Raw genomic sequence first — 44,657 nt, 5'->3', positions numbered from 1 at the left:
GTGCCGGGCCGGCGGATACCATCCCAGCAGACGCGCCGCTACGCGGGCATTACCAAATGATTCTTCGATAGCAGCTACGCGGGCATCTTTGATGAGTCAACGCGTCTCCTTGCCACTGGCCGGAGCCCCGTCTAGCATGTGGATATCGCCGCGGCTGGGGCCCGCAGGTACAGGGGACGGCAGCCATTGACTGAATGGAGCAACAATGCGCCGGGCCCTCAAAATCACTTCACTCATCGCTGCAGCGGGCTTTGTGCTGACGGCGTGTTCCCCTGCCGCCCCCGAAGCGGAGACCAAAACGCTGAAGGTGGTCTATCAAAAGACCGATTCCTTCACTGCCCTGGACACGCTCTTCCAGTCGGCCAAGCAGGAGTTTGAGGCCGCCAACCAGGGCGTCACGGTTGCCCTGGAGCCCATCCAGGCGAACGACGACGACTACGGCACCAAGCTTGCCCTCGCTCTCCGTTCGCCCTCCACCGCCCCGGACATCTTCTATGAGGACACCTTCAAGGTGCGTTCCGACGTCGACGCCGGGTACCTCCTGAAGCTGGACAGCCACCTTGAGGGGTGGAAGGACTGGGATACCTTCGATGCTGGCGCCAAGGCCGCCGGCCTGGGGGACGACGGCGGCACGTACGCGGTCCCGCTCGGCACCGACACCCGCGCCATCTGGTACAACAAAAAAGTGCTCACCGCCGCGGGCGTCAGCGTCCCGTGGGAGCCCCGCACGTGGCAGGATATCCTGGACACCGCCCGGAAAATCAAGGCCAGCGATCCCAGCGTGGTGCCCTTCAACATGTACGCCGGCAAGGCCTCCGGCGAAGGCACCGTGATGCAAAGCTTCTACGAACTGCTCTATGGAACCGGGTCCGAACTCTACGATGCCGACGCCAAGAAGTGGGTGGTCGGTTCCCCGGGGTTCGCGGATTCGTTGGGGTTCCTCAAGACCCTCTACGACGAAAAACTGGCCGTCTCCCCGGCGGAGGCCCTCGACGCCAATGTGTGGAAGAAGGTCTTCGGCGAATGGCTGCCGCAGGGCAAGATGGGCGCAACCGTGGAAGGCTCCTACTCGCCGTCGTTCTGGCAGAAGGGCGGCAGCTACGAGTGGGCCGAGTACGGGCAGGACATGGGCGTCACGGCGTTCCCCACCCAGAACGGCCAGGCACCCGGCGGCGTCAGCATGTCCGGCGGCTGGACCCTGGCGGTAGGAGCGGAGACCAAAAACCCCGACCTCGCGTTTGAGTTCCTCGCCACGGCACTGAACCAGAAGAACTCCCTGGCCTTCAACATCGCCAGCTCCCAGATCGCCGTGCGGAAGGACGTCGCCGCCGACGCCGGCTACCAGGCGGCCAACCCGTTTGTGAAGGACGTATCCGAGCTCGTGGCCGTCACGCACTACCGGCCGGCCACGGCCGACTACCCGCGGATTTCGGCGGCCGTCCAGGAGGCCACGGAAGCTGTGATCACCGGGGCGAAATCCCCGGAGCAGGCGGCCGCCGACTATGACACGGCGGTGAAGGGCATCGTCGGTGAGGCCAAGACCGTCGCCCAGTAGCCTGTGGCGGTTTCCCTAGGGCGTGACCGGTCCGGCCACCGGCGGCGTCGCCCCGGGCTCCGGCGCCAGGCACGGCTGCTCCCCGTACTCCCGGCAGTGGTTCTGCTGCTGGTGTTTTTGGCCGGCCCTGTGCTCTGGGCGTTCCACGCGTCATTCACCAACGCAGCCCTGACCGGCCGCAATGCCCGCAGTCCCGGCTGGATCGGGCTCGACAACTACGCCAGGCTCCTGTCCGATCCGGTGTTGCCGCTCTCGCTTGGCCTGACCGTCCTGTTTGTGGGCGGCTCTGCCATCCTGGGCCAGAACCTGCTGGGGCTCACCCTCGCGGTGCTGATGCGGCGGGCCCGCCGGACGGTGGCCGCCGCCGTCGGTACTGCGGTGGTGGCTGCGTGGGTGCTGCCCGAGATCGTGGCCGCCTTCGCCGCCTACGCGTATTTCAGCCGCGACGGGACGTTGAACCAGATGCTGGGCGGGCTGGGGATAGGGCAGACCGACTGGCTGTATTCGTTCCCGATGGTCGCCATCCTGCTTGCCAACATCTGGCGTGGCACGGCGTTCTCCATGCTCGTCTACCGCGCCGCACTCAATGACATCCCCGGTGAGGTCACGGAGGCCGCGCTGATGGACGGTGCCGGTGGCTGGCAGCGGCTGGCCTTCATCACCATACCCATGATCCGCGGCAGCATCGCCACCAACCTCATGCTCATCACCCTGCAGACGCTGGCGGTGTTCACCCTCATCTGGGTGATGACAGCGGGCGGTCCCGCCAACGCCAGCACTACGCTGCCGGTGCTGGCGTACCTGGAGGCCTTCAAGTTCGGCGACATCGGCTACGGCACGGCGGTGGCGTCGGTGCTGATCCTCATTGGCGTGGTGTTCGGTGCCGCCTACGTCCGGCTCCTGCGGGAGGGCAAACCATGACGACGACGGCGGGGACCTCCGCGCGGGGGCAGCTCCGGTCCGGGACTGGCGCAGTTTCCCGCGCCCAGCAGCGTGCCCGGATGCCGGCGGACGTTTCCCTGATCCTGATCGGTGCCTGCTTTGTCCTGCCGCTGCTCTGGCTGGTGTTTGCGTCCCTGGATGCCTCCGCCGGGCATGAGACAAGGCTCCCCGGTAGGGTCTCCCTGGAAAACTTTGCCGCCATCATGACGCAGGGGCTGCTGTTCCAGCCGCTTTGGAACAGCATGGTGTTGTCCGCCGGCACGGCCGCCGTGAACCTCGTGGCAGCAGTCCTGGCTGCCTACCCGCTGTCCCGCTACCAGTCCAGGTTCAATAAGCCGTTTATGTACACCATCCTGTTTGGAACCTGCCTTCCCATCACGGCCATCATGGTGCCGGTGTACGGGTTGTTTGTGCAGCTTCAACTGCTGGATTCGATGCCCGCCACGATCTTTTTTATGGCCACCACCACGTTGCCCATGGCCATCTGGATGACGAAGAACTTTATGGACGCAGTCCCGGTGTCGTTGGAGGAAGCGGCCTGGGTGGACGGTGCGTCAGGATTAACGGCGCTGCGGACCATCGTCCTGCCCCTGATGCAGCAGGGGCTTGGCGTGGTGTTCATTTTTGTGTTCATCCAGGCTTGGGGGAACTTCTTCGTCCCGTTCGTCCTGCTCCTGTCCGAAGCCCGGCAGCCGGCAGCGGTGTCGATCTTCAGCTTCTTCGGACAGCACGGCGCAGTGGCGTACGGCCAGCTGGCCGCCTTCTCCATCCTGTATTCAGTCCCGGTGCTGGCTCTCTATGTCATCGTGGCCAAGGGCGCGGGCAGTTCCTTCGCGCTCTCGGGTGCAGTGAAGGGCTAGCGGTGCCGGCCGGAACCTCAGTCGATGTCCTCCACCACCACGCCGAAGGGGATGCTGTCATCGAGGTGGGCCTGGTGGCCGGTGGGACCCGCGTTGTAGGTAACCCGGACACCATGGGATTTGTCGGCAGCGGACTGCTGCAGGACAGGCTTGACCGCAAGGATGAACCGCTCGCTCTTGTCGGCGAGAAACTCTTTGTAACTGGCTGGAAGCTCACTCATGGCAAAAGGATAGACCTGCAGAGCCGCGATGGGGAGGGGTCCCCATTGCGGCCGGACCGGGAGGTGTCTTGGATAAGATGGCGGACGGAGTGCAGCCGAACGGCAGCACACCCGGGCTAACATCCGTAGACCACCAGCCATCAGGGGGAAATCCATTGCTTCAGACCAGTGCGCCCGCACGAATCGAACCGGCGGAACTGGCCCGTGCACAGCAGGTGGTGGCGAACATTTCCCGCAGCTTCGATGCCAAGGTGGTGGGCCAGGCGCGGCTGCGTGAATCCCTGCTGGTGGGCCTGATGACCGGTGGGCACATCCTGCTGGAAAGTGTTCCGGGGCTGGCGAAGACCACCGCCGCCCAGACTGTGGCCGAAGCAGTCAGCGCAGAGTTCCGCCGGATCCAGTGCACGCCGGACCTGCTCCCCAGCGACATCGTGGGCACGCAGATCTACGACGCCGCCAAGGGCACCTTCATCACCCAGCTGGGGCCGGTGCACGCCAACATCGTCCTGCTTGATGAGATCAACCGCTCCAGCGCCAAGACCCAGAGCGCCATGCTGGAGGCCATGCAGGAGCGGCAGACCTCCATCGGGGGAGAGGAATACCGGCTGCCGTCCCCGTTCATGGTGCTGGCCACCCAGAACCCCATCGAGCAGGAAGGCACGTACCAGCTGCCGGAGGCGCAGATGGACCGCTTTATGCTCAAGGACGTGCTGGACTACCCCACGCCGGCCGAGGAAACGGAGATCATCCGGCGGATCGACGCCGGCGTCTTCACTGAGGCGCAGAAGCCTGCGGCCGCCGCCTCTTTGGACGCCGTCATTAGTGTGCAGGAGCTGGTGAAGCGGATCTATATCGACCCGGCCGTCATCAACTACATCGTGGGGCTGGTGTTTGTCACCCGGAACGCCGGGCAGTACATCGACCAGCGGCTCGCCGGCTTCATCGAGTTCGGCGCCAGCCCGCGCGCCAGCATTGCCTTCAGCCAGGCCGCCCGGGCAGTGGCACTTCTCAACGGCAGGGACCACGTGATCCCGGAGGACGTGAAGTCCCTCGCCCACCGTGTGCTCCGGCACCGCCTCATCCTGGGGTTCGACGCCGTTGCCGAGCAGGTGCCGGTGGAGACGATCATCGACGCGGTCGTGGCCTCCGTCCAGACTCCCTGAGGCAGCGGTGACCAGTCTCCTGCAGCGCGTGAAGGCGAAGATGGCCATCTTCGCCCACCGGAAAGCCCGCGGCATGCTCGACGGCGAATACGGTTCCGTCTTCCGCGGCCGCAGCCTCGACTTTGATGACTTGCGCGCCTATATCCCCGGAGACGATGTCCGCGACATCGACTGGAAGGCTACCGCCCGGTTCGGATCGCCTCTCATCAAACGGTATGTCGCCGTACGGCGCCAGACCGTCCTGCTGATTGCCGATACAGGCCGGGGAATGGCTGCAGAGTCCCGCGACGGCGAAACCAAAAAGGACATCGCCGTGATGGCACTCGGCGTGGTGGGCTACCTGGCGCACCGGCACGGCGACGTAGTGGGCCTGGTCTGCGGCGACCGCAACGGGACATGCTCCATTCCCGCCAAAGCCGGTGAGCCGCATCTGGAACGGCTCCTGCGCGAGGTTGACTCATCCACCTCCCTGGACTCAGGCCCGAGCAGGATCGAGGACCAGCTGGAATACGTGGCCCGCAACGTCAAGGGCCGGTTCCTGCTGTTTGTGGTGTCCGACGAACATGCCGCCGGCCCCGACACCGAACAGCTGCTCCGCCGGCTCCGTGCCCAGCATGAGGTCCTTTGGCTCACCATCCGGGACGCTGACTTGGCCGGGGAAGGAAACACCGGCCAGGACACCTTCAGCGTGGCAGACTCGTCGATGCTGCCAGCACATCTGGCAGCATCCCCGGCAGTCGCGGCGGCCTATGCCAAGGCAACAGGGGAACGGGACGCCGCCCGGCACGCCATGCTCCGTCGCGCCGGCATTACCCAAGGCCACGTGACCGGCAGCAGTGCGGTCATGACGGAACTCTTCGCCCTCCTGGAAAGGCACCGGCGTGCAGGCTGACCCGGGCATCTACGGACCCCTCCAGTACAGCCAGGCGTGGCTGTGGACCGGGCTCGCCCTTCTGGCAGCGGTCCTGGGCTGGTACGCGTTCGTTTTCCTGAGCACGCGCAAACCGAAGGTGACGGAGCAGGCGCCCCGGTTCACTCCGCCGTCGGACCTTGCGGGCCTCAAGGAGGCCTACCTGCAAAGGATCGACGCCGTCACGGCAGACGCCGCCGCCGGGCTGCTGACCGCACGGGAGTCGCACCAGGAACTGAGCCTGCTGGTCCGCCGGTTCGCCCGCGACGTCACCGGCATCGACGCCCCCAGGATGACCCTTGCGGAGCTGCACGGGCACCCACTGCCCCCAGTGGCCGAGGCCGTCCGCAAGATCTACCCGGGCGAGTTCGGCCTGGAACCGCTGCCGCCGGTCCCGCAATCGGCCGCGACTGCCCGCCAGGCGGTGCGGCAATGGAACTGATGTTCTGGTGGCTGATCCCTCCGGCGCTGGTCCTGGCGGCCCTGGCAGGATGGCGCGCCTTCCGCCCGGACCGACACGCAAACGCTCGACGGCGGCCGGTGGCCAATGCGGACCGCCTCACCGCGCTGCCCGAATACCAGGCGGCCCTCCGCCGGCACCGCCGCTGGCTGGCGGTGGCCGCTCTCGCGGCTGTAACCCTGCTGGTCTCTGCGGTGGCCGCTGCGGCGCGCCCGGTGGAGCTGACTACCATCCAGCCGGAGCAGCGCAACCGGGACATCATGCTGTGCCTGGACACGTCGGGCTCCATGAGTAGCGCCGACGCGGCCGTGGTGCAGGTGTTTGCCGAACTGGCGAAGGAGTTCGACGGCGAACGGATCGGCCTCACGGTCTTCGACAGCAGCGCCGTTCAGGTCTTTCCACTCACCGACGACTACGGGTACGTCCAGGAACAACTCCAGCTGGCCCAAGACGCGTTCGACGGAAAACCCGGCAGTGCGGGATTCCTGGACGGCACCTGGAACGGCCGCGGATCGTCGCTGATCGGCGACGGCCTGGCGTCCTGCGTCAACGGGTTCCCGGACACCGGCGCCGCGGATGCCCGCAGAGCGGAGACCGGCACTCCTGACGCCGGTCAGCGGCGCTCGCGGTCCATCGTCCTGGCAACGGACAACTACCTGTCCGGCGATCCCATCTTCACCCTGGAACAGGCGGCCGCCCTGGCCAAGGAGCGCGATGTGCGCGTTTACGCCCTGAACCCCGGCGACTTTGACTATGGACCCGGCCCCGGCCAGCCCGGAGCCAGGCTGCGCACAGCGGCCGAAGCCAGCGGTGGGGCATACCACCAACTGGACAGCCCGGATGCCGTGGTGGACATCGTCCGATCCGTGCAGGAAACCGAAGCCACGGCCATGAAGGGAGCACCCCGGGCCGTGGTCTCTGACAAGCCAGAGCTGCCCCTCGCGCTGGCGCTCCTGTCCGGCCTGGTGCTGGCTGGCGCATCGTGGAGGCTCCGGCCATGACACTGCAACCGATCCTGCCCTGGTGGGTTATGGCCCCGCTCATCGCCGCGACCGTGCTGTTTCTGGTCTGGCGCCTCGTCCAGGCATCGCGGGCACGCTCTGCCGGTACACGCCGCGACTGGCTGTTCAGGGGCGCCCTAATGGTGCTGCTCCTGGCTGCGGCGCTCCGGCCGGGTGTTCCCGGCGGAAGCTCCCAGGCCGCGGCGGCGGATGTCAACGTTTTCTTTGTAGTGGACACCAGCAGCAGCATCGTGGCCGAAGACTACGGCGACGGCTCGCCCCGGCTGGACGGGGTGCAGCAGGACATCATGGCCATCGCGGGTGAACTGGCCGGGGCCCGCTTTTCGCTCCTGACGTTCGACAGCAACGCCATTGTCCGGATGCCCCTCACCACCGACGCCACCGCCCTGGACACCAGCGTGTCCGTCCTGCAGCCGCAGGTCACGGCATTTTCGAAGGGCAGCAGCGTCACCGCTGCCGGAACCTTGCTGGCGGAGCGGCTGCGCGCCGCGCGGGACAGCCATCCAGAACGGCCGCGCCTGGTCTACTACCTGGGCGACGGTGAACAGACCGGCGCCAAGGCACCGGCGGCGATCAGGCTCGACGGCGGCCTGGTGGACGGCGGCGCGGTGCTCGGCTACGGCACCGCGGACGGCGGCCGGATGAAGGAAAACACGGGGCAGGGTTCGGGGCAGGACGCCGGCGCCGGCTACATCCAGGACCGGTCATCCGGAACCGGCAAGGATGCATTATCGGTCATCGACCAAGGCCGCCTGCAAGGGATTGCCGGTCAGCTGGGGGTGCCCTATGTCCACCGTTCGGCCGGAGACCCGGTGGCGCCGATGATGCAGGCCGCTGATCCCGGGGACTTCCAACGGGCACCGACGGATGCCGACGTCGCCGGGCGGACGGAGCACTACTGGCTCCTTGCCGCCGGAGCGTTCCTGCTGGCCCTCCGCGAGACATTCCTGGTGCTGCGTCAATACCGGCAGCTCCGGCCCGGACCGGGAGCTCGAACATGATGCGGCCAGCGCCCAAACCGGCACCGCAGAAACCGGCACCGCAGAAACCGGCACCGCAGAAACCGGCACCGCAGAAACCGGCACCGCAGAAACCGGCACCGCAGAAACCGGCGCCGCAGAAACCGGCACCGTCGGTGACCTCACGGGACCGGCGGGAGCGCCGCCGTCGGCTGTTGTGGTGGTCGGCGCTGCCCGCACTCCTGATCCTCTGCCTGTCCGCCAAGCTGCTCAGCGTGGGCATTCTCGCCGACACTGCTGCCCGGTCCTTCGCGGCCGGGGACTCCGTCGGCGTGGCGGATGCCGCCAGCGGACTGCGGACCGCCAATTTCATCGAACCGCACAAGGCGCCGTTCGCCGAGGGTGACGGCCTGTTCCTCGCCGGGGACTTCGCTGCCGCCCGCCAACGCTTCGAAGAAGCACTGTCCCTGGCGGGCACGGCCGACGAGTGCGTCGTCCAGGTCAACCTGGCCCTCACCATCGAACGCCTCGGTGACGCCGCGGCCAAAACAGAAGATCCGACGGCGGCGGCCCGGCTGTTCGCCGAAGGCGTTGCGGTAGTGGAGGCTGCTCCGGAGGGCTGCTTTGCCGCCGGCGCGGATGCCGGCGCTGATGCCCGCGCCGAATCCGGCGCGGGGGAGCAACTGAAACAGGCGGCGGAGCGGCTGCAGCAAAAGGCCGATGCAGTGGCTGCGGACAACACCACCCCGCAACCGCCGGAAGTGCCTGGGCAGGACGAGCTTCCGGCGGGTCCGGGCCAGCAGAGCCAGCTTGAGCAGCTGAGGGACAGCGCCAAGGAAGCCCAAGGCGAGCGGAATTCCGGGCAGGAGCGGGACGAGTACCTCCGGGACGATGACTTCGGGCGGGGTGTTGACCGGCCCTGGTAACAGGCCAAGGCAGCGGCGGGTCTGCAGTATGCCCCGATGAATCCGTTGACCAATATGGCGAAGAAAATTCTGCACCAATGCGAAACGCGCCGTAAAGCTGCGTCTTAATTCGGCGGCGGACTTGAAGGGTGCCCCGCGGGCTCCTAGAGTTCTATACAAGTTACCGAGGTAACGTGTCAGCGATCCTCCGATTGTGGAGGGTGTGGGTGCCCCCATGTGGGCCTGACATTTGCTCACGGACAACTTCATTACAGGCGTAACAGTCGCGGCTGCGTCCCTGTGGAGTTTTCCGTGTTCCCAAACTCAAATTCATTCCCGGGTTCACCGTCACATTTGCTGACAGGTAGCCGGCAATGGCCCAAAGCCAAGGACGCAAATGTCACCGCCAAGCCTTATTGAAACGCATCCGAACCTCACCGAGACTGCACCCGTGGCGCTCTCGTACGAGCTCTTCCCGCCCCGCTCGCCGGCTGCGGCCGAGTCGCTCTGGACTACCATCCGGGAACTGGAAACCACCGAGCCGGACTATGTCTCCGTCACTTATGGTGCCAGTGGCTCGAACCGGGACACCGCCGTCGAACTCATCAACAGGCTCCTCCTGGAAACCACGCTCCGGCCGCTCGCCCACCTCACCTGCGTGGGCAACACGCCGGAGGAACTGGCGGAGATCATCGGCGACCTCCTGGACACCGGCGTCCGGGGCATCCTGGCCCTCCGGGGCGACCAGCCCAAGGACGGTGCACCGCTCGCCGCAGGGTCACTGCGGTATGCGCAGGACCTGATCGAGCTCATCCGGCGGGTTGAACAGCGGCGGTCGGCCCTCCTGTGTGCAGGCAAGATCGCCGTGGGCGTCGCCGCGTACCCCACCCGGCACCCGGAATCACCCAGTGAAGCCCACGACGTCGAGGTGCTGCTCGCCAAGCAGCGCTCCGGCGCCGACTTTGCCATCACCCAGGTCTTCTTCCATACCGAGCAGTACGCGAACCTCATCAGCCGCGCACGCCGGGCCGGGGTCACCATCCCCATCATCCCGGGCGTTATGCCGCTCACCAGCCTGCGCCGGGTCACACGGCTCGGCGAACTGACCGGCGTTGAACCGGCACCGGAACTCCTGGCCCGCCTGGCCGCCGCGGACAGCGACGGCGAACGACTCCGGATCGGTGTCAGGGCCACGGTGGAGCTGGCCAACGCGGCCCTCGAGGCCGGAGCGCCCGGCATCCACATCTACACCTTCAACGAACACCAGAGCGCTCTGGAGGTGCTGGACAAACTGGCACTTCCGCGCCAGTCCCGTTCAGTTGGCCGCCGCAGCGCCACCCTCCGGCGCCAGCTCGCCAGCTGACCTTCCAACATCCGCCAGACCATTCACAGTTTCCACTAACACTCAAGGAATCTCCCATGACTGAACAGAACACCCCCGCCACTCCGTTCCCGGCCGCGTCACTCCTCGGCTACCCGCGCATCGGCCGCCGCCGCGAGCTCAAAAAGGCCATCGAAGCCTACTGGGCCGGCAAGATCGACGCTGCTGCCCTGGACGCCGCCGCCAAGGGCATCCAGCTGACCATCGCCAAGCGCCTGCAGGAACTGGGCCTCACCGAAGCCGCTGCTGTTCCGGGCACGTTCTCCTACTACGACCAGGTCCTGGACGCCACCGCCCATCTCGGCGCTGTCCCGGCCCGCTTCGGCAAGCTCCTCAACGCCGAAGGCCAGCTCGACATCGACGGCTACTTCACCCTGGCCCGTGGCAACAAGGACCAGCAGCCGCTGGAAATGACCAAGTGGTTCGACACGAACTACCACTACCTCGTTCCGGAGATCGGGCCGGAGACCGAGTTCACCCTCGCCTCCAACCGCATCGTTGAGGAATTCGAGTTCGCCCTGGCCAACGGCATCGAAACCCGCCCGTACATCGTTGGCCCGGTCACCTACCTGCTGCTCTCCAAGGCTTCGGATGAAGCCCCCGCAGGCTTCGCTCCGCTGTCCCGCCTCGAAGACGTCCTGCCGGTCTACGTGCAGCTGCTCGAGAGGCTCGCCGCCGCAGGCGCCAGCTGGATCCAGCTGGACGAGCCCGCCCTGGTTGTTGACCAGGACACCCCGGCCGCCGAAATCGAAGCAGCCGTTGCCCGCGCTTACGAAGTCCTCTCCGGTGCGGCCAAGCGCCCGCAGATCCTCGTCTCCACCCCGTACGGCGCCCTCGATGGCCAGCTGGGCACACTTGCCGCCACCAACATCGACGCCCTGCACATCGACGCCTTCAAGGGCGCGGTCCCGTCCGCAGCGGCCTTGGCCGGCCTCGGCAACAAGACCCTGGTTGCCGGCGTCGTGGACGGCCACAACATCTGGCGCAACGACCTCGCCGTCGCCGCCGCCAAGCTGGACGAACTGAAGGCTGCCGCCGGCCGGATCGCCGTCAGCACCTCCACCTCCACCCAGCACGTCCCGCACGACGTCACCGAAGAAGGCCAGCTCTCCGAGGAGCTGCGCAGCTGGCTCGCGTTCGCCGACCAGAAGGCCGTGGAAGTCAAGACCCTCGCGTCCTACCTGGCCGACCCGGCCTCGGCCAAGGCTGCCATCGACGAGGCATCCGCAGTCATCGCCGCCCGCGCCATCGCCGAAGGCGTCCGCCGCGACGACGTCCGGGCCCGCACCGAGGCCCTGACCGCAGCGGACTTCAGCCGCTCCGCCTACGCAGTCCGCGAAGCCGCCCAGGAAGAGGCCCTGCACCTCCCGCCGCTGCCCACCACCACCATCGGCTCATTCCCGCAGACGTCCGAGATCCGCTCGGCGCGAGCCCGCAACAATAAGGGCGCCCTCACCAACGAGCAGTACGAGCAGCTCATGAAGGACGAGATCAAGCGCGTTGTTGAGCTGCAGGAAGAGCTCGGCTACGACGTCCTGGTGCACGGCGAGCCTGAGCGCAACGACATGGTCCAGTACTTCGCCGAGAACCTCGAAGGCTTCGACGTCACGGTCCACGGCTGGGTCCAGTCCTACGGCTCACGCTGCACGCGCCCGTCCATCCTCTGGGGCGACGTCACCCGCAGCGCCCCCATCACGGTGGCCTGGGCCGAGTACGCCCAGTCGCTGACCAGCAAGCCCATGAAGGGCATGCTCACCGGGCCGGTCACCATCCTGGCCTGGTCCTTCGTCCGCGATGACCAGCCTCTGGGCGAGACCGCCAACCAGGTTGGCTTGGCCCTCCGCGACGAAATCGCGGACCTCGAGGCTGCCGGCATCAAGGTCATCCAGGTGGACGAGCCCGCACTGCGCGAACTCCTGCCGCTGCGCAAGGCCGACCACGCCACGTACCTGAAGTGGTCAGTGGATTCCTTCCGCCTGGCCACCGCCGGTGCGGCCGACGCCACGCAGATCCACACCCACCTCTGCTACTCGGAGTTCGGGGTGATCATTGACGCCATTGACGGCCTCGACGCAGACGTCACCTCCATCGAAGCGGCACGGTCCCGCATGGAGGTTGTCCACGACCTCGAGTCCCACGGCTTCGGCCGCGGCGTTGGCCCGGGCGTCTACGACATCCACTCGCCGCGTGTTCCGGGCGAAGCCGAGGTCACCGAACTCCTGGCCACCGCCGTCAAGCACGTCCCGTCCCGCCAGCTCTGGGTCAACCCGGACTGCGGCCTGAAGACCCGCGGCTACGCCGAGACCGAAGAGTCCCTGCGCAACCTGGTCAAGGCCACCAAGACGGTTCGCGCCGGCCTGCTGGAATCCGCCAAGTAACCCACCGCATTAACGCCGGCGGCCGGTCACCGAAAGGTGACCGGCCGCCGTCGTGCGTTAAGGGTTCAGGACTCCCAGAGGATTTCGTCGTCCACCACGCCGTCTTCGTCGGCGGCTACCACCAGGACCTCGTCCGTGAAGTGTGAGCCCAGGGTGAAGTCCATGACAAAGTAGCGCTCGGGCTGGCCGGGGAAAATGCCCACGTGGCCGAGCTTGAGGGCTTTGAGGAAGACGTCGTTGGTGAGCTGGCTGCGTTCCTCCACGCCGAAGACTTTCTGCAGGTGCTCGTCCTTGAGGGCGCTGCAGTGGAAGTGGAGGTATTCCTGGGGGCTGGTGCCTTCCTGCTCCAGCTCCTCGGCGATCATCTGCCGCACCTCATCTACCAGCTCGGGGAGGAACCGCAGCCGGTAGTCCACCTTGTGCATGGCCGCTTCGTCAAAGTGGTCGTGGGCGTTGATGTTCAGGTCGAGTTCCAGTACCTGGCCACCCAGCTCATGTTTGGCGGCGATGTTGTGATCCCTGCCGTGGTTGAGCTCGATTTCTCCAAAGTGCTGGCTCGCTACCCTGTTCATACCTTCAACATAGACCCCAAGTGCCGCGCTTTCCAGCATTCCGGGCTAATTGCCTGAGGACCCCGCAGCAGCCATCGTCTCGGCGAGCAGGTCCACAAACAGCTGCACGCGGGCGGTCTTCTTCTCGTTGATGAGCAGGGCAAACACGTTCCGGGCCAGCCGGATCTCGGGAACGTCCAGCACTACTACGCCGGCCGGCCGGTTCCGCAATGCGAGCTCGGGCACCAGCGCCGCGCCCAGTCCGGCGGCCGCCATTTCGAGGCTGGCATGGAAGTCGTCGCTGTGGGCCACCACGCGCGGATGCAGGTTGCAGCTGGCAAAGAGCCGTTCGATCACCACGGCGTCGGGGCTCCCGGGGTGGTGCATGATCCAGGGCAGCTCGGACAGATGGTCAGCGGCCACCTTGGCGTCCGTGCGGAACCCCCAGCCCGCGGGGAGCACTACGCGGAAGTTGTCATCGCCGATCCACTGCCGGTTAATAGTGTGCGGCCAGGCGAGCCCGGACTGGCCCACCTGGAAAACGAGGGCCACGTCCAGCTCTCCGCCGGTGCGCAGTCCCTGGATGGTCTGGGCCGGTTCGGCCACCGTTACTTTGAGGTCGATGGCCAGGTCCTTCCACGCCGGATTCTTCAGGATGCGCGGGAGGACGTAGGTTGCCAGGCTGGGGAAGATTCCCAGCCGGAGCTCCTGGCTGGTGCTGCTGTGTGTCTTGGAGGCTGCCGCCATCAGGGCTTCGATGTCCGTCAGCACCTTCGCGGCGTGCCGGGTCATCACTTCCGCGGCTTCCGTGGGGACCACGCTGCGGGCCGAACGCTGGAACAGGACCACGCCCGTCTCGCGTTCGAGGGCGGACATCTGTTGCGAGACAGCCGACGCCGTGTAGCCCAGGCGTGCCGCTGCGGCCGCGAACGAGCCCAGCCGGGTAACTTCCAGGAGGGTCTTCAGATGTACGGGATTTACCAACGCTGTCCTTCGGTCAGGGCCGCCTTGGCACTGCGGTGTGCCGGGGATGGAACGCCCGCTTCATTCTGGCACAAAGATTTACGGCAAACTCAGTCATCCACCGGCCCCACTGCGTCGAACTGCCCTTAGAGAGTTTGCACCGAGCAAGCGCACATACAGTCCGAGCAGGGGAGCAGAACAGTGTCTTTGGCAGGGAACTCGACCTTCAAGCCGCAGGGACGGCGCATCGCGGTCGTGGGCAGCGGAGTGGCCGGCCTGACGGCCGCGTATGTCCTGAACCGGCACGACAACGTCACCCTTTTCGAGGCGGACAGCAGGCTGGGCGGCCACGCCCACACCCACAATGTCGCGCAGCCGGATGGATCCGTCCTCGGCATCGACACCGGCTTTATCGTCCACAACGAGCGGACCTATCCCACCCTGCTGCGGCTGTTCGCCGAGCTGGGCGTGGAGACGCAGGACTCCGAAATGAGCATGTCTGTCCGCTGTGATGGCTGCGGCCTGGAGTACGCCGGGGCCCGTGGGGGCGGCCGCGGGATCATCGCCCGCCCGTCCAGCCTGCTGCGCGGACGCTACCTGCTGATGCTGCTGGAGGTCATGCGCTTCTACCGCAGGGCCCGCGCTCTGATTGAGTCAGCTCCAGCGTCCGACGCCGGCCCTGGTGCGGGCGGCGCGGAGCTGACCCTCGGTGACTTCCTGGCAAAGGAACGCTTCAGCAAGTACTTCATCTCCCATTTCACGACGCCGGTGGTCAGCGCGGTCTGGTCATGCGATCCCACCACGGCACTGTCCTATCCGGCGCGCTACCTCTTCACGTTCCTGGGCCACCACGGCTTGCTGGGCGTCAAGGGTTCGCCGCAGTGGCGGACCGTCACCGGCGGTTCGGGGCAGTACGTGGAGAAGTTGGCCGCCACGCTCCCGGACATCAGGCTTAGCAGTCCGGTCACCGCTATCCGGCGCCACGCCCTCGGCGTGGAAGTGGACACCGATCACGGAGTGGAGGATTTCGAGGCCGTGGTCATTGCCACCCACCCGGCCCAGGCCCTGAGCTTCCTCGCGGACGCCACGCCGGCCGAAAAGGAAGCCCTGGGGCAGATGCCGTACTCCGTCAACCACACCGTTTTCCACCGGGACCCGGCCGTCCTGCCCGCCGCGGACAATGCCAGGGCGTCCTGGAACTACCGTCTCCCGGACTGCGAAGCCCGCCCGGACAAGGTCCTGGTCAGCTACGACCTCACCCGGCTGCAGCGCCTGGAGCCTGCCGATGGCCTGCCGTACCTGGTGAGCCTGGGGGAGTCCGAGCTCATCGCGCAGGACCGGGTGCTGGAACATTTGGTCTACGAACACCCCCAGTACACCCCCGAATCACTGCGGGCACAGCAGCGCATTGCGGCCCTGAGCGATGACCGCATCGCCTACGCCGGCGCCTACCTGGGCTGGGGGTTCCATGAGGACGGCGCCCTGGCCGGTGTCCGTGCCGCCGCGAGCCTGGGACGAACTTGGGATACGCCCGCTACTCAGGCACCCGAGCCCGAACTGCTCTCTGCCTCGGAGGGCGCATGAGCTCAACCGCAGCCATCTACCGCACGTCCATTTCCCACGTGCGCCAGACGCCGCTTAAGAATGCGTTCACCTACCGGAGCTACAGCTGGTTTGTGGACGTGGACCGGCTCCCGGTTCTGCCCCGGCTCATGCGGCCGCTGGCTGTCTTCCGGGCCGCCGACCACCTGGGTGATCCCGACGCCACCATCCGCAGCAACGTGGAACGGTTCCTGCGGACCCGGGGGATAGAGCCCGACGTCGGGGCCATCCGGATGCTGACCAGCGCCCGGGTTTTCGGCCACGTCTTCAACCCGCTCACCCTCTTCTGGTGCTACCGGATGTCCGGGGAGCTGCAGTGTGTCATTGCCGAGGTCCACAACACCTACGGCGAACGCCACTGCTACCTGCTGGAAACGGATCCTTCCGGCCGGGCCAGCGTGCCCAAGGCCTTCTACGTTTCACCGTTCAATGACGTTGACGGGCAGTACCGGATGAAGCTGCCCGCACCGGAGCAGCGGCTGTCCGTCTCCATCGTCCTGGAGCGGGAAGGGCAGCGGCCGTTCGCCGCGACCATGGACGGGGACCGGCGCCCGGCCACCGTCAGGAACATCCTGGCAGCGGCCGTGGCCGTCCCGGCAGCGCCGCTGCTGGTATCGGCGCTGATCCGGGTTCAGGGCATCAAACTCTGGGCGCGACGCCTGCCAGTCATCAAAAAACCACATCACCCCTCACAGGAGGCAGTCCAATGACCATGACCGATGAAAACGGAACAGCCGCGACTGCGGAGGTCTCCGCCGCGAAGTCAGCCGCACGGCACCCGGTGACAGGGCATACTGCTGCCGGGGTACCGGCGTCACCGGCCACCATCGATCCGGAAGTGTGGCCCGGTGTTGCCCACGCGCCGTCGGGCACTAAAGCGCTGGTGGCGGGCAAGGCCGCCGGCCTGCTGTTCAAGGCGGCCGTACGCCGGCTGCCCCTGCGCATTGCCTACCCGGACGGTTCGGTGCTGGGCACCGGCGGCCCGGACGCACCGGTGATGACCATGCTCAGGCCGGCAGCGTTCGAAGTGCGGATCGGTGACAACGGCCTGATCGGGCTGGGCGAATCCTTTATGGCGGGGGACTGGGAAGCATCAGACCTCGCCGGGGTGCTGGAGGTCTTCGCCGCGTCTGTGGACACGTTGATCCCCGCACCGCTCCAGAAGCTGCGGACCCTGTACCTGCCGCGGACGCCGCGGCAGGAACGCAACGAAGAGCACAACACACGCAGCAACATCTCGCGGCACTACGACCTCTCAAACGAGCTCTTCTCCAACTTCCTGGACACCACCATGAGCTACTCCTCGGCGCTCTTCCCGCTGAGCGACGGTGCACTGGATTCGGTCCCGTGGGACGCCTTGGCGGAAGCCCAGCAAGCCAAGATCGACAGGCTGCTGGACAAGGCCGGCGTCGGATCCGGCACGCGGCTGCTGGAGATCGGCACCGGCTGGGGTGAGCTGGCCCTCCGGGCAGCAGCCCGCGGTGCCACTGTCTACAGCGTGACGCTCTCCAGTGAGCAGCGGGCGCTGGCGCAGGAACGGATTGCAGCCGCCGGCTACGCAGACCAGGTGACCGTGGCGCTGCAGGACTACCGCGCCGTGGAAGGCGAGTTCGATGCCGTTGTGTCAGTGGAAATGGTCGAGGCGGTTGGCTATGAGTACTGGCCCATCTACTTCCAGACCATCGACCGCGTGCTGGCCCCGGGCGGGAAGGTGGCCATCCAGGCCATCACCATGCCGCACGGCCGCATGCTGGCCACCCGCAACGCGTACACCTGGGTGCACAAGTACATCTTCCCCGGCGGGTTCCTGCCGTCCGTGCGGGCCATCGAAAGCGTGACCCAGCAGCACACCACCCTCCGGGTGCGGGAGCGGATGGGCCTGGGCGATCACTACGCCGCGACCCTCCGCCTCTGGGAGGAACAGTTCATCGCGCGCTCGCAGGAGGTGGGCGGGCTGGGGTTCGACGCCGTTTTTCAGAGGATGTGGCTGTTCTACCTGTGCTATTCACGGGCGGGATTCCAGTCCGGCTACCTGGACGTGCAACAGATTGTCCTGGACCGCCGGGAGGCTCTGCTGTAGCTGGTTAGGTTCATCACTTCGCAGGGGTCCTGGAGGCATCTTCAGGGCCCCTTTTGCGTGCCCGGCACCAGATGTAGTGGTCCGCCCACGATGCGCGACACGCCGTCCAGCACGCGACACGCGGGGCGTTAATTGTGGCTAAGTACTCCACAGGGTGTGGATTTCGTCCGCAAAAATGGCGGGATTCCGGACATTTTGAGGGCGCTTGCCTGTGGATTAAAAGTGCATTAAATGACATACTTGTAATACATCATCTTGGGGTTCCGAAGAGCCGTCTGCACTACATGTAGTATCGACGTACAGCTTGGGCAGGACTAAGACGAGCGAAGATTTCGATAAAGGGGACAGGGACAATGACCGTTACGGTTTACACCAAACCTGCGTGTGTACAGTGCAACGCAACCTACCGTGCGCTGGACAAAAAGGGCATCACTTACCAGAGCGTTGACATTTCCCAGGACGCCGAGGCCCTCGAGCGCCTAAAGGCGCTGGGCTACATGCAGGCACCTGTTGTAGTCACGGACCAGGACCACTGGTCAGGCTTCCGCCCGGACAAGATCGAGGAACTGGCACTGTCTGCCGTTTCCTCCGTGGCCTAAGGCCTTAAACTTTTCGCCAGCCGGCAACTTTCAATCCGCACACATGAGGTGACTCCCGTGTCAGCACTGGCAGTAGCCAGGGCCCAGGTGGCCCCGTTGGCGCCTGTCACCACACAGAGCCAGCTCATCTACTTTTCCTCCACCTCCGAGAACACCAGCCGCTTTGTCGCGAAGCTCGGATGTGAGCTGGCACGGATCCCGCTCCATGCAAAGGATGCACCCCTTCTCGCCACCCGGCCTTACGTCCTGGTAGTGCCGACGTACGGGGGCACCGGGGGAGAGGGCTCCGTGCCCAAGCAGGTGATCCGCTTTCTGAACGACCCGCAGAACAGGCAACTGATCCGTGGGGTTATCGGCGCAGGCAACACAAACTTCGGGGACAACTACTGCATGGCCGCGGACATTATTGCCGCCAAGTGCAACGTCCCCCGGCTTTACAGATTTGAACTAATGGGCACGCCAGAAGACGTCGCCCGCGTACACAATGGATTGGACACGTTTTGGACACGACTGTCGCAGACACAGAAGTAACCAGGGCCGAAGGCCAGGGCACCCGCGCAGGCGCTGCCGTCGAAAAGCCCGAGATGCCGGCCGCCTATAAGGGTCTGGGCTATCACGAGCTCAACGCCATGCTGAACCTGTACGGTCCGAACGGCGAGATCCAGTTCGAGGCCGACCGCGAGGCTGCACACCAGTACTTCCTGCAGCACGTGAACAACAACACCGTGTTTTTCCATGACCTGGAAGAGAAGCTCGACTACCTGGTGAAGAACCAGTACTACGAGCGCGAAACCCTCGACCAGTACACGATGAACTTCATCCGCGAGCTCTACAACCGCGCGTACAAAAAGAAGTTCCGCTTCGAGACTTTCCTGGGCGCGTTCAAGTTCTACACGTCCTACACGCTGAAGACGTTCGACGGCAATCGATTCCTGGAGCGCTACGAGGACCGCGTCTGCATGGTGGCCCTTCACCTGGCCCGTGGTGACGAGAAACTCGCCCTGCAGATGGTGGACGAGATCATCGAAGGCCGCTTCCAGCCGGCCACGCCCACGTTCCTGAACGCCGGCAAGAAGCAGCGCGGCGAGCTGGTCTCCTGCTTCCTGCTCCGCATCGAAGACAACATGGAATCGATCGGCCGGTCCATCAACTCGGCGCTGCAGCTGTCCAAGCGCGGCGGCGGTGTGGCGTTCGCGCTGACCAACATCCGCGAAGTGGGCGCCCCGATCAAGCAGATCGAGAACCAGTCCTCCGGCGTCATCCCCGTGATGAAGCTCCTCGAGGACAGCTTCTCCTACGCCAACCAGCTCGGTGCCCGCCAGGGTGCGGGTGCGGTGTACCTGCACGCGCACCACCCGGACATCTACCGCTTCCTGGACACCAAGCGCGAGAACGCGGATGAGAAGATCCGCATCAAGACCCTCTCGCTGGGCGTTGTCATCCCGGACATCACGTTCGAGCTGGCCAAGAAGGACGAGGACATGTACCTGTTCTCCCCGTACGACGTCGAGCGCGTCTACGGCATGCCGTTCTCCGATGTCTCGGTCACCGAGAAGTACTACGAGATGGTGGACGATTCCCGGATCAAGAAGACCAAGATCAAGGCGCGCGAGTTCTTCCAGACCCTCGCCGAGATCCAGTTCGAATCCGGCTACCCGTACATCATGTTCGAGGACACCGTGAACCGGGAAAACCCGATCGACGGCAAGATCATCATGTCCAACCTGTGCTCGGAGATTCTCCAGGTTTCGCAGCCCACCACGTACCACGATGACCTGTCCTACGACCAGACCGGCAAGGACATCTCCTGCAACCTGGGCTCGCTGAACATCGCGAAGGCCATGGACAGCCCGGACTTCGGCCTGACCATCGAGACGGCCATCCGGTCCCTCTCGGCGGTCTCGGACATGTCCAACATCACCTCGGTGCCGTCCATCGCCCGCGGCAACGACCAGTCCCACGCCATCGGCCTGGGCCAGATGAACCTGCACGGCTACCTGGCCCGCGAGCGGGTCCACTACGGTTCCGAAGAGGGCCTGGACTTCACCAACATCTACTTCTACTCGGTGGTGTACCACGCGGTCCGCGCCTCCAACCTGCTGTCCATCCAGACCGGACAGACCTTCGGCGGCTTCGAGAAGTCCAAGTACGCCTCGGGCGAGTTCTTCGACAAGTACACGGAGCAGGAGTGGGTGCCGCAGACCGAGAAGGTTGCGGAGCTGTTCAAGAACATCCACATCCCCACCCAGGATGACTGGCGCGAGCTGAAGGCCTCCGTTATGGAGCACGGCATCTACAACCAGAACTTGCAGGCCGTCCCGCCGACGGGCTCGATTTCCTACATCAACAACTCCACCTCCTCGATCCACCCGGTGGCGTCCAAGATCGAAATCCGCAAGGAAGGCAAGCTGGGCCGCGTGTACTACCCGGCGCCGTACCTGACGAACGACAACCTGGAGTACTACCAGGACGCGTACGAGCTCGGCTACGAGAAGGTCATCGACACATACGCCGCAGCCACCCAGCACGTGGACCAGGGCCTGTCCCTGACGCTGTTCTTTAAGGACACGGCCACCACGCGTGACATCAACCGGGCCCAGATCTACGCCTGGAAGAAGGGCATCAAGACCATCTACTACATCCGTCTCCGCCAGCTCGCGCTGGAGGGAACCGAGGTGGACAACTGTGTTTCTTGCATGCTGTAGTTGTAGCTTCAACTAAATCTTGACAGTACGACGGCGGGCGCCCGCCCGCCGTCGTACGCTTAACTTCAAAGAACAACCCAACTTTTAGGGGATGACATGACCGAGAAGGTCAAGCTGCTTAGCCACGTCGAAGCGATCAACTGGAACCGCATCCAGGACGATAAGGACGTAGACGTCTGGAACCGTCTGGTCAACAACTTCTGGCTGCCCGAGAAGATCCCACTCTCCAACGACGTGCAGTCGTGGGCCACGCTGACTCCGGACGAGCAGCAGCTCACCATGCGCGTGTTCACCGGCCTGACGCTGCTGGACACCATCCAGGGCACCGTCGGCGCCGTGTCGTTGATTCCGGATGCGATCACCCCGCACGAGGAAGCCGTCTACACGAACATTGCGTTCATGGAGTCCGTGCACGCCAAGAGCTACTCCTCGATCTTCTCCACGCTGGCCTCCACCAAGGAGATCGACGAGGCATTCCGCTGGTCCACGGAGAACGTGAACCTTCAGAAGAAGGCCCAGATCGTCATGGACTACTACCAGGGCGACGATCCCCTGAAGCGCAAGGTGGCCTCCACGCTGCTGGAGTCCTTCCTGTTCTACTCGGGCTTCTACCTGCCCATGTACTGGTCCTCACGGGCCAAGCTGACGAACACGGCCGACCTGATCCGCCTGATCATCCGCGACGAAGCCGTGCACGGCTACTACATCGGCTACAAGTTCCAGAAGGGCCTGGAAGGTCTCTCCGAGGAGCGCAAGCAGGAGATCAAGGACTACACGTTCGAGCTGCTCTTCGAGCTTTACGAAAACGAAGTCCAGTACACTCACGACCTCTACGACTCCGTTGGCCTGGCCGAGGACGTCAAGAAGTTCCTGCACTACAACGCCAACAAGGCGCTGATGAACCTGGGCTACGAGGCCATGTTCCCGGCTTCCGTCACCGATGTGAACCCGGCCATCCTCTCGGCCCTGTCGCCGAACGCCGACGAGAACCACGACTTCTTCTCCGGCTCGGGTTCTTCCTATGTCATCGGCAAGGCCGTTAACACGGAAGACGACGACTGGGACTTCTAGTCACGACAGTTTCCAGGACCTGACAACAAGGGACGCCGCACGTTTTGTGCGGCTTCCCTTGTGCGTTGGAGGACGGGTGGGGGGGGGTCTTCCTCGGCATCGGATGGTGCACGTCGAAGACCAGGACACCCTGCCGTTTTGAGATCTGGCTGGAGGCTTAGCCGAGAATTTTGTTGACGATGGCCGCGTAGCGGGAGACAGAGAGGTCGGCGCCGTCGGGAGCGGTGGTGAACACTGCCGTGAGAGCGACTATCCGATCGCCTTTGAGGGTGTGCAACATGTGGTTCGCGTCCTCACTGGTAGGACCGAATTCGTAAAACCTCGCCGTGTCGCCAACTCCAGAAATGTCTCGCCTGGTCCATCCAGGGATGGAGTCAGGAGCAATTTTCTTGTAGAAATCGCGCGTGTTTTTCCGCACACCGATTGTTAGAGAGTTCGGGGTGCTTATGGTGTGGTTACCCATGACGAAGGAGCAGATCACGCCTTGCACCGCGCCGTTTGTCGTGCTTTCAGCGCCGAGGCTGGACTTTCCGATAGCGGCATAAATTTCAGGGCCCACGTGTAGTGCCGCACAGGCTTTGGCCGCAGAGGGATCGACATCAAGTGCTACCGCGTACGGCTTTGACTCTGAGGCAGCGGGAGTAGCAGCGGGGGCCGAGAGGCTAGATTCCGCAGTCGTAGCCGGTAAAGCCTATTTCTGCGATCGTCCCCGAGCACCCGCTGAGGAGGGCTCCGGCCGCCAATAGACCGGCCGCACTGGTGATTCGACTTCGCATAGTCCCCCCATGTTGTCCATCTGGTAGTGCCGAGCATAGTGCTCGATCACTTGGTGTGTCTCCAGCCGTGTTAGCCGACCTTCTTCGACAACAAGGGCCACTAAGTTGGAACAACGGCTTCTTCCATTAGTCGAAAATCTTCCGCTAACACAGCGGTCAACATTCCGGAATGGTCCTATAGTGAACGGAATCTCACACAGGTCAACGTGGATCCGCCCCCCTGGACAGACGGTGGCGCAGCGGAGCCCACGGCGGTCGAGGCCCGGTAGGTTCGTCCGGCAGCTCATCTTGCACTGAGGTACGCGCGAAGGCAGTCTTCTCCCGCCGATGGCGGCATCCAAACATAGTCCACGGTCCCGCGCGAGGCAGGGGACCGCAGTGCATACGGCCCAGGCCGGTGCCCCTCGCTGGCTCGTGGCCCCGGTGAAGACGGCCAGAGCGGTGGTTCCCAGTCCTGGTGTTCACTTTTGTATTTGCGCCCTGATGGTGAGACCCAGCCGGGCGGCTCATTCTTTGTTGCCGGCGTCGGATTCCAGCCGCTGGCGTGTCTGAGGCTGTGGTGCCGGCGACATGGCTGTCCAAGGTTGCTGATCCCGGTGGTTCCGCCGTGATGCCAGGCCAGGAGGTGGTCTGCCTCGTTGTCCAGGGAATGGTTGCTGCAGCCGGGGAACGGGCACTTACCGTCGCGCATCCGGAGCCAGTTCCGCATGGCTTTCGTGAGCCGGTAACTCGTGCGGCCGATTTCCAAAGGTGCCCCATCCCGCGGATCAACCAGCACCCGGTGGAACGAGTCAACTCCGTTGGCCACGAGATCCCTGGCCATGGAGGCGGGGATGGGCCCGTACCCGTCGAGCATCGCCGGCTCCGCGGTCACGCCGAGCAGGGAGAAGATGGGAACGGTGATCAGGACCTCTGCCCGGGGCGTGGGGATATCGGCAAGCCCGGGTGCCCCCGCCCTGGCCCCGGTCCCGCTGCTTCCGATGCTGTTGCGGCAGCGGGTGCAGCCGCTGTCGCTTCGCAGGGCTGCCGTGGCGAAGGCGTCTGCCCTCAGCTGCGTGAGCGTCCGGTCCTCCTGGGGACCCTGCAGGCCCCGCGCGATGGCGGTCATGCGGTTCCAGATCGCAGCCGCCTGGTCCGCGGGCAGGTAGGCGGACATCCGCGCCATGCCGTCCTGCTCCGGAATATACTCCAGGCACCTGTCCTCGACGCCCTTAGCATGGCGTTTTTCTATGCTGTCCGGGTGGTGGCGTTCCCGCCAGGTCCGGGCTTTCCGCCGGAACCTGTAGGCGGGCATCTCGCCGGCCGGGCAACCGGGGGCAGGACTGGGCGCGTCAGAATCGAGGAAGTGGGCTTCCAGTGCCTTGGCTGCGTCGCGGTCTAGGGTGGCGGTTTCGTCCACCATGACCCTGGCGTGCTGCCACGAAACCGTTCCCGCCTGAAGGGCTGCAAGGGTACGTGGCAGAGATGTTGCCAAAGCGTAGGATTGCTCCAGCAGCGCGCCCGCGGCCCGGTCGCCGATGGCCAGTACACAGCCCACTTCGGCCGCCATTGCCATTTCCTGCGCCTGGACCGGCATGTTCAGAGGTGCTGCCAACCGCGCCGAGTCCGCATATGTAGCGGCTGCCTCCGCCTTCAATGCCGCGATCCGAGCCTCAGCCCGTGCGATCCCGGCAAGGATGTCCAGGCATCCGTCAGCAACGACATCCAGAGGGTCGGAGTCCGGGGGCGACCCGCAACCGGATTCAGCCACCTCGTCGCGAAGCGTGGCAACAGCGGCGTCTATCGCCTCAAACGCCTTTGCCACCACTTCGCTTGCCATGTACTCATTATGGAAAGGGGGTCTGACATTTTGCGTGGGCGCTAACTCGCTGCTGGGCCAGGATCCTCGGCCGCCCAAAGCAATTGCCTTGAGCGGCCGTCGGGGGTTTCGGGTCCGTGTAGGTGACGAACGCGTCATCCATACGAGCCAAGTCGACGTCCTGCTCGTGGTTATTGGCAGCGTAGTGCATCGACGCGACGTCTACGATATGTAGCCGTCCACTTCCCTGCCTGTCAGGACATCGATGGCCGCTGTCGGTTTGCCCTTTCCACACCCCGGATGATGAGTTCCCCGGCTAGTCCTAATCCAATGAGGGCCAAGAAACTCCCGTTCCGGGCGGAACTTGCGGCAATGTAGGTGTTCTGCGCAGCAGTGACAGTCGCTATGTCATTGGCGTACCAGCCGTTGACAACTGTTTGTTGCGGCGCACCCTTCGTCTCGCCATTGTTCATGGTGTTCTTCAGATCGGCCGCACTGAGCTCCGACTTCCAGTCGGAAGGGCTGCTGCCGCTCTGAAAGCCAGGATTGTTGGCCAACCAGGTGATGACCATGAGCATTGCCAGCACCGAGCCCAAGATGATCCGGGCGCCGTTGGCCGACCGGAGCCTCGCTAACTTCTGGCGCTTGGCCCTCAGCTGCGGTGCATGGTCCGGTGTCGGCGGTACGTCCGGCACCGCGTTTCCATCGGATGTTTCATAAGTAGTCATTTCCCCATTTTCATAGTGCTGTTGTATCCGCCCTGATTTTGGACAGAGAACCTTTTGAATAAGCTGCAGTTCCGGCCCGCCCCGCGAGTCCTGCACGGTAACCGTTCCGACGTTCAACGTGGAGCATCCTGAGAAGCCCGTAGCCGTGATTCCCTTAGAACAACGGCCAGGGCACCGCCGACATCTCACCGCTCGGAGCCGGGAACCGACGCGCCAAGCGCAACCGGGCGCAGCGCGCGGCGACCGACGCAGTTTCTTCGGCGCTGAGCAGGTCCGCCAGGTTTCGGCCAAGCTCACCGTTCAGTCCTTCGCTGACACGATCGATGCCCTCAAGTTCCTCGACGGTCAGAGCGTCTCCCAGCCACCCCCACAGCACCGTACGCAGCTTGTAGTCACGGTGAAAGGTAAGCCCGTGGTCCACGCCGTGCCGGTGTCCGTCCGTCATGGCAAGGATGTGATCGCCTTTACGGTCGGCGTTGTTCACGACTATGTCGAACACCGCCATGCGTCTGAGCGCCGGAGAGCCCTCGTGTATGAGGGCGACCATCCGTCCGTTCTCATCCTGACCCTCGAGGACGTGTTTCCAACCGATCTCCGGTACGTCGTCCGACGCAACGAGGTCCACCGCGTTCTGGTCGGGGTCTGTCTCCTGCCACAGCTGCACCATCCCTTCGCCGAACGGACCATTGCGCAGCCAGGTGCGTGGCACCACGTTCCAGCCGAGGACCTCCGAAACCAGGTAGGCGGCGACCTCCCGGTGGGCAAGGCAGCCGTCGGGAAAATCCCACAGCGGTTTCTCCCCGGCTATCGGCTTATAGACGACTGCCGTGTCCCCGATGCTGCCCAGGAAGGTGGCGTTCGACGCCGTCGTAATGCGCCCAGTGAGCGTCAGCTCGGCCGTAGACAGGTCGGGCGCCGGCATCAGACCTCGGGCCGAGTGCAGACGTGCCCGTCGGCGTCTACGGGGTAACCGCAGAGCGGGCACGCGGGACGCCCGGCGCCCACAACCTCACGCGTGCGCTTAGCGAATGCGCGGGCGGTGCCAACCGGCATCCGCACCTGCAGCATTTCGGGCACGTCAGCGTCGTCCTCATCAAGCGACTCGTCGTTGCCATCAGCGTCGACATCGGTGATCGGGTAGGCCTCTATCACCACCTGCGCCGTCGTCGGGTCCCAACCTAAACTCATGGCGCCGGTCCGAAACTGCTCCTGAACGGCCTCGAGCTGGTCATTGTCAACCAATTCAGTGGGGGTACTGGTGGGAACGCTGTGGGGGTTGCCCTCGACGGTGAGAAGGTGGTCCAGAATTTCGTTGATTTTGTCGGCGAGCAGAGCCGACTGCTGCTTCTCCAAGGCGATACTTACGATCTGAGTCCCCGCCCGCACCTGCAGGTAGAACGTGCGTGCCCCCGGAAGGCCAATGGTGCCAACGACGACCCGATCAGGCCAGGCAAACTCATGAACACGTGTAGGCATATGAGCATTTTAGGCATATGAGCTTCATGGCGCCCCATGCCCTGCACCGCCGCCCACCGGCGCATCGCCGGAGTGGATGCCGTTGGACAGCCACGACAGATCCCCCGCGTCGGTGTTGACCGCGTAGACGCTTGGCCGACTGGCTCCGAAGCGCACGATCGATACGGAGGCAGGGCCTATATTAATGCGTTGGAACAGGTCCAGGTGCATGCCGAGCGCGTCGGCGACGACTGATTTGATGACGTCCCCGTGACTCACCGCCACCCATACGGCTCCTGGCCCGTACTCGGCTTCGAAGGCTGCATCGTGGCGTCGAATTGCTGCTACGGCCCGAGCCTGCATCGCGGCCATGGATTCACCGCCGGGAAAGGTGACGGCGGACGGCTGCGATTGCACAGCCGACCACAGATCTTCGGTTGCGAGATCACTGAGGGTGCGGCCCTGCCACTGGCCGTAATCGCACTCGGTAAGATCGGATTCCAACGGCGCGTAGGGAGTGCCGGCCTGGCAATCAAGGATGACTTGGGCGGTCTGCTGACAACGCTCGAGAGGGCTCGATACCACCCCAACTACGGGCACGGCCGCGAGCCGCTCTCCGGTCAAAGCCGCCTGCTCGCGCCCGATCTGGTCCAGGCTGACACCGGCGGCCCGACCGGCCAGCAGTCCAGTGGCATTGGCTGTGGTGCGGCCGTGCCGCACGAGAATAACTGTCGCCATCCACCAAGCCTAACCATCCGCTCGACGGCAGTGTTACCCACACTTTGGAAATTTGCTGTTGCCGGGAACCAGGCAGGCCGTTCATCCTTCACCGAATCCCGGCGTCAGTGCGCTTGGTTCTGGGTCCGCCGGTCACCGATGTATGCGCTCTCGCCAGTCTGCCGGTACCTTGTCCGCCGGTGCAGGTGCCGGCTGCTCCGGTGGTCTGGACTGAGGACCCGGAAGCCGCGGGCCGTGGAAGAACTTCTTCGTGGTGTGCTCGTAGAACCAGTCCTCCCCGGGCTCAAAGGACCTCATGACGGGGTGACCGACGGTGCGCGCGTGGGCACTGGCATGCTGTGAGGGTGATGAATCGCAGCATCCGATGTGGCCGCATTGGGCGCAGCGGCGAAGATGTAGCCACCATCCTGGGCCGTCACCGCTGAGGCACTCCAGACACCCTGTTCCACTGGGTGTGGCGGCGAGGCTGATTCCCGGAATAGGGCGATCCTCCATGGGCTCCTCCATTTCCATCGCTCCGGTTCTGCTCAGGTCATCCCGCTTGCCCACCGTCGGGAGCTATTCTGGCAGAGTCTCCGCGCCCTTGGAATGACAGACTCGAGGCCACAACCGGGCCCGATACAACTCCGACCCCGGTGGCGAAGGACCTTCCCAGAGACAACGCGCACCCCTTGTCCCCAATGTCCAAGCGCGAGTATCGTGGGCGCCACCGAACCATTGAACCGGAAAGACGGCGGCCATGGATCACTCGGTTCCGGTCATGCTGCTTGCAACCACAGACCCGACCTCTCGGCGCATTCTTGAAGATGAGTTACGTCGACGCTACGGTGCCGACTACGAGGTGGTGACCTGCGCCGACTACGCCCACGGGCGGGCGGTGCTTGAGGGGCTCCGGCGCTGGAATCGCCCGGTCGCCCTCATACTCGGATGCTACGGACCGGCTGACCGCGCTGGACTCGAATTCCTGCGGCGTGCCTATGGCTTTCACCCGGCAGCCAAGCGTGGTGTTGTGGTGATATGGGGTGACTTCGCGAGCGCCCCTACTGTGTTCCGGGCGATCGCGCAGGGGTACGCCGAATTGGTGATCATACGTCCCGAACGATTGCGCGACGAAGAATTCCATGGGGCGATTACCGACGCTCTCGACGACTGGCACCTGGCCCAGGGGGTCGGGTTTGAGGCGGTCCGGCTGATCGGGGAGGTAGGCGACGAAAGGACTCATACGTTGCGCGACTCCTTGAGCCGAAACCACATCCCGGTGGTTTTCCACCCTGTCGGGTCCGAGACGGCGGAACGGACGCTGGAGAGTCTGGACCTGCGCGACCCCATGCTGCCGGTCATGGTGCTGGAGTTCACCGTTCCACCAATTGTCCTCGAGAACCCCAGTGACCTGGAGATCGCCGAAGCGATGGGGGTGACGCGACCGCCACCGGCGGACAAGATCTTCGATGTAGTGGTCGTGGGGGCCGGCCCCTCAGGTCTCGCGACCGCCGTGTATGCCTCCTCCGAGGGCCTCTCCACCATGGTGGTGGAGGGAGAGGCTGTGGGAGGCCAGGCCGGCACCAGCTCGTTGATCCGCAACTACCCCGGATTCTCCCGCGGTGTGAGCGGCGCCCATCTGGCCTACCGCTCATTCCACCAGGCCTGGACTTTGGGCACGGACTTCCTGTTCCTGCGCAAGGTGGAGGGGCTCGGCGTGGACGGAACATTGTATGCGGTGTCGATTTCCGATGGCAGTGTCGTGCGGTGCCGCACAGTGGTGGTGGCCACCGGCGTGGACTACCGTCGCCTCGGCATACCTCAGTTGGAGGATCTGGTCGGCAGAGGCGTCTTCTACGGGGCCACAGTCTCCGAGGCGCCGTCGATGGCCGGAAAGCACGTCTGTGTCGTGGGTGGCGGCAACTCGGCCGGTCAGGCGGTACTGCACCTTGCGAAGTACGCGAAGAACGTGACGCTGTTGGTGCGCGGACCCACTCTGTCGGTCAGTATGTCGGACTACCTCATCTCCCAACTTGAGGCCACCCGGAACGTTGCGATCCGCTATGGCAGCGTGATCGTGGGGGCCCGCGATCGGGACGGATTCCTTGCCGCCGTCAAGGTCGCCGCACCCGGAGCCGCCGACGCAGCCCCGAGCGAGGAGATCGAAGCGGGCGGTTTGTTCGTGCTGATCGGTTCGGTGCCGCGGACCTCCTGGCTGCCCGACACCGTAGAGCGTGACCCAGCCGGTTTTCTGCGCACGGGCGCCAGCCGGGAAGCCAGTGACGACGGGTCCTTCAGGCCGGATAGGTCGCCATTGGCGCTGGAAACCAGCATGCCCGGCATTTTCGCGATCGGCGACGTGCGGGCCGGTTCGATCAAGAGAGTGGCTACCGCAGTCGGGGACGGCGCCACCGTGGTCTCGATGCTTCACACTTACCTGGCCGAGAACCCCCTGCCTGCCTCGCCCCCTGCCCCTGGTGAGGCAGCCGCACCCGAGGAGCTGCCCGGTGATGTCCGCTTCAACTGAGGTCACACCGTTGATTCCGCCGATGCGGTGGCTGCTCTACGTCGCTGCATTCCTCGTGTTTCTTGCCGGGCTCGTGCTGTTCGTGTTTCCGCTCCGGACTGCGGAATGGTTCGCGTGGACAGTCAATCCGCCCATGACCGCGGTCTTCCTCGGGGCGGCATACTGGTCGAGCGCCGGCCTGGAGGTGACGGGCGCCCGCTCAGCGAGTTGGGATTCAGCGAGGCTGGCAGTCTGGCCCGTGTTCGTCTTCACAACATTGACCTTCGGAGTCACCCTGCTTCATCTCGAGCGCTTCCACCTGTCCTCAGACGCTGCCCCCCTTGCCCACGTAGCCACCTGGGCGTGGCTGGCAATCTATGCCGTCGTGCCCGTGGCGATGTTCGTCATCAGCTGGATGCAGATCCGGTCCTGGCATCCTGCCCCAAATTCCGTAGCGGCGGGACGGCCGGTGCTACCCCCGGCGCTCCGGCTGCTCCTGGCGGGCATCGCCGGGGTACTGCTGTTATATGGCGCGGCGCTCCTGGCTGTACCCATTCATGCCGCGACGTGGTGGCCGTGGCCACTGTCCGAACTCACAGCGAGGGCGATCGGAGCGTGGCTGGTCGGTCTTGGGTGGGCGGCCGCGCAGGGCCAATTGAGCGCCGACCTCCGCACCGTCCGCCCTGTGGCCCTAACCTCCGTTGCCTTCGTCATTCTGGAGGCGCTTGCCCTGCTGCGGTATGGCGACGCCCTGACATGGCCGAGCGTACCGGCGATCGGCTTCGTAACCGTCCTGCTTGCCATTGGAGTGGCCGGCGGATGGGCACTCGCACTATCCCGTTCGCCGGTAGCCCGGGCCGGAACTACGTGAGCGACCATCCCTCATAGGCTTGATCTTCCGGACTGGTCGCAGGCGACTACCTGATGGCTCGACCCAAAGGACTGGGACGATAAGTACGGCCCATGGGGGGACACCTTCCGACTACACGCCGCGGTTCACCGTCATGACCAACATCCAGAGCCCGACCGGGCTCCGCGTTGGCGGCGTCGTCTGCGCCATCTTCGTTGTAGTGGGCATCGCCTGCTGGTACCTCATCGCCACCACCGGACAACCGGTCACCGAAAAAGGCATCCTTTTCTTGCTCGCCCCCATGCGAGCCTCCTATCCAGGAGTTTCTCTTGACAGGCCTACGATCAGGAGGCTCTTATCGAGTACCTACATGAATAAGAGAGGGGGTGGTGGCTATGCCTGCCATCCAAACTACCCCGGGGAACCAGGCCCGCCTCCGGACCGGATCCGCTCTCATGACGCTTGCCGGACTGGCCTTCGTTGCGTACGCCGTAGTCTTCCTGGGACTTAACTTTACGGGCGCCTTCCTTGAGCTGGGCATCGGCCCCGATCAAGTGGACAAGGGGATGGCGGAGGTCGAGGCGTTCAGCCCACAGCTGCATCACTACATCACCCACCTGCACATTGCGCTCAGCGGCTTCATCGCTGCGACAGGGCTGGCCATCGCAGGCCTGTCCTGGTACGGGGTGCGCAGAGGAGAAAGGTGGGCTTTCGCCACAGCCGTTTTGGTCCCGACCGTCGGACTCGCAGTGGCCCTCCCCGCACATTACCCATGGGGTCTGGCCACGCTTGGGCACCTCGGCCCGGTCTACCTCGCTGTCCTGATTTTCCTGGCAGGGGTCGGGGTAGCCTACAGCGGACTGCGAAGCCCTGCGATGAAACACGACTAGGAATAGCCCGAACCAGGGTGTGCCTCCCAAATCGGTATTACCTGGGTATAGGGTCGGGTGCTATGGCGCTGCGACTCGTTCAGGTAAATTTCAAGGCTCGGGATGACTCGGCCCTCGGCCGGTTTTGGGCGGAGGCGCTTGGCTGGGGTGTTTCCAGCGAGGGACCCGGAGTGACCAATGTTGAGCCCGTGGGCTTTGCCTGGCCGGACCCCAGCGCCGTGTGCGTCGATGTCGTCACCGTCCCGGACCCCGAGACAGTGAAGTACCGCGCGCACCTCGATCTAGCCACCACCTCTGCGGCCCATAAGGCGGGTCTGGTCGCGCGACTGTTGGAACTCGGTGCGACGCCCGCCGACGTGGGCCAGGGTGATGTGCCGTGGACGGTCCTGGCCGACCCGGAAGGCAATGTGTTCTGTGTACTGGAGCCGCGACCGATCTACCGGGACACCGGGCCGATCGCCACGGTGGTGGTCAACTGCGCGGATCCGCGGGCCATGGCCCGGTTCTGGGGCGAGGCTACGGACTGGACCCTGCACGAGGTGAACGACGATCATGCGAGGCTGCGTTCTGCCAAGGGCGTCGGGCCGTATCTGGAATTACTTCGCACGACTGGCGACGAGACCGTGTGGAACCGTGTCCATCTCGACCTGATGCCGTACCCGGGTGATGATCAAGCGGCAGAAGTGGCCAGGCTGCGGGCTCTGGGCGCTACTGACGCCGACGTCGGCCAGGGCGATGTGCCATGGGTGTGCCTCGCCGACCCGGAGGGCAACGAGTTCTGTGTCCTCACCCCGGGCTGACGCGGCGTCTTTCATGATGATTCCGGCTAGTTCACCGGATCTCCTGGTGAAAAGTCTTGCGAAAGCTCGGCTTCGATTTCGCTGATGCTGGGTAGCGTGGCAGCGAATTCCTCTGGCAAAGACGCCACAATCGCGGATTCCCATTCGGCGATACCGATCGGTTTCGAGAAGCCCCGCAGGGAGTACTCGGCCACGACGTTGTTCTTGGTTTTGCACAGGAGCAGTCCGATGGTCGGCTCGTCGTCAGTATGACCCAGGAGGTCGTCAACAGCGGACATGTACATGTTGATCTGCCCGAGATACTCCGGTTTGAAGGCGGTGGCTTTTAACTCCACCACGACGAAGCAACGGAGCTTGAAGTTATAGAAGAGCAGGTCAGCGAAAAACTCGTCGTCGCCGATAGTCAGCCGGACTTGCCGGCCGACAAAGGCGAACCCCTGGCCGAGTTCCAGCAGGAACTTTTCGACGTGCACCACGAGCTGTCCCTCGAGCTCACGCTCATTCCGCTGGCCTGTCATGGCCACGAAGTCGAAGACGTATGGGTCCTTGAATGATTGCTGGGCAAGATCCGAGTCCGCCGGCGGCAACGTCGCTTTGAAGTTGGTGATCGCCTTGCCGGAGCGTTCGTGGAGTCTCGTCTCGATATGGTGTGCCATTACGTTACGAGACCAGCCATTCTCGACGGCGGCAGCTGCGTACCAGAGCCGTGTTTCGGGGTCGTTCAGCCTTTGTATCAGCGCGAGGTGGTGGTACCAGGGCAGTTGTGCAAGCGGCGCTTGCACAATTGCCTCGCTTGGCCAGGTTTCAGCGAAGGCTCGCATGTACTTCAGGTTTCGCGGCGAGAATCCGGTTGCTTCGGGAAACTGCCGTTTGAGATCCACCGAGAGCCGGTCGACGATTCGGGCTCCCCAACCTTCGAGACTTTGGCGTTCCAAAATATCCCGCCCGATCGCCAGATAACTGCGCAGCATTTCCTGGTTCGCAGCGGCGATCGCCTTGGACCTGCCAGAACTGACTTTGCCCGTGACGGACGCCAACAAGTCCGGGTACCAATCCGGCAAAGTGGACGCCGTGGGTGTTGTTTCAAACGATGCTGGTGTCGACATGTGGAGCGGTACCTTTCGTGGCCATCATTGCCCTGAACCTATCTGCGGGCACTGACATTTCACCGCCGTCGGCCGCCCTTCACCGAACCGCAGGCGCCATTTCCGTCTGATGCGCGCACAATAATAGGGACAGGCAGGGCCTGGCGGGCCCTGGTTTCCGGAGTCGAGGACGGTCACCGTGAGAGCGATTCAGGCCAGGGCCACAGTGTTGCTCATGGCGGTGCTCCTTTTGGGCGGTTGCGGCTCCGGCGCCGGAAGTCCCGCGGCGTCCCCCGGGCCGGGGACAGCGACGACGGGAGCGGTCAGCCCTGGAGCGCCACTTATCACCATCAAGGACTTCGAGTACGGCGCGCCGCTGACCGTTGCGCCGGGCGCAATTGTCACGGTCACCAACATGGATTCAGCCGGCCATACCGTCACCGCGGACCAGGGCCAGGCATTTGACGTGGATGTCCGGGGAAGCGGCGGGACGGCCACGTTCACGGCGCCGTCGGCACCCGGCTCCTACCCCTACTACTGCACCTATCACCCCAATATGCGCGGGACGCTGATAGTCAAATGAACATGGCACTGAGGGTACTGACGGCACTGGCATTGTTCATCGATGCCGGGGTACATATTTATCTGGCCCCCGGCTACCAGGCGGCTTCGCCTGGCGGAATCGGACAAGGCAATTTGTTCTATCTCGAATCGGCCGCGGCGGTGCTGGCGGCGCTGTGGGTTCTGTTCCGAGGAAGCAGAGCCTCCTTTGCCCTGGCCCTTGTGGTGGCCCTGAGCGCATTCGTGGCCGTGGTGTTGTACCGGTATGTGGATATCCCGGCCTTCGGACCCTTCCCTGCCATGTATGAGCCGGTGTGGTTTTTTGAGAAGTCGCTCAGCGCCGTGGCTGAAGGAGCCGGGGCACTCCTGGCCGGTGTGGGCGTGGTGCGGACCGCGCCCAAGCGCCGGGCCGCCAAATAGCGGGGAATCAGGGCATCGATACGGGTGGGAGGTTCTTGGCGGCGGGCCCTTGGATGACGGTGCCTTCGGTAGAGAATCGGGAGCCGTGGCAGGGGCAGTCCCAGGTGGCGTCGGCGGTGTTGAAGCCGACGGTGCAGCCCAGGTGGGTGCAGGTGGCGGAGACGGCGTGGACCTGCCCGTCTGCGTCCTTGTACACGGCGGTGCTCTCGCCGTTGACGGTCATGACTTTCCCCTCACCCGGCGACAGTTCCGTGTGGCCGGGCCGGCCGCGGAGTTTGCCGCCAAGGACAGCTGCCACGGTCTTGACGTTCTCCTTCATGAACCGTCTCGCGCTGGCTGCCGGGGTAATGCGGTTGCTGTTGAACACCGAAGCCCAGGGGTTCTCCCGGCCGTTGAGGGTGTCAGCGAGAATGAGCGCGGCTGCGGTTCCGTTGGACAGGCCCCATTTGCGCAGACCAGTGATGACGAACACGTGCTTGGCGGTGGGGGACATAAGTCCGGCGTAGGGCAGCCCGTCGAGCGGCATGCCGTCCTGAGTTGACCAGCGGTAGGCGACCTTGTCCACGCCGAGGCGGTCGTGGGCGAAGGCTGCGAGTCTGCGGTACCGCGCGGCTGTGTCACCGGACTCGGATACGCGGTGGCCTTCGCCGCCCGTAAGCACATAGCTTGTGCCGTTGGCGCTGGCGGTCAGAATGGACCGCATCGGCTGGTCGACGCTGATGAACGTGGCATCCAGCGGTGGCGTGTCCACGCGTCCGGCGACAATGTAGGAGCGGTGCGGATGACACCGCAGGTAGAACAGGCCCTGGCCGCCGAAAGGCACATTCGTGGCGACGATGATGTCGCGCGCCCGGACGGTGCCCTGTTCAGTATCGACGACGGCCGGGGAGGCATCGTGGATTCGCTGCGCCCGCGTCTGCTCGAAGACGAAGCTGCCCTCACCATCAACCACCCGGGCGAGGCCCTGGAGGTATTTCACGGTGTGGATTTGCGCCTGCCCGTCGAATCGGACCGCACCCTTGACCGGGAAGGGCAGCGGCACCTCGGTGGTGAAGGCGGCTGGCAGGCCGAGTCGGGCCGCAAGGCTGGCTTCGGCGCGCACGAGGCTGAGCGCGTCGTCGGATTCGGTGTAGGTGTAGTTGGCGACGCGGCGGAAGTCGCAGTCGATGGCTTCCTCGGCCACCAGGTGCGCGACATGTTCGACTGCGGCCTGGTTGGCTTCCCCGTAGGCGCGGGCGGTGTCGTCACTGTGTCGGCGTGCAAGGTCGGAGTAGGCCAGGCGGTGAAGGGAGGTGACCTTGCCGGTGGTGTGGCCGGTGACGCCGGTTCCGACGCGGGCGGTCTCGATGACCGCGACGGTCCGGCCGGTGCGTTTGAGCGCCAACGCTGCGGTCAGCCCGGCGATGCCGGCCCCGATGACCGCGACGTCCACCTCCAGATCCCCCCGCAGGACCGGATAATCGGTGGTTCCGGCGGTAGCGACCCAGAGAGAGCGGGGTTCACCTTCCGGCCGTCCACTGTTCGATGCGTCATTCACTGCGCCACCTCAGGATCACCCGGTATTGCTCGGCTGTGTTAAGGCTGCGTCAGCAGCCGCCGACGCCGAGGGACTGACGGCGACCGTCCCGAGGATTTTGTACCCCGGGGGACGGCCGCCGTCGTCGGTTTCCCACGAACCGTGGCGCTATGGGGTTCCTTTCGTCTTCTCCATGGCATCCCTGCCCAGCCAGAGGCCCAGGCCGACCATGCCGAGGCCCAGAACCAGGTGCAGCCAGTTGTCAGCAGTGTTGAACGGGACGAAGTTGGCAGCCGCGTTCATGTCGATGACCAGGCCGTAGATCCACAGGACCAGGTACACGATGCCGCCGCCGAGCAGGAACCAGCGGGCCATCGGGTTTGTCCGGGCCATAACGATGCCAGCCACACCGAACAGCAAATGCACGATGTTGTGCAGCACTGACACTTGGAAGACGCCAAGGAGCATGGCCCCGGACTCATGTCCCGCGAAGGTCATGGCCCCGTAATTGGTGGTGATTCCCGGGATGAACCCGAGGACTCCAACCAGCAGGAAAACTGCACCGATACCGATGGCGGTGTTGTGAAGTGTCAACCCCATCATGTGGTGTTGGGCAGGGTGTGACGCGGTAGTCATTTTGTCTCCCTTTCACGCTGGTTGCCGGCTCTTCAGGCGGAGAGCCGGCCTTGCGGCAAGGAGTCGCAGGAATCCTGCCGACGCCCACATCGTACTCCGGAAAACCGCGTGTGGGCAGGGGTAACAGTGCCTTGGGGGCCTCGCCCAGGCGTTGACCGCCGCGGCCATCTTTCCCAGACGTCGCCGTCGCTGACATGCTGGTAGGGTGACATCGATCTTGACCGAACCACCCCGTACCGCGCTCACCTGGAAACTGGTGCCAGCGGTCCTGCTCTCGGTGTCCGGAGTGCTGCTATTCGGTGTCGAGAATGACGTCTTGGGCTACGGCGTGCTTGCCTTGAGCCTCGTCACGGCCGCAATCATCGACCGCGAATTCCTGCGGCACCTCGCGCTGATTGCGGCGGGAATGGTGATCATCAGCCTGGTTCCGCTGAACGCTGATCTGAGCATCCCGCACATTGCCCTGATGGGTGGAGCCCTTGCGTTGGCCGTGTTGGTGCCGTGGCTGGTGTCCCGTTTCGTCTACCGCGAGTGGATCATCAAGTTTCCGGTGAACACGGGCCGCAAGTGGCCGGTGAGCGCAAAGCTGTACCTGATCGCTGTTGTGGCCCTCGGCTACCTCATCCTGCCGGTCTACCTAATCCGCACGGACGTGTATCAGAACTGGCCGGACGCGTCCGACCCCACCATCTTCTGGCGGCTGTTTCTCGGCGTGAATGCGGTTGGTATTTGGGACGAACTGTTCTTCATCTGCACCACGTTCACGCTGCTGCGGCGGCACTTCCCGGACTGGCTCGCCAACATCCTGCAGGCCGTGGTCTTCTCGTCCTTTCTGTGGGAGATCGGCTACATGGCCTGGGGACCGCTCCTTACGTTCCCGTTCGCGCTGCTGCAGGGATACACCTTCAAGCTGACCAAGTCGTTCACCTATGTTGTGACGGTGCACTTGGTCTTCGACTTTGTGCTGTTCCTCGCACTCGTGCACGCGCACAACCGCGACTGGCTGCCGATCTTCTTGTATTGAGGCCTGTTTGCGTGGATCAGTGCCACTTGTGAAAGCGGCACTTTCACCAGTTATCCGACGGCGGTCCCGCCGGAACGGTTGTACCAGAAGCGGTCGTACCTGGGCCTATCCCGATGGACGTACTGGCTGGCGCAGCAGCCTGGCCCGCAGGTCTTCATCTTTCACATTGCCCTCGTTCGATGGTGTTGCACTCGGCTACGTGATTCTGACGGTATGTCTGATCCTGAGCCTGCTCCAACAGGCTCAACGTCAGGGCATCCCGGCCAGGTGCGCGCACGCGTCCCACAAGCGCTTCCGGGCTTCGGGGTCCGATCCCATTCCGGGCGTCGGGAGCTCCTTGCGCTTGGCCCATAGCTTTCCGGAGACTCCCGCTGTTTCGCGTGATGTGGCGAGCCAGAGCGGTGTATCTGCCGCCTTTTCTGCCGGTGCACCGAGCGTGTTCGTGACCCAGCGGAAGGGGCCCCCAACGTCCTGCAGGAGCGAAGTGTTCTTGACCAGTCCCGGATGGGCGGCATTGGCGACCACGCCTGAACCGCGCAGGCGCTCAGCGAACTCCTGCGTGAGCAGAACCCGGGCCAGCATTGTGGGCGGCGTCGAGCGAAGGTAGCTGTACTTGCCGCCTGCAGTCTGGAGGTCGTCGAAGTTCAGCCTGGCGTTGCCATACCGGGACGCGATGTTGACGATGCGGGAATTGCTGGGTGGTGCGGCTGCGCGGTGCGTGAGCGCGTCCAGCAGCAGGTTGGTCAGGAGGAAGTACGCCATCACATTAGTGGCGAAGGTCAGTTCGAGCCCATCGACGGTCACGTCGCGCTCCTTTCGGAACACGCCCGCTGCGTTGACCAGCACGTCGAGCCGGTCGTGGCGGGACAGGAAGTCAGCCGCCGCCGCATGGATCGAGGACTGGTCTGAGAGGTCACAGACCAGTGGTTCAAGTTTGGCGCCCGGAACCAGCCGGCGGATGCCCGCCATCGCCTCGCTCGCCCGGGTTGTTGATCGCCCCGCCACGACCACCAAGGCACCCTCACGTGCAAGGCCGGATGCCACAGCGCCTCCCAAGCCGCCGGCGGCGCCCGTCACCAGTGCCACGGTTCCATCCATGGGTGCCATCGCCTCGCCTCCTGACGCGTTGCCATCTTGTCGTAACGACGAGGCCGCCGCGGAGCCGGGGATTTCCGGCGTATGCCTCGACTAGTCCAAATCACAACACACGCGAGCCGGATTGACCAGACAACTTGCTTACACCACCAGCCGCAGCGGCCTTTCGCCCAACCGCACCGTGATTTCCTGGCCCCAGGATGCGGTCAGGCGGTCTGATTCCATGCCGTCGCCGAACACCACCAGCTGGTCGGATGCCACGGTGATCCGGAGAGTCTCGACCGCCTCCAGCACCCCCTCCGTCAGGGAGGCTCCGGTGATGGGGGAGGGCCAGGCTGGAAAGCACCGGACGGATGACTGCGGGCGACGCCGGCCGCCCCGCGGCTCTCTTCAGGCTCGCCGAAACGGCCCGCCCGACAGCAGGCCAGCCCACGCATGCCGTGCTGAATCCGCCGCTCATGCGCCCGCGTGACTGATGCCCCCTAGTGGCGGGGGAGCGTGGGATCCCGCCGTGGCCTGGGTTTCACCAGCCGGCCGACGGCACCAACCGCGGCGTTGCGGATTCCTGAGCCGGCATCCAACATGGCGAATTTGCCCATCTGGCGCGAGGCCAACACGAGCCGCTGCGTCCGCGCCCGTCGCTCCTTGTCGAACACGGCAAGACCCGCCTCGACAGAAGATGCCTGCGCCACGGACCGCCCCAGCGTGGCCCCATCAAGGATGGCCTCGCAGGCCCCGCGTCCAAGGAAGGGCGCCATTGCGTGGGCGGCGTCGCCCACCAGCGCTGTCTTTCCGGTGACGTACCGCGGCAACTTCGGCGTCTCGAAGAGTCCGTGATGCAGGACTGCGTTCTCTTCGATCCTGCCGATCAGCTCCCGCACCCCGCGGTGCCAGGACCCGAAATAGTTCAGTATGTGCGGCAGGTATGGCCCGTCAAACGTCTGATCGGCGCGGATGCATGCATACCAGTTGGTCGCATCAGGACCTGCCGGCGTGATGCCGAACAGTGCCCCGGGGGCCCAGGTCTCGCCGCATTCGGCCACGGCGCCCTTGACGGTGCCCCGCCATGCGACGGCTCCAAGGGAACGGGCGCGGAACCGGTCACCGAACATCCGATGCCGGGTGCGGCTGAACGTGCCGTCTGCACCGACCACCAGCTCCGCATCGTCGAGCTGTTCGGCCTCGATGACCTGCGTGTTGAAGCTGACGTCGATGTCCCGGGCAAGCGCGGCGAGCAACGCGGGCCGGGAGACCAGGTTCACGTCGGCGCCCCCGGGCGCTGTCAGCAATGTCGGCCCCGCCGGCGTCCACAGTCGGGTTCCTGCGCCAGCAGCAATATGCGCCCAGCCGACAGTGCGGCGCGAGGCGTCAACACCAATACCATCGAGGGCCTTCATGGCGGCCGGCCACATGCCCAGCATGGTGCCCGACGTCGGCAGGGCCGCGGCCTGCTCCAAGACTGTCACTGACCAGCCGTGACGCTTCAGGGCCCGTGCCGTGCTCAGGCCGCTGATGCCCGCGCCGATGATGACCGCTGAATGTCCCACGCCTCAAGGGTACAGACTCCACCCAGCCGGTCATTCCTCCCGTTTGGGTGGACGGGTACGCTGAGATGGCCGTCCGACGGCGCCCTGCTCATTTTAGAGCGGGGCGCTTTCGCGCAGGCAGCGGTCCTCTGGGTCAATGGCGCCCATGATGCGTTTGCCGATGCTCCCCAGCTGGCGCGACTGTGCCTTCGTGAGGGGATCGAACACCAGTGCACGTACGGCCTCCACGTGCCCCGGAGCGGTTCGGGTGATCTTCGCCCAGCCCTCGTCGGTGAGCGTTGCCAGTGTGATGCGTCCGTCGGCAGGATCCGTGGAGCGATGCACCCAACCCCGCTTCTCCAGCCGGCTCACCACCTGGGACAGGCGGGGGAGCCCGGACTCGGTAAAGCCTGCCAGGTCACTCATTCGGCGGGTTCGTTCCGGAGCTTCAGACAGGCCCGCCAGGACCATGTACTCGAAGTGGCTTATTCCGGCCTCCTGCTGCAGTTGGGCGTCCAGGGCGGCGGGAAGCTTCATGATCACAGCGACCAGCGTCAGCCAGACTTCGCGTTCCTCGCTGTTCAGCCATCGCGGTTCTTCGGCACGTTCCATAGTGCGAGTCTACGCTTTTACTTCAAGAATGAAGTTTTGTGTCCGCTAAATCACTTGCATCGTGAACTAATGACCAGTACCGTTTACTTCAACATTCAAGTACTGCCAGACTTCCTGAGGAGCCCAGATGACCGTTATGTCCGAGACCGTCGCGCGGCCGTTCGAACAACCGGCCGCCGTCCGCAGCCAGGTCACCGTCCCGCTGCGCTTCCCTGACGGCTTCGCGGCCACAGCCGAGATCATGACGTTCCATGGACTGGCCGACGGTAAGGAGCACCTGCTGCTCGCGCTCGGCGAATGGGAGCAGACGCTCCTGGACCAGGGCCCGGAAGGTACAGCACCGCTGGTCCGGCTGCACAGTGAATGCCTCACGGGCGACGTGTTCGGCAGCGAGCGCTGCGACTGCGGACCCCAGCTGCGCGAGGCAGTCGAGGAGATTGCCGCCGTCGGGGGCTTCCTGCTGTACCTCCGGCAGGAGGGGCGCGGCATCGGCCTGTACTCCAAGCTCGATGCCTATGCCCTGCAGGACACCGGCTTGGATACCTACGAAGCCAACGTGGCCCTGGGCCGCGGCGAGGACGAGCGGGACTACAGCGCCGCCGCCCAGATGCTCGGCGCGCTGGGCGCGGCCCGGATCCGCCTCCTCACCAACAACCCGGACAAAGTGGGGCAGCTGACAGCCCTCGGCGTAAACGTCTCGGAGCAGGTCCCCACCGGGGTGCACCTCTCGGCGGCCAATCACCGCTACCTGGCCGCGAAGCGCAGCCACACAGCACACACCATCGAGCTGCCGGCCGAGATCCTGCCCGCGGGGATTCTGCCGGCCGAGAGCATTCCTTCCCATGACGAGCTGCTGGCCCGGGTGGATGCGCTCGTTCCCCGGCTGCGGGAGCGCGCGGCGGAGACCGAGGAGATCCGCCGCATCCCGGAAGCAACCATGGCTGAGCTGAAGGCAGCAGGTGTGTTCCAGATGCTTTCACCTCAGGCCGTGGGCGGCTTCGGTATGGGCCTCGAAACCTATGTGGAGGTGGTCCGCCGCCTCGCCCAGGGATGTGTCTCCACAGCCTGGACCGTCGGGCACCTGGTGGAACATGTCTGGATGCTGGCCCGCTGGCCGCAGGAAGCCCAGGATGAAGTCTTCGCCAACGGGCCGGCCCCCTTGGCTGCCGCCACCGGTGCCCCTCCAGGCACGGCAGATAGGGCTCCCGGCGGGTTCATTATCTCGGGCCGCTGGAGCTTCGCCTCCGGCATCATGCACTCCGAGTGGGCGCTCCTGGCCGTGCAGCACGGTGACGTCCGCCTGCAGTGCCTGGTCCCGGTGTCCGATCTTGAGCTCCTGGACGTCTGGCACACGGCCGGCCTGCGGGGGACCGGGAGCAACGATCTCCGGACGGAGAATCTCTTTGTCCCGGCGCACCGCGCCCTGGAATGGAATCTCCTGGCCGCCGCTGACAACCCCGGCAGCCGCATCCACCCGGATCTGAGCATCCACACCCCCATGACCACGTTCCTGAACATGGTTGCCCCGGCCGCCGCTTTGGGGGCGGCTGAGCACGCCATCGAGGTGTTCCAGGACCTGATGATGGTGCGCAAGGTCAAGCAGACAACGCAGGCGCGGCAGGCGGATTCACCGCTCGCGCAGGCCCGGTTCTCCCTGGCCTACGGGCAGGTGGCGACTGCACGGCTGCACTGGCAGGAAGCCGTCCGAGTAGTGGCCGCTTCCTACGGCCGGCGGCCTGCCGCTTTCACCGGTGAGGAGCGGGCGCGGTACCGGCTTTCGCTGGGTCTCAGCGGCGCGGCGTCGGCCGAGGCTGTCCGCCTCATCCTGACGGGATCCGGCGGGAGTGTGCACCGGCTGACGCACCCGCTCCAGCGGATCCAGCGCGATGTCAACGTACTGCTCAACCACGCCTCGCTGACCATGGATCCGATCCTGGAACAGGCAGGCCGCGGACTGCTCGACCTCGGCCTATCCATCCCGGCCGAGCAGTTCTGACCGGGCGCATGGGACCCCTTGCAGGACCGCCGGCTTCGGAGAAGGATATGAGCCTCACTCGAGGAGGCCAGCCATGGTCCAGCTTGGAAAGTTTGAGCGGTACCTGATCGAGGAATTCTTCGACGACTACCGCGCCGGCGCAATGACCCACCGCACTTTCACCCGCCGGGTCGCATTCATCATGGGAAGCATGGCGGCGGCGTCTGGCGCGATGCTGCTCGTGGGATGCACACCCGAGGAAGTCCCACGCAGCACCGACCCCATGCCCACGCCCAGCCCGTCATCGTCGACGGCCGGCACCGGCACCGCGGCTGCCGGGGCAGTGCCGGGGGCGAAGAGTCCGCTCTCCGTCCCGGAGGGCGCCGCGGGGCTTACGACGGCGACCGTGCTGTTCCCTGCAGACGGAACCGATATCAGTGGTTACCTCGCCCGGCCCGAATCCGGTGCAGCCGGCCCGGCGGTGCTGGTCTGCCACGAGAACCGCGGACTGACCCCGCACATCCAGGACGTTGCCCGGCGCTTTGCCAAGGCCGGGTATGCGGCGTTGGCCCTTGACCTGCTGAGCAGGGAAGGCGGCACCGCCAGCCTCGATTCCGACGCCGTCTCCGGTGCACTGACCAGCGCCGGCGCCCCACGCCATGTTGCTGACTTCGCCGCGGCCTTTGACTACCTTCAGGGCCAGGACTTCGTGGACTCCGGACGCATCGCCATGAACGGGTATTGTTTCGGCGGCGGCATTACCTGGCAGGCCGCAACCGAGCTGGCCGGGCTGAAGGCCACCGCGGCGTTCTATGGTCCGGCGCCGGACCTGAACAAGGTGCCGGCCATCAAGGCCGCGGTGTTCGGGGTATATGCCGAACGCGACGCGCGGATCACCGGCGCGATGCCGGGCCTCCGCGATGCCCTGGACGCCACCACGGTCACGCATCAGCTCACCGTTTACCCCGGTGTGGACCATGCCTTCCACAACGACACCGGCGAGCGCTACAACGAAACCCAGGCCACGGCTGCCTGGAACGACACCCTCGCCTGGTTCGGACAGCACGTCTGAGGCAGCACAGCTCATCGGCCGCGGTGTGGCCGGTCCTGCCGCGAGTAGTCTTGAAGGATGAGCACCGCAATCCCACTAACGCTCACCTTCGACGGGCGTTTCGCCCGCGAACTCGAGGAGTTGGCGGTTCCCTGGCAGGCAGAGGAAGCGCCAGACCCGCAACTGCTGGTCCTGAACGAGCCGTTGGCCAGCGAGCTGGGCCTGGACCCGTCCTCGCTGCGGACGCCCGAGGGGACCCGGTTGCTCATCGGCAACCAGATTCCTGACGGTGCCACTCCGGTGGCCCAG

45 protein-coding genes (1 of these 45 cut by a window edge) are annotated in these 44,657 nt (G+C 64.9%); 28 read left to right on the top strand and 17 right to left on the bottom strand.

Annotation, left to right across the window (positions count from 1 at the left end):
* The first annotated feature begins 205 nt into the window (after positions 1-205).
* From ACX80V_RS16665 to ACX80V_RS16655, 3 genes are read left to right on the top strand one after another with little or no spacing between them, the layout of a single operon-like run.
* Positions 206-1,555, top strand: a complete 1,350-nt coding sequence (locus tag ACX80V_RS16665) for an extracellular solute-binding protein (RefSeq protein ID WP_485844071.1) — start codon at positions 206-208, stop codon at positions 1,553-1,555.
* A 3-nt stretch (positions 1,556-1,558) separates the two neighbouring features.
* Positions 1,559-2,476: a carbohydrate ABC transporter permease gene (locus ACX80V_RS16660; RefSeq protein ID WP_058932233.1), complete on the top strand. Its 918-nt coding sequence runs from the start codon at positions 1,559-1,561 to the stop codon at positions 2,474-2,476.
* A complete protein-coding gene (locus tag ACX80V_RS16655) occupies positions 2,473-3,357 on the top strand; it encodes a carbohydrate ABC transporter permease (protein ID WP_485844070.1) in 885 nt (294 codons plus the stop codon). Before ACX80V_RS16660 ends, ACX80V_RS16655 begins: the two co-directional genes overlap by 4 nt.
* A gap of 17 nt (positions 3,358-3,374) precedes the next feature.
* Here ACX80V_RS16655 and ACX80V_RS16650 read toward each other — a convergent pair whose 3' ends face one another.
* Complete coding sequence (locus ACX80V_RS16650; RefSeq protein WP_056341538.1) at positions 3,375-3,578, bottom strand: hypothetical protein; 204 nt, start codon at positions 3,576-3,578, stop codon at positions 3,375-3,377.
* A 155-nt stretch (positions 3,579-3,733) separates the two neighbouring features.
* On the opposite strand from ACX80V_RS16650, the gene ACX80V_RS16645 reads away from it, so the two are divergent.
* The 8 genes from ACX80V_RS16645 to metE all read left to right on the top strand — a co-directional run bounded on the left by ACX80V_RS16645 (position 3,734) and on the right by metE (position 12,756).
* Positions 3,734-4,741, top strand: a complete 1,008-nt coding sequence (locus ACX80V_RS16645; protein ID WP_485844069.1) for an AAA family ATPase — start codon at positions 3,734-3,736, stop codon at positions 4,739-4,741.
* Between the two features lie 7 nt (positions 4,742-4,748).
* Entirely contained in the window at positions 4,749-5,633 is an 885-nt protein-coding gene (locus ACX80V_RS16640) for a DUF58 domain-containing protein (RefSeq protein ID WP_485844068.1), read from the top strand.
* Positions 5,623-6,093 carry a hypothetical protein gene (locus ACX80V_RS16635; RefSeq protein WP_485844067.1) on the top strand — a complete coding sequence of 157 codons (471 nt, stop codon included), beginning with the start codon at positions 5,623-5,625 and terminating at the stop codon, positions 6,091-6,093. The genes ACX80V_RS16640 and ACX80V_RS16635 overlap by 11 nt, the downstream gene beginning before the upstream one ends.
* The gene (locus tag ACX80V_RS16630; RefSeq protein WP_485844066.1) at positions 6,084-7,112 is read left to right on the top strand and encodes a vWA domain-containing protein; all 1,029 of its coding nucleotides are present in this window, start codon (positions 6,084-6,086) and stop codon (positions 7,110-7,112) included. The genes ACX80V_RS16635 and ACX80V_RS16630 overlap by 10 nt, the downstream gene beginning before the upstream one ends.
* The gene (locus ACX80V_RS16625) at positions 7,109-8,134 is read left to right on the top strand and encodes a VWA domain-containing protein (protein WP_485844065.1); all 1,026 of its coding nucleotides are present in this window, start codon (positions 7,109-7,111) and stop codon (positions 8,132-8,134) included. Before ACX80V_RS16630 ends, ACX80V_RS16625 begins: the two co-directional genes overlap by 4 nt.
* Positions 8,131-9,018: a hypothetical protein gene (locus tag ACX80V_RS16620; RefSeq protein ID WP_485844064.1), complete on the top strand. Its 888-nt coding sequence runs from the start codon at positions 8,131-8,133 to the stop codon at positions 9,016-9,018. The genes ACX80V_RS16625 and ACX80V_RS16620 overlap by 4 nt, the downstream gene beginning before the upstream one ends.
* 376 nt (positions 9,019-9,394) lie before the next feature.
* Positions 9,395-10,360 (top strand): methylenetetrahydrofolate reductase, encoded by a 966-nt coding sequence (locus ACX80V_RS16615; RefSeq protein WP_485844063.1) that lies wholly within the window; start codon positions 9,395-9,397, stop codon positions 10,358-10,360.
* A 56-nt stretch (positions 10,361-10,416) separates the two neighbouring features.
* Positions 10,417-12,756 carry a 5-methyltetrahydropteroyltriglutamate--homocysteine S-methyltransferase gene (gene metE / locus ACX80V_RS16610; RefSeq protein ID WP_485844062.1) on the top strand — a complete coding sequence of 780 codons (2,340 nt, stop codon included), beginning with the start codon at positions 10,417-10,419 and terminating at the stop codon, positions 12,754-12,756.
* A 65-nt stretch (positions 12,757-12,821) separates the two neighbouring features.
* Here the strand turns inward: metE and ACX80V_RS16605 are convergent, their stop codons facing one another.
* Positions 12,822-13,328: a DUF2004 domain-containing protein gene (locus ACX80V_RS16605; protein ID WP_056341533.1), complete on the bottom strand. Its 507-nt coding sequence runs from the start codon at positions 13,326-13,328 to the stop codon at positions 12,822-12,824.
* Positions 13,329-13,373: 45 nt separating this feature from the next.
* The gene (locus ACX80V_RS16600; RefSeq protein ID WP_252599504.1) at positions 13,374-14,291 is read right to left on the bottom strand and encodes a LysR family transcriptional regulator; all 918 of its coding nucleotides are present in this window, start codon (positions 14,289-14,291) and stop codon (positions 13,374-13,376) included.
* A gap of 180 nt (positions 14,292-14,471) precedes the next feature.
* Between ACX80V_RS16600 and ACX80V_RS16595 the strand changes: the two genes are divergently transcribed.
* From ACX80V_RS16595 to nrdF, 7 genes are all read left to right on the top strand, one after another.
* Positions 14,472-15,854 (top strand): NAD(P)/FAD-dependent oxidoreductase, encoded by a 1,383-nt coding sequence (locus ACX80V_RS16595; RefSeq protein WP_485844061.1) that lies wholly within the window; start codon positions 14,472-14,474, stop codon positions 15,852-15,854.
* Positions 15,851-16,582, top strand: a complete 732-nt coding sequence (locus tag ACX80V_RS16590) for a DUF1365 domain-containing protein (protein ID WP_485844060.1) — start codon at positions 15,851-15,853, stop codon at positions 16,580-16,582. Before ACX80V_RS16595 ends, ACX80V_RS16590 begins: the two co-directional genes overlap by 4 nt.
* A complete protein-coding gene (locus ACX80V_RS16585) occupies positions 16,579-17,952 on the top strand; it encodes a class I SAM-dependent methyltransferase (protein ID WP_485844059.1) in 1,374 nt (457 codons plus the stop codon). The genes ACX80V_RS16590 and ACX80V_RS16585 overlap by 4 nt, the downstream gene beginning before the upstream one ends.
* A 353-nt stretch (positions 17,953-18,305) precedes the next feature.
* Positions 18,306-18,551: a glutaredoxin-like protein NrdH gene (nrdH, locus tag ACX80V_RS16580; protein WP_013601222.1), complete on the top strand. Its 246-nt coding sequence runs from the start codon at positions 18,306-18,308 to the stop codon at positions 18,549-18,551.
* 57 nt (positions 18,552-18,608) lie between these two features.
* On the top strand, positions 18,609-19,082 hold the full coding sequence (gene nrdI, locus ACX80V_RS16575; RefSeq protein WP_200950610.1) for a class Ib ribonucleoside-diphosphate reductase assembly flavoprotein NrdI: 474 nt from the start codon (positions 18,609-18,611) through the stop codon (positions 19,080-19,082).
* Between the two features lie 53 nt (positions 19,083-19,135).
* The gene (gene nrdE / locus ACX80V_RS16570) at positions 19,136-21,256 is read left to right on the top strand and encodes a class 1b ribonucleoside-diphosphate reductase subunit alpha (RefSeq protein WP_248764138.1); all 2,121 of its coding nucleotides are present in this window, start codon (positions 19,136-19,138) and stop codon (positions 21,254-21,256) included.
* A gap of 96 nt (positions 21,257-21,352) precedes the next feature.
* The gene (gene nrdF, locus ACX80V_RS16565; RefSeq protein WP_024368367.1) at positions 21,353-22,327 is read left to right on the top strand and encodes a class 1b ribonucleoside-diphosphate reductase subunit beta; all 975 of its coding nucleotides are present in this window, start codon (positions 21,353-21,355) and stop codon (positions 22,325-22,327) included.
* Positions 22,328-22,484: 157 nt separating this feature from the next.
* On the opposite strand, the gene ACX80V_RS16560 is transcribed toward nrdF, so the two are convergent.
* The 7 genes from ACX80V_RS16560 to ACX80V_RS16530 all read right to left on the bottom strand — a co-directional run bounded on the left by ACX80V_RS16560 (position 22,485) and on the right by ACX80V_RS16530 (position 28,317).
* Positions 22,485-22,886 (bottom strand): hypothetical protein, encoded by a 402-nt coding sequence (locus ACX80V_RS16560; RefSeq protein ID WP_485844058.1) that lies wholly within the window; start codon positions 22,884-22,886, stop codon positions 22,485-22,487.
* 500 nt (positions 22,887-23,386) lie between these two features.
* Positions 23,387-24,922, bottom strand: coding sequence for an HNH endonuclease signature motif containing protein (locus ACX80V_RS16555; protein WP_485844057.1), 1,536 nt, complete (start codon positions 24,920-24,922; stop codon positions 23,387-23,389).
* 233 nt (positions 24,923-25,155) lie between these two features.
* On the bottom strand, positions 25,156-25,746 hold the full coding sequence (locus tag ACX80V_RS16550; protein ID WP_485844056.1) for a hypothetical protein: 591 nt from the start codon (positions 25,744-25,746) through the stop codon (positions 25,156-25,158).
* Positions 25,747-25,783: 37 nt separating this feature from the next.
* Entirely contained in the window at positions 25,784-26,551 is a 768-nt protein-coding gene (locus tag ACX80V_RS16545; RefSeq protein WP_485844055.1) for an SCO1664 family protein, read from the bottom strand.
* Positions 26,551-27,105, bottom strand: coding sequence for a DUF3090 domain-containing protein (locus tag ACX80V_RS16540; protein ID WP_485844054.1), 555 nt, complete (start codon positions 27,103-27,105; stop codon positions 26,551-26,553). Before ACX80V_RS16540 ends, ACX80V_RS16545 begins: the two co-directional genes overlap by 1 nt.
* Positions 27,106-27,129: 24 nt before the next feature.
* Positions 27,130-27,822 (bottom strand): MSMEG_4193 family putative phosphomutase, encoded by a 693-nt coding sequence (locus ACX80V_RS16535; protein WP_485844053.1) that lies wholly within the window; start codon positions 27,820-27,822, stop codon positions 27,130-27,132.
* A 132-nt stretch (positions 27,823-27,954) separates the two neighbouring features.
* Positions 27,955-28,317: a UBP-type zinc finger domain-containing protein gene (locus tag ACX80V_RS16530; protein ID WP_485844052.1), complete on the bottom strand. Its 363-nt coding sequence runs from the start codon at positions 28,315-28,317 to the stop codon at positions 27,955-27,957.
* A 244-nt stretch (positions 28,318-28,561) separates the two neighbouring features.
* Between ACX80V_RS16530 and ACX80V_RS16525 the strand changes: the two genes are divergently transcribed.
* From ACX80V_RS16525 to ACX80V_RS16510, 4 genes are all read left to right on the top strand, one after another.
* Positions 28,562-30,328 carry an NAD(P)/FAD-dependent oxidoreductase gene (locus ACX80V_RS16525; RefSeq protein ID WP_485844051.1) on the top strand — a complete coding sequence of 589 codons (1,767 nt, stop codon included), beginning with the start codon at positions 28,562-28,564 and terminating at the stop codon, positions 30,326-30,328.
* A complete protein-coding gene (locus ACX80V_RS16520) occupies positions 30,312-31,178 on the top strand; it encodes a hypothetical protein (RefSeq protein ID WP_485844050.1) in 867 nt (288 codons plus the stop codon). Before ACX80V_RS16525 ends, ACX80V_RS16520 begins: the two co-directional genes overlap by 17 nt.
* A gap of 374 nt (positions 31,179-31,552) precedes the next feature.
* On the top strand, positions 31,553-32,047 hold the full coding sequence (locus ACX80V_RS16515; RefSeq protein WP_485844049.1) for a hypothetical protein: 495 nt from the start codon (positions 31,553-31,555) through the stop codon (positions 32,045-32,047).
* Positions 32,048-32,109: 62 nt separating this feature from the next.
* Positions 32,110-32,847: a VOC family protein gene (locus ACX80V_RS16510; protein ID WP_485844048.1), complete on the top strand. Its 738-nt coding sequence runs from the start codon at positions 32,110-32,112 to the stop codon at positions 32,845-32,847.
* A gap of 26 nt (positions 32,848-32,873) precedes the next feature.
* Here ACX80V_RS16510 and ACX80V_RS16505 read toward each other — a convergent pair whose 3' ends face one another.
* Positions 32,874-33,953, bottom strand: coding sequence for a PDDEXK nuclease domain-containing protein (locus tag ACX80V_RS16505; RefSeq protein ID WP_485844047.1), 1,080 nt, complete (start codon positions 33,951-33,953; stop codon positions 32,874-32,876).
* A 178-nt stretch (positions 33,954-34,131) separates the two neighbouring features.
* Here ACX80V_RS16505 and ACX80V_RS16500 point away from each other — a divergent pair, with 178 nt between their 5' ends.
* Both ACX80V_RS16500 and ACX80V_RS16495 read left to right on the top strand, forming a co-directional pair.
* Positions 34,132-34,515 (top strand): cupredoxin domain-containing protein, encoded by a 384-nt coding sequence (locus ACX80V_RS16500; protein WP_485844046.1) that lies wholly within the window; start codon positions 34,132-34,134, stop codon positions 34,513-34,515.
* A 2-nt stretch (positions 34,516-34,517) separates the two neighbouring features.
* Positions 34,518-34,913 carry a hypothetical protein gene (locus ACX80V_RS16495; RefSeq protein ID WP_485844045.1) on the top strand — a complete coding sequence of 132 codons (396 nt, stop codon included), beginning with the start codon at positions 34,518-34,520 and terminating at the stop codon, positions 34,911-34,913.
* A gap of 7 nt (positions 34,914-34,920) precedes the next feature.
* Here ACX80V_RS16495 and ACX80V_RS16490 read toward each other — a convergent pair whose 3' ends face one another.
* Positions 34,921-36,450: an FAD-dependent oxidoreductase gene (locus ACX80V_RS16490; protein WP_485844044.1), complete on the bottom strand. Its 1,530-nt coding sequence runs from the start codon at positions 36,448-36,450 to the stop codon at positions 34,921-34,923.
* Positions 36,451-36,597: 147 nt separating this feature from the next.
* Positions 36,598-37,065, bottom strand: a complete 468-nt coding sequence (locus ACX80V_RS16485; RefSeq protein WP_485844043.1) for a DUF4383 domain-containing protein — start codon at positions 37,063-37,065, stop codon at positions 36,598-36,600.
* A 217-nt stretch (positions 37,066-37,282) separates the two neighbouring features.
* Between ACX80V_RS16485 and ACX80V_RS16480 the strand changes: the two genes are divergently transcribed.
* Positions 37,283-38,089, top strand: coding sequence for a CPBP family intramembrane glutamic endopeptidase (locus ACX80V_RS16480; protein ID WP_485844042.1), 807 nt, complete (start codon positions 37,283-37,285; stop codon positions 38,087-38,089).
* A gap of 249 nt (positions 38,090-38,338) precedes the next feature.
* Here the strand turns inward: ACX80V_RS16480 and ACX80V_RS16475 are convergent, their stop codons facing one another.
* From ACX80V_RS16475 to ACX80V_RS16460, 4 genes are all read right to left on the bottom strand, one after another.
* A complete protein-coding gene (locus ACX80V_RS16475; RefSeq protein ID WP_485844041.1) occupies positions 38,339-39,196 on the bottom strand; it encodes an SDR family NAD(P)-dependent oxidoreductase in 858 nt (285 codons plus the stop codon).
* 129 nt (positions 39,197-39,325) lie between these two features.
* Positions 39,326-39,478 (bottom strand): hypothetical protein, encoded by a 153-nt coding sequence (locus ACX80V_RS16470; protein WP_485844040.1) that lies wholly within the window; start codon positions 39,476-39,478, stop codon positions 39,326-39,328.
* Between the two features lie 188 nt (positions 39,479-39,666).
* Positions 39,667-40,731 (bottom strand): FAD-dependent oxidoreductase, encoded by a 1,065-nt coding sequence (locus tag ACX80V_RS16465; protein WP_485844039.1) that lies wholly within the window; start codon positions 40,729-40,731, stop codon positions 39,667-39,669.
* A gap of 93 nt (positions 40,732-40,824) precedes the next feature.
* On the bottom strand, positions 40,825-41,322 hold the full coding sequence (locus ACX80V_RS16460; protein ID WP_485844038.1) for a MarR family winged helix-turn-helix transcriptional regulator: 498 nt from the start codon (positions 41,320-41,322) through the stop codon (positions 40,825-40,827).
* Positions 41,323-41,449: 127 nt separating this feature from the next.
* Here ACX80V_RS16460 and ribA point away from each other — a divergent pair, with 127 nt between their 5' ends.
* The 3 genes from ribA to ACX80V_RS16445 form a co-directional block, all read left to right on the top strand.
* On the top strand, positions 41,450-43,318 hold the full coding sequence (gene ribA, locus ACX80V_RS16455; protein WP_485844037.1) for a GTP cyclohydrolase II RibA: 1,869 nt from the start codon (positions 41,450-41,452) through the stop codon (positions 43,316-43,318).
* A gap of 73 nt (positions 43,319-43,391) precedes the next feature.
* The gene (locus tag ACX80V_RS16450; RefSeq protein WP_485844036.1) at positions 43,392-44,369 is read left to right on the top strand and encodes a dienelactone hydrolase family protein; all 978 of its coding nucleotides are present in this window, start codon (positions 43,392-43,394) and stop codon (positions 44,367-44,369) included.
* A gap of 57 nt (positions 44,370-44,426) precedes the next feature.
* Positions 44,427-44,657, top strand: partial view of a protein adenylyltransferase SelO gene (locus ACX80V_RS16445; protein WP_485844035.1) — the 5' portion only. 1,233 nt of this gene lie beyond the right edge of the window; only the first 231 of its 1,464 coding nucleotides appear in the window; the start codon lies at positions 44,427-44,429; its stop codon lies beyond the right edge, outside the window.

The sequence above is a fragment of the Pseudarthrobacter arbutini genome (assembly GCF_054510915.1).
This window is presented reverse-complemented; position numbering and strand designations above follow the sequence as displayed.

Excerpts from the sequence above, each read along its gene's own strand:
- metE (WP_485844062.1), top strand. The coding sequence starts at position 10,417 with ATGACTGAACAGAACACCCCCGCCACTCCGTTCCCGGCCGCGTCACTC.
- ACX80V_RS16650 (WP_056341538.1), bottom strand. The coding sequence starts at position 3,578 with ATGAGTGAGCTTCCAGCCAGTTACAAAGAGTTTCTCGCCGACAAGAGC.
- nrdH (WP_013601222.1), top strand. The coding sequence starts at position 18,306 with ATGACCGTTACGGTTTACACCAAACCTGCGTGTGTACAGTGCAACGCA.
- ACX80V_RS16605 (WP_056341533.1), bottom strand. The coding sequence starts at position 13,328 with ATGAACAGGGTAGCGAGCCAGCACTTTGGAGAAATCGAGCTCAACCAC.
- ACX80V_RS16655 (WP_485844070.1), top strand. The coding sequence starts at position 2,473 with ATGACGACGACGGCGGGGACCTCCGCGCGGGGGCAGCTCCGGTCCGGG.
- ACX80V_RS16590 (WP_485844060.1), top strand. The coding sequence starts at position 15,851 with ATGAGCTCAACCGCAGCCATCTACCGCACGTCCATTTCCCACGTGCGC.
- ACX80V_RS16540 (WP_485844054.1), bottom strand. The coding sequence starts at position 27,105 with ATGCCTACACGTGTTCATGAGTTTGCCTGGCCTGATCGGGTCGTCGTT.
- ACX80V_RS16665 (WP_485844071.1), top strand. The coding sequence starts at position 206 with ATGCGCCGGGCCCTCAAAATCACTTCACTCATCGCTGCAGCGGGCTTT.
- ACX80V_RS16505 (WP_485844047.1), bottom strand. The coding sequence starts at position 33,953 with ATGTCGACACCAGCATCGTTTGAAACAACACCCACGGCGTCCACTTTG.
- ACX80V_RS16630 (WP_485844066.1), top strand. The coding sequence starts at position 6,084 with ATGGAACTGATGTTCTGGTGGCTGATCCCTCCGGCGCTGGTCCTGGCG.
- ACX80V_RS16625 (WP_485844065.1), top strand. The coding sequence starts at position 7,109 with ATGACACTGCAACCGATCCTGCCCTGGTGGGTTATGGCCCCGCTCATC.
- ribA (WP_485844037.1), top strand. The coding sequence starts at position 41,450 with ATGACCGTTATGTCCGAGACCGTCGCGCGGCCGTTCGAACAACCGGCC.
- ACX80V_RS16530 (WP_485844052.1), bottom strand. The coding sequence starts at position 28,317 with ATGGAGGATCGCCCTATTCCGGGAATCAGCCTCGCCGCCACACCCAGT.
- ACX80V_RS16475 (WP_485844041.1), bottom strand. The coding sequence starts at position 39,196 with ATGGCACCCATGGATGGAACCGTGGCACTGGTGACGGGCGCCGCCGGC.
- ACX80V_RS16495 (WP_485844045.1), top strand. The coding sequence starts at position 34,518 with ATGGCACTGAGGGTACTGACGGCACTGGCATTGTTCATCGATGCCGGG.
- ACX80V_RS16555 (WP_485844057.1), bottom strand. The coding sequence starts at position 24,922 with ATGGCAAGCGAAGTGGTGGCAAAGGCGTTTGAGGCGATAGACGCCGCT.
- nrdF (WP_024368367.1), top strand. The coding sequence starts at position 21,353 with ATGACCGAGAAGGTCAAGCTGCTTAGCCACGTCGAAGCGATCAACTGG.
- ACX80V_RS16450 (WP_485844036.1), top strand. The coding sequence starts at position 43,392 with ATGGTCCAGCTTGGAAAGTTTGAGCGGTACCTGATCGAGGAATTCTTC.
- ACX80V_RS16585 (WP_485844059.1), top strand. The coding sequence starts at position 16,579 with ATGACCATGACCGATGAAAACGGAACAGCCGCGACTGCGGAGGTCTCC.
- ACX80V_RS16520 (WP_485844050.1), top strand. The coding sequence starts at position 30,312 with ATGTCCGCTTCAACTGAGGTCACACCGTTGATTCCGCCGATGCGGTGG.
- ACX80V_RS16620 (WP_485844064.1), top strand. The coding sequence starts at position 8,131 with ATGATGCGGCCAGCGCCCAAACCGGCACCGCAGAAACCGGCACCGCAG.
- ACX80V_RS16510 (WP_485844048.1), top strand. The coding sequence starts at position 32,110 with ATGGCGCTGCGACTCGTTCAGGTAAATTTCAAGGCTCGGGATGACTCG.
- ACX80V_RS16525 (WP_485844051.1), top strand. The coding sequence starts at position 28,562 with ATGGATCACTCGGTTCCGGTCATGCTGCTTGCAACCACAGACCCGACC.
- ACX80V_RS16485 (WP_485844043.1), bottom strand. The coding sequence starts at position 37,065 with ATGACTACCGCGTCACACCCTGCCCAACACCACATGATGGGGTTGACA.
- ACX80V_RS16535 (WP_485844053.1), bottom strand. The coding sequence starts at position 27,822 with ATGGCGACAGTTATTCTCGTGCGGCACGGCCGCACCACAGCCAATGCC.
- ACX80V_RS16545 (WP_485844055.1), bottom strand. The coding sequence starts at position 26,551 with ATGCCGGCGCCCGACCTGTCTACGGCCGAGCTGACGCTCACTGGGCGC.
- nrdE (WP_248764138.1), top strand. The coding sequence starts at position 19,136 with ATGCCGGCCGCCTATAAGGGTCTGGGCTATCACGAGCTCAACGCCATG.
- ACX80V_RS16615 (WP_485844063.1), top strand. The coding sequence starts at position 9,395 with ATGTCACCGCCAAGCCTTATTGAAACGCATCCGAACCTCACCGAGACT.
- ACX80V_RS16515 (WP_485844049.1), top strand. The coding sequence starts at position 31,553 with ATGCCTGCCATCCAAACTACCCCGGGGAACCAGGCCCGCCTCCGGACC.
- ACX80V_RS16460 (WP_485844038.1), bottom strand. The coding sequence starts at position 41,322 with ATGGAACGTGCCGAAGAACCGCGATGGCTGAACAGCGAGGAACGCGAA.